Genomic DNA, 57,671 nt, shown 5'->3' with positions numbered 1-57,671 from the left:
AAGACAGTCTGGTTAAATTCAGGCTTTTCTAGCTGTGCTGCTGTGAATATTCCCATGTCATAATTGAGTTCTTGTAGGCGATCAATTAACGCAGGTGTTTTCTGGTTAGCTAAGAAGCCGTGCCAATACGTGCCTGGAATGCCATAGAACAATCCAAAGATACCCGTACGTGTCGCATTACCTGTTGCGATGTGATTATTAAAAATCACGCCTGATTGCGCGTATTCCCACATGTTTGGCGTATTTTCTGCGTTAAAGGTATCTGCGCGCCATGAATCAACAGTCAAAATCATAATATTAATTGGCTTTTCAACCGCTTCTTTTTGTAATGGTGCAAGCGGATAATTTAAATCACTTTTACGATTTAGCTTCATCGCTTTTTGTTGAGCAATGGCTTCTTCATTTACCCAGCCATATTTTTTCATCATGCTTGTTGATGTTGCAGGGTAAAAAGCAGGTAAATAACGTTTTACTGTTGTCACGGGTTGGTAGGCGTTCGCTGCAGCCCAAATATGAATTCCGTGGGTTGCTAATAATGCGAAGAACGTTATAAGTGCAAATTTACGACCCAATTTGTGCTGAGTTATTGCGGCTGGTTTTTCTAACCAAGAGATCAAAAGGTATTGACCAACAACCAGAGCAATTACTCCACCAATAACCGTTACCCATGTAATGAGTGGAAAGCTTACTACTTGACCAGAAAGCACCAATTCAAGAACAACGGCATTAATGTGGAATCGGTATTGAGCAAACACTAAGATATCAATAAATAACGTCGCAATACAAATAGAGGCGATTAATGCTTGCAACCCATTACGTATTTTTGCAGGACGAATTGCTAGAGCAGGCAAAGCAACCAGACCGATTAATCCCACTAGTAATACCATTTGGCTAAAGGTGCCTGAAGTAATAAAACTAAAACCAAGTATGTCCGTTGGGATCTCTGGCAAGAAGGCAAAATAACGAGTAGCAATGGCCATCGCAATAAGACTGTTGATTAAAATAAACCAACCGTGACTGTGAAGTTTTTGTTTAAATGTCAATGTATTCAAAATCATGAATCCAGCTGTAATGGGTGAATAAAAATGGGTTAAATTGTGTTGTAGCCCGAAAACAAGTGTTGCCACTCATCTTCCGACCATTTTATCTGTCTTTTGTTTACTTCTTTATGAAAAGATCGATTCAAACGAGATAAATTACTTTCTTTCCAATCGCTACCTTCTTGTTGATAGCATTTATCAAAGTCGATTATCCAAACATTCTCTTTATCATCAATTAAAATATTATGAATATTTAAATCAGTATGATTCACTTGTGCGGTGTGCATCTTACCAATCTCAGCCCCTATTTTTTGATATATTTCTTTAGATAGTGATTCTTCTTGTAAAATAGCCACTAAATCTCGTGCATGAGGGATCTTCTCGCTTAACAAATCGGCTTGGTAGCAAAAAGTGCGTTTAATCGAACGAGCTGCAATGGGCTTTGGTACATTAACACCCGCTTCTATTAAAATATTGAGAAGCTGAAATTCTTGATAACTGCGTGTTTTTTCCCAACCAGTAAAAATATAATGATCTTTAATTAGCTTTCCAAACAAGCCACCACGGCGATAATGACGCAGTGCCGCATCCATAGTATCTAATGCCACAAACCAAGTTGTTCCTCGCCCTTGAGCTGAGCCAATTACCTTATCTTGTTGCTGCCAATAGTCGGGATCACAACATTGTTCTGGTGAGTCACTAAGAATTGAGTCGTCATACCAAATGGTTTGTTTTGTTGTTTGGATTTTTTGCATGTTACAGGTACTCCAATATTAAACATTAGAGATTATACGCTGCGCTAACTAGACCGCTTCGCTTCTAGAAACTATAAGTTCAAGAGCGAAATGCCTCTAAACTCTGCTCTTATAGTCTCTAGAAGCGAAGCGTATAGTTTCTCGCCAGCAACCCCTCCCAACCTCCCCTTATATCAACATTTATAGCTAAGTAGCTATATCAATAAAGGGGAGGAGCTAAAAGCAAGTACCCCTGAATCCTGAGACCTGAACCCTGCTCTTATAGCCTCTAGTTAGCGCAGCGTATAGTTTCTAGTCTCTTTCTTGCTCTGCCATTTTACATTTATGAACGTTAATAGCATAATTCTACCTCATTCTTTTTGGGTAAACATCTTTATGGCTTTATTCACTTCTGCCCCTAACTCACTCTGTATTCTACGCTTATCTGCTATTGGTGATGTTTGTCATGCTGTTGCGGCAGTTCAAGCGATTCAAAAAGAGTGGCCGACAACCAAAATCACTTGGATTGTGGGAAAAATAGAAGCGCAATTAATTCATGATTTACCTGGTATTACGGTGATCCCGTTTGATAAAAAACTGGGATTAAAAGGGATGAAAGCAATTTGGTCACAGCTGAATAACCAACGTTTTGATGCACTGATTCATATGCAATTGGCGTTACGTGCTAGTGTGTTAACTATTGGTATAAAAGCTAAATATAAAGTCGGTTTTAATCGCAAGCGCGCCAAAGAAGGTCAATGGCTTTTTACCAATCGTAAAATTGAAGATACGGCCTCAGCGCATGTTCTAGATAGCTTCTACTCTTTTATTGAGTACCTTGGTGTGCCTAAAAGTGAACCAACCTGGAATATTCCATTATCTGACGATGACTTTTCGTTTGTGAATTCACATATTCCAGCAGAAAAGCCGTATGTGGTGATTTCCCCTGCTGCCAGTAAGGATGAGCGTAATTGGTTGACTGAGCGCTATGCTCAATTATCTGACTGGTTAACCACACAAGGCTACCAAGTGGTACTTTGTGGTTCGCCAAGTGATCGTGAAAAGCAACTTGGTGACAGTATTGAATCACTTGCCAACTCTCCACTTATTAATTTAATTGGTAAGACTTCATTAAAACAGTTAACCGCAGTATTAAAAAAAGCCACGGTAGTAATTGCACCGGATTCAGGCCCAGCACATATCGCTACAACACAAGCCACACCAGTTATTGGCTTATATGGCCATAGTAATCCTAAACGCACGGGGCCATATAATAGCTTATCTTATGTGGTGAGTGTGTATGAACAACATGTAACGCAACAACAAAATAAGCCTGTTAATGAGCTAAAATGGAGCACTCGCGTTAAAGGCGAGCATATAATGCAAGATATAACGCTTGATATGGTTGCCCGCTCATTTCAGCAACTGGAAATCATCCTAAACAGCACCGAAGAAGGGAAAAAATAATGACAACATCCTCTCCAACCTTAGCGGTTGCGCTTATTGTTAAAAATGAAGCAAAACATTTAAAAGCCTGTCTTGATACCGTTGCTGATTGGGTTGATGAAATTGTGATAATGGATTCAGGAAGTACTGATTCAACTGAAACAATTGCTCGTGAATTTACTGATAAATTTATTGTAAATAAAGAGTGGCCAGGGTTTGGCAAACAACGTCAATTAGCACAACAGCACGTTACCTCAGATTATGTATTATGGCTTGATGCCGATGAGAGAGTCACTCCAGAGTTAAAAACTGAAATTTTAGCTGCCGTGAAAGCAAACAAGACAAAGACCGCATATAAAATAAATCGCTCAAGCTCTGCGTTTGGGAAATTTATTAAGCACTCTGGTTGGTCTCCTGATTGGGTTGTTCGTTTATATAAAACTGATGAAACTCAATATAGCGACTCTCTAGTGCATGAAAGTGTCGTTATTCCAAACCATATTCAAGTTAACGCTTTAACTGGTCGCTTATTACATTTCACATACGATGCTTTGCAGCAATATAATGCAAAAAATGTCATGTATATAAAATCTTGGGTCGACCAACGCGAAGGAAAAAAGAAAGGCTCACTCAGTGGTGCTTTTCTTCATGGATTCTTTTGTTTTATCCGTATGTATATTTTAAAGCGTGGTTTTTTAGATGGCCGCCACGGATTACTACTTGCAACACTAAGCGCTAGCGTGACGTTCAATCGTTACGCTGATCTATGGCTACGAGACTACAATAAAGCAAACAAGGAATAATGATGAAAATTTATCATGTTAATCTTGCTCGTGGTTTCAGTGGCGGGGAACAGCAAACCCTCGCACTCATCCAGCAACATCTAAAAGAGAAGCAAAATATCGCAGTGATTGCTCTAACTAACAGCCCTTTTTATAACGCGATATCAGATTTAGGCTGCGAAGTTATTACTGTTCGACATTATCTACTAGGTCACACGATTTCTCTTCCGAAAGACGCGGTTTTACATGTTCATGAGGGGCATGCTATCTATTGGGCTGCACTTCAACATAAAGTAAGTCAAACGCCTTATATCATTACTCGACGTTTAGATAATCCTATTAAGAAAAAATGGCTCACTACTTTTGCGTATTCAAATGCAGCGGCCATTGTTGGGATCAGTACTTGTGTTTCTGAGGTAGTGCGACAACGCCTTCCGCAACAACATATTATGACGATTCCTGATTCACCGGTTACTTATCCGATCAATCATTCTGAAGTCGCGAATATTAGGGAGCGATTTAAGGATAAATTTTTGGTTATTCAAGCCGGTAATATGATCCCTCATAAAGGGTTTGATGTCACCGTTAACGCCGCAATGCTACTGAAAGATCCTCGTGTTCATATCTGTTTATTGGGGGATGGGAAACAACGCTGTGAACTAGAAAAGCAAGCTTCAGGATTAACTAATATTTCGTTTATGGGTCGTCAACATAATATGGGTGACTGGTTTGCGGCTGCAGATTTGTTGATCCACCCTTCTTATACTGAAGGGCTCGGGTCTGTGATTTTAGAAGGCATGAGTACAGGCCTTCCTGCTATAGGTTCGCGTGCAGGAGGGATCCCTAACATTATCGAACATGAAAAATCAGGGCTACTTATCGAGCCGGGTAACTCTACAGAACTGGCAGAACACATTGAAAAAATAGCTAATAATGCCACGCTAAAAGAGCACTTAATTGAAGGTGGGTGGGAAAAATTAACCGCCTTTATGATTGAGCATACTGCGGCTCTGTATTTCAAGGTTTACCAACGAGCTTTACAACATGACTAAATTAACGCTTTATCCTGGCACTTTTGATCCAATCACTAATGGGCATTTAGATTTAATTAAACGCTCTGCGGCCATGTTTGAACACATTATTGTGGCGGTAGCGGCCAGCCCAAGTAAAAATACTTTATTTACGCTCGATGAGCGCGTTCAATTAGTGCAAGAAGTAACTCAGGATCTGCCAAACGTGTCCGTTGAGGGTTTCTCTGGACTAATGGTGGATTTCGCAAGACAGAAACAAGCAAACCTATTGGTCCGAGGCTTAAGAACCACGATGGATTTTGAGTATGAATTTGGCTTAACGTAAGCGTGCGGGGAACTACACCTTGTCTTTTACATTCCAAGGTAAAAGTGAATCGATATCTGGCGATCCAACACATAAACGATCTAGACAATACCTAATATAATCGTAAGGGATTAATCCGTTTGCCTTTGCTGTTTCTACAATGCTGTAAAGCATTGCACTTGAATCTGCACCAGCCGTTGAACCCGAAAATAACCAGTTTTTCCGGCCGATAACAAACGGTTTAACCGCTCGCTCTGCTCGATTGTTATCAATAGATAACAATCCATCATCAATATAACGAACTAATTTATCCCATTGATTTAATGTATAGCTAATCGCCTCACCTAATTTTGTTTTAGGTGATACTCGACTAACTGCGCTATCAAGCCAATCACGGAGCTCTTTAAGTAAATCGCGGGCTTCTGTCTGCCTAGCAACATACTTGGCTTCAGGGGAAGCCTCTTTTAATAACGATTCGATCCGGTATAGCTTTTGGATTTTACTCAATACCCAATCTGCACTCCCTGTTTTCCCTTTTACTTGAACACGTTGAGCCTCAATAAATCGTCGACGTGCGTGTGCCCAACAGCCAACTAACATCGCTTCAGTTTGTTCATAACCTTGGTAACCATCGGTATGTAAATACCCGTTATAACCTTTTAAAAAGTTAACTGGATGGTAGCCATGCCTGCTAGATTGATAATCATAAAGTACAATTCCAGGCAAAACACCAGAGCCTGGAGAATCATAGCCAGAGCAGTAGACCCACATATAACATTTTGCTTTTTCAACATCCAACACATTTACCGTTGTTTCATCACAATGCAGAGTGGGTTGTTCAAGCAAAATACGATGTAACTCGTTATTAAGAGGGGTAAATAGTACCGAGCATTTTATTAACCAATCCGCCATCGTTCGCCGTCCAATAATGATACCCCATTGCTGAAATAACGTTTCTTGACGATAAAGTGGAAGACTGTATTGAAATTTAGCCGTAATAATTTGAGCAAGTAAACTTGCGGTCGCAATCCCTTTAGGGATTGGTGACGCTGGCATTGGGGCTTGTTTAATGTCTACTGAAGTATTGTTTTTTTCACAATTTCGGCAAGCATATTTAGGACGAACATGTTGAATAACTTCCACTTTAGCTGGTACAAATTCCAACTTTTCACTGATGTCTTTACCCATCGCATGCATCTCTAGACCGCAACACTTACAAGTTTTATCTTTTATGTCGTGGATAATAACAGTACGCGGTAAGTCTTCAGGTAAGCGTTGGCGTTTTGGCTTTTGACGAGTGTAGGTAATCGTTTGTGTATCATCATTTTCAATGATGATTTCTTCTTCTGTTTCATTGAATAAATCAAATTGAGTCGAGTCAGATTCACTGCTTTTACCAAAGCGCTGATGTTGAGCCAGCCGAAATTGCTCTAGAAGACGGTTATATTTATTTTCAAGCTGAAGCACAAGTGCTTTCAGCTCGTCAATGGTATCAGGAAGTGGTTTTATTTTATCAGTCATGTAGATGACTATATAACGATAATACAGGTAATCAATCGGTTGCCTCCTATTCTTGACTGAGAATCAACTATTTAAAGGGTTGTTTGATAATGTACCGGTTGATGTCCTAAGATATCAAAACCTTGTAATAGCAGTGTCAGTTGCTGCTCTGATAATGCTAACGTATCGTTATTTATATTTCGTGGCCATTTGAAGCGGTCTTCATCTAATCGCTTGTACCATAAAGCGAATCCTGTTTTATCCCAATACAATATTTTGAGTTTATCACGAGGCTTATTGCAAAATATAAATAGAGCATCACTAAACGGTGATAGTTGCATTTCTTGCTCAACAATCACGACAAGGCCATTAATGGCCTTGCGAAAATCGACAAAATCACGATGAAGATAAATGGTGGAAACATCAGTAAATACATTCATGATTGATACCCTTTTAATAAGAGTCCTATCCAGTGAGGTTCAGTATTAGCTGGCAATGTTAATCGCAATTTTCCGATAGAAAGTTGAATATCTGGTAATTGTGGAGTGGCGATGATAGTTGATGTTAACGCTTCTACTTTCAAGAAAGTAGAAGCGTTAATCTTTTGTTTCCATCGTGCTTTACGTGCACTAAATGTCTTTGGCAGAATATTATGGTTACGACAAAATTCAGCGGCACTAAGCTTGCTAGATTGCTGAGATTCAAATAGAGCGTGCCATTGCTCTGGTGTTCTCTTTTTATCTTTTTGCATAATTACGTTCTCGTTAAATGAAAGATCGTAAGATACGCATAATGAATTTTATTTGTTAGGTGTAGTTCCCCGCACGCTTACCCTAGTTAGCGCAGCGTATAGTTTCTAATTTCCAAAAAAAACCGCAGGTGCATAACACCTACGGCTTCAAATTCTTAGGCAAACAATCAGGTTTTCACAGGACCATAGGAGCGCTCTTCCCCGCTTTATCCGCTCTTAGATAACTCTAGAAAACTGCTGTTGACGCGCACGGTCACGAAGGTATTTATCAAAACACATACAGATATTACGGATCAATAAACGACCACGTAATTCAACATCAATACGGCCTTCATGCAGAGACACAAGCTCATCATCGACAAACGTTTGCAGCAATTTAAAATCTTCTGCAAAGTACGTAGCAAAATCTAAATTAAACTCGACTTCAATCGCTTTAGTATCTAGCGTGAAATTACAGATCAGCTGTTTAATCACTTCACGACGAATTAAATCATCCTGATCAAGTGCAACACCACGCCACAATGCATGACGCTTATCATCCACCTGTGCGTAATATTCTTTTAAATCTTTCTTATTCTGTGCGTAACTGTCGCCAATCATAGAGATAGCTGATACACCCATACCCAATAAATCACACTCACCTTGAGTGGTGTAACCTTGGAAATTACGGTGAAGAATGCCATCACGTTGCGCGACCGCTAACTCATCATCAGGCAGTGCAAAGTGATCCATTCCGATAAACTGGTAACCGGCACCAGTTAACGTTTCAATGGTGTCTTGCAGCATCACCAATTTTTCCGCGGGTGCAGGTAAATCGGCGTCTTTAATTTTACGCTGCGCAGCAAATAAGGTTGGCATGTGTGCGTAGTTAAAAACAGACAAACGACCCGGTTCCATTTCAAGTACGCGCTTAATCGTGATAGCTAATGATTCTGCGGACTGTTTTGGTAAACCATAAATCAAATCAAGGTTAGTTGAACGGAAACCTAATTCTTTCGCTCGCTGCACCATAGAGATAATAAAGTCTTCATCTTGATCACGGTTAACCAATAACTGAACTTCTTTATTAAAGTCTTGAACACCAATACTTAAACGATTGAACCCTTCATCACGTAAGTGATCCAACATATCCAATTCAATTTCACGTGGATCAACTTCGATACTGATCTCAGCACCCGCTTCAAAATGAAATTCACCACGTAATAAATTCATTAAGCGAGTAAATTGGATTTTCGTTAAAAACGTTGGTGTGCCGCCACCAAAATGCAACTGGGTTACTTTACGATCGGTAAATAACGCCGCTCGTTGACGGATCTCTAACTCTAATGAGTCTAAGTAGATGTCCGCTTTATGATGATGACGAGTAATGACTTTATTACAGCCACAGAAATAACACAGCTTGTGACAAAATGGGATATGGATATACAGAGACAGTGGTCGCTCAGGATACTGAGTACACGCCATGTCGAATTCAGCAGGAGTATACGCTTCATGAAACTCTAAAGCGGTTGGGTAAGAGGTGTAGCGAGGACCAGAGTAGTTATACTTCTCTATGATCGCTTGGTCCCATACTATTTGTTGATTTGACATGACTTACTTCCATCTCTTGATATCTAAATAGACGCTTCTTGATGCTTGCATAATAAAGCATCTCACTTCTAAAGCCGATAACTTCAAGGCAACAATCAAAAGAAGTGTCGATCAGATCATTTTAATATCGATTTTTTGATTCAATGGTTTTATTCGATCGTGCAGTTGTTGAATCTCGATTTTCACTGCATCTTGTAAGCGGGCTTCTGCTTTAGTTCGAATCAAATTATCTTTCATTCGATCTTGCTTAGCGAGCGCTTGTCTTTTATCACCGCGAGGCATGTCTTTCACAACATGGTACAACTCAGATAATGCTGGGTATTCTTTTTCTACATCAATACGATCATCATCTTGTAGATAATCCATAATACAGTACAAACGAATCGACATTTCAGAGTAGTCACATTGCTCTTGAAGACTGGCTTGGCATAATAAAACCACGTTATCAAAAATATTGGCGTTACGTTTCTGTATCGCCAATTTTCTGTGTCGTTCTTGCAGTTCCTTCTGCTTTTTCAACTTCATCAGTAAGCTGCTAGCGTAGCCCGCTAACGCAAGAATAATTGCACCACCAAGCAGTGCTAACAGGGTTACTGTAGTCATAATTATTTAAAATCATCCATGTTGAAATTATCAAATTCAGCTAATAGGTCATCGTCGCTTTTTGTTTTAGGCGCCGCGAACTCAGGGAATTCAGCAATTTCTTCTTCTGTCTCTTCGTCTTCTAATAAGCCTAAACGACCCATTAAGTGCTCAATACGTGCTAATTTTTCATCTACGTATTTTTGCAGACCCATACCTAGGTTTTCACCATTATCGATACGATCAAGAAGAACCATCAATTGCGCATCATTTTCTAATTGAGCCAATTCTTGCTCATTAGTTAAACGACGCTCTTGCTTGCTTGATTTCTTCTTCTCTTCAACAACAAGTTGAATTGGTTTTTTACTGCCAATACGAGGATCTTTATTCTGAGAAAAACGACGTGCTTTCTCTGAATCGCTTTCAACGTTACGAGCTCCAGGTTTTAGGCCTTTACGTTTCTTTTTACGCTTAATTTCACGACTGTCTACGTCACGATCGGTACGGTTACGTGTTACAACTACTGGCTCACTCGCCATTCCCGGAGTACGGGCTTTTTTAGTACGGCTCATTACTGGGTTTTCCTCAGTAAAATGACATCCTCTCCAACAAACTCCATATCAAGTTGATAGCGCTTTGCTACAAACTCAAATGTGTCTTTGCTGAAAAAGCTGACATGGGTTAAATCACTCTTGTAATGCCAAGTGGCAAACGCGCTTTCGTCCCTGGCTAGTTTCGTCATGATACCTAACCAACCACCAGGTTTTATCAAGCTCAATAACAATTCCAATTCGTTTTGAGGTTGATAAAAATGCTCAATAGCTTCTGTACAACTGACGAAGTCGTACTGCTTAGTAAGCACGGACTTATCTGGTGTGTAATAAATATCATAGAGTTCGATATGGTGACCCGCTTCTCTCATCATATGAGCAAGCAATGGTCCAGGGCCACATCCAAAGTCTAGACCTTGTTGAGGTGTCTTACCAACACGTTGCAACAAGGGCTCAGAAAATCGTGATAAGAAGGTTTTATACCCTTCATCGTCAAGATTATTTTCATGACAATCGTAGTGAGCTTTTTCAGCTTCAGCGTCGAAACGATCTGCCTCATCCACATAAATAAGATAACATTGCTGACAACGATAATAACGTCGATGCTTATCTTGGTGGAAGTTATCAGCCTGCGAATGCTGACACAAAGGGCAGAATTGCATCATAAACTCACTCTACTCCCTGAAAATTCTAGGGCGGGAAGTATACCCGATACTGGTGCAAAGATAATCGTTTTTCATGTATTTTTCATAAAAAAAGCAGCTACAAGAGCTGCTTCTTTAAATTCGTTACTGCTGCATTAGAAATTAATGCAAGCCACCAACATATTGCGAAAGTGTCGCAATGTCGTCGTCAGTAAGCTTTTTGGCGATATCACGCATCATACCATTCATATCGTTTGCACGATCAGCAGAGCGAAACTTCTCTAACTGCGCTTTCACGTAGTCAGAATGTTGTCCTGATATCTTAGGAAAACCTGACAGTGAGGTTCCGTTACCACGCGGTCCATGACAAGCAACACAAGCCGTAATACCACGTTCCATATCACCCGCTAAATATAATGCTTTACCGGCAGGAATCGAGTCTTCAGGCGTTGTGTTATCAGCCATTGGTAAAGAGGCGTAATACGCTGCAATGTCTTTTGCATCTTCTTCACTAACCGCCATCGCCATTGCTCCCATAACAGGGTCCATACGGCCTTGTTTTCCTTGGGTTTGCATCCCTAATTTAAATTCATTGATCTGCTTTTCAAGATAACCTGCGTGTTGACCAGCTAAGTTCGGGTATTGAGTCAGAGTACTGTTGCCCTCTTGACCATGACAAGCCGTACAAGTTACAGATTTTTGCTTCCCAGCTTCGATGTCTCCTTGAGCCCATGTTGAGCAACTAGCTAGGAGAGTTAATATCAGCGCTAATTTTTTCATGACATTCCATTTATTATTATCGTTCCCTCACAATGAGTTACCCTTTTTAACAAGGTTTCTTCGCATTGTGTTGAATATTAAGCTTCCAGTACCGCTCTAAATTGGCTACAGCATGATATAATGAGCGACCTTTACCGTTTTTGTTCTAAGTTTGTCACCAAAAAGTTAACAGTGACAACCTTAATGCGGTTATTTTACACATTTTCACAAAAAAGTAATCAGCTGACTACAATAATCCTACTTGGATCATTATCTACAGCTTGGTTTCACTCGAGACGGAGTTAACAGTGAGCAAAATCATTCACTATCAAAAGACACACTTTATTACCAGTGCACCAGATATTCGCCATCTACCTGAAGATGAAGGTATTGAAGTTGCCTTCGCTGGCCGTTCAAATGCGGGTAAATCAAGCGCATTAAATCGCTTAACAAACCAAAGAAGCTTAGCGAAAACCTCAAAAACGCCTGGTCGTACGCAGCTGATTAACTTATTCAAAGTGGATGAGAACTGTCATATTGTCGATTTACCTGGATACGGTTTTGCGCAGGTTCCAATTGAACTGAAAAAGAAATGGCAGAAATCATTAGGTGAATACCTACAAAAACGCGAATGCTTAAAAGGCTTAGTGGTATTGATGGATATCCGTCATCCAATGAAAGACCTTGATCAACAATTAATCTATTGGGCTGTCGATCAAGCGATTCCAGTTCAAGTACTACTGACTAAAGCTGACAAGTTAAAAAGTGGTGCTCGCCAAACTCAAGTATTAAAAATTCGTGAAGCTTCATTAGAATTTGGTGGTGAAGTAGCGGTTGATGCTTTCTCTTCATTGAAAGGTATTGGTGTTGATTTATTACGCGCAAAATTAGATACCTGGTTTGCACCTGCTTTTGAATTCGATGAAGAGTTCATTGAAAATATTGACGCTGAATAACAAAAAATAGCATGCCATTTCTGATAAGTATTCACGTTGATCGCATTCTGGAATGGTAAAAATAAAAACCCCACCGGCTAAGGTGGGGAAATGGGAGAGATAAGAGGTGTTATTATTCTTTTTCTGCCACGCATCATGCCGTAATCCCTCCTCAGACACAAATCCTTACTTTTTTCATGCCCTCACCTTATATGACATGTCTTCATCTTTTTCATCTAAAACGATAAAAAACCGACAAAAAATTAATTAAGCTGATGAAATACAATGCGTTAAGTTAATAATTTTGGTGAATTATCAATAGAGTTACATGTAATAAAAATTACATTGTGTTGGAAAGTTACAGAGAGAAAAACGAAAGGAAAAACGGATATGACTATTTTTGAGGGGCTAGAAAGAAAAAACGCCCCAGTCAAAAAGGTTGACTGAGGCGGCTGAATTTAGCCAAATCCAATAACGTGAAACAAAAGGTCTGAAAGATAGAACATCTTTACCTCTGTACCCTACGCAGATAAATGTACAACAAACGAACAGTTTTGAAAACCTTTTTTTGTAATTTTTTTTCAGCTTTCGTATTAAAAACACATCTAACAATTGGCATAGCTCACTTTATTTGAGATAAAAAAAAGCCAACGCGTGCGCTGGCTCATAGTTTTAAATTCATTTGTAACTGAATTACAATTTAATCACTAACAAAGGCGATTAAATATTCAGTCATAAAAAGAACTTAATGGGCTTCATCCCAGTTATCTCCAAAACCACTTTCAGCAATCAATGGAACATCGAGCGATACCGCAGCTTCCATTAATGCCGTCACTTGTTTTGTGATCGCTTCTAATTCGTCTTCTTTTACTTCAAATACCAATTCATCGTGTACTTGCATTAACAAGTTAACTCGACCAGTACCTTCAGCTTCAATCCAGTTATCCACTAGAATCATTGCTTTCTTAATGATATCCGCAGCAGTGCCCTGCATTGGAGCATTAATTGCTGCACGTTCTGCCGCTTTACGACGAATCGCATTACGTGCATTAATTTCTGGTAAATACAAACGGCGGCCATACAGAGTTTCAACATACCCCTGTTCTGTCGCCAATAAGCGTGTTTCTTCCATGTATTGCATCACGCCTGGGTAACGTTCGAAATACACATTCATGTAATCTTGCGCTTCACCACGAGAAATCCCGATTTGCTTAGCAAGGCCAAACGCACTCATTCCATAAATCAAACCGAAGTTGATGGCTTTAGCACGACGACGATCTTCTGACGTCACCTCTTCAATTGATACGCCTTTCACTTCAGCCGCCGTCGCTGCGTGAATATCTTTACCCGCAGAGAATGCTTCTAATAAGGCTCTATCTTGAGATAAATGCGCCATAATACGAAGTTCAATTTGAGAGTAATCGACCGCTAAGATTTTCCATCCGTGAGGTGCCACAAACGCTTGACGAATACGACGGCCTTCTTTATTACGAATTGGAATGTTTTGTAAGTTAGGATCGGTCGATGATAAACGTCCAGTCGCTGTTACTGCTTGATGATAAGAAGTATGCACACGACCAGTTGATGGGTTAATCATCTTAGGAAGCTTATCAGTGTAGGTTGATTTTAGTTTCGCTAAGCCACGATATTCTAAAATTAATTTAGGTAATTCATACTCTAACGCCAATTCTTGCAGTACTTCTTCATTCGTAGAAGCGGCACCTGATGGTGTTTTTTTGATCACTGGTAATTCCATTTTTTCAAACAGAATGGTTTGCAGTTGTTTTGGTGAGTTCATATTGAACTCTTGTCCTGCCACTTCAAATGACGCGGTTTCTAGTTCATCTAAACGCTGGCCGATTTCCAATGACTGTGCAGAAAGCAGCATATCATCGATATATACGCCTTTTCTTTCCATACGAGAAAGCACTGAAATTAAAGGCAGTTCGATATCGGTAAACACTGCATTCAGTTTTTCATCAGTCACCAGTTTCGCATGTAAAACATTATGTAAGCGCAGCGTGATATCCGCATCTTCAGCCGCATAAGGTGCCGCTTCTTCTAACGCAATTTGGTTAAAGGTCAGTTGTTTCTTACCTTTACCTGCGATCTCTTCAAATGAAATCGTATTATGCTGCAGATAACGCAGTGCAAGGCTGTCCATATTATGTTTACCAGCCACGCTGTTATAAACATAAGATTCCAACATGGTATCAAACTTAATGCCTTTCATTTCGATATCATAACGAGCAAGCACGCTCGCATCGTATTTCAGGTTTTGACCTACTTTTGCTTTAGTCTCGTCTTCTAAATACGGCTTTAATTGCGCCAGAACCCAATCACGATCTAATTGTTCAGGTGCATCAAGGTAATCATGAGCAACGGGCACATAAGCGGCTTCTCCTTCTTCTACAGAGAAAGAAAGACCTATCAGGTTCGCTACCATGTAATCTAAGCTGTCTGTTTCAGTATCAAACGCGGTTACTTCTGCATTATTTACTTTCTCTAACCACGCAGAAAACGCTTCTTTCGTGAAGATGGTTTCATATTTTGAACGATCGACCTGAGCAGCAACAATCGTTTCTTCTTCTGCACTATCACCTTCATCTGATGACGAGCTAGTTGTTCGGTGTGCCGATGTTTCATGTGAAACGATCTTACCGTCACTGCCATCTAGCATTTCAGTTAACCAACGCTTGAAGTTCATTTGACCAAACATTTGGATTAATTCATCAACATTCGGTTCTTGTTTCACAAGTTCTTCTGGTTGTTGTTCTAACTCAACATCTAATTTAATCGTTGCAAGTTTATAAGAAAGATAAGCCCCTTCTTTATTTTCTTCCAACTTCTTAGCCATGCCTTTTGAACCACGGAAACCAAGAGGCGCAATATCATCAAGATTAGCGTAAAGCGTATCTAAACCACCAACACCTTGTAATAAGGCTCTTGCTGTTTTATCACCAATGCCAGGAACACCAGGAATGTTATCTGAGGCATCTCCCATCAAGGCAAGGTAATCAATAATAAGCTCTGGAGGAACACCAAATTTTTCGACCACACCTTCAGGGCCCATGATCACATTCGTCATGGTATTGATCAATGTGACGTTCTCATCAACCAACTGCGCCATGTCTTTATCTCCAGTACTAATCAGTACTGGGATACCGGCCTTTGACGCTTGTGATGCAAGCGTACCGATCACGTCATCGGCTTCAACACCTGAGATAGAAATCAATGGTAAACCCATCGCTTTAATCAATTTATGCAATGGTTCGATTTGGCAACGTAATTCATCCGGCATCGGTGGACGATTCGCTTTATACTCTGGGTACATGTCATTACGAAAAGTTTTGCCTTTCGCATCAAAAATAACCGCAATACGATTCGTTTCGAATTGCTTTAGAAGACTACGCAGCATATTGATAACACCGTACACTGCACCTGTTGGCTCACCATTGCCATTAGTGAAGTTCGGAGCAGCATGGTAAGCGCGGAAAAGATATGAGGAACCATCCACTAAAATGAATGGGTTATCAGGAATTCTTGCCATAGTCTGTATTATCCAGAGTTTATGATGATCAATGACTTTCATTCTACCCCATCACCAAGCCACATCAAAACACTCAACTTCGTTCTTTTCTTTTTCTTTCTCAAATAAAAATAAACACGAAAATAAGTTCACGATTCTGTGGATAAGTCTGTTTGTAATTATTTTTCATTAAATTAGTAATGGTTTTATCAACGCTACATTTTAAAAATTAAAACCACACAATCAAACAGTTAGATCTGTATAAATGATCCACAGATGGATCCTTTCTTGATCATGCTTTGTGGACAATAATATTAATATCCTAATATCCGTCTCAAATATCAGGATATTTTAAATCCTATTTTTAGCTCTTTTGCAGATACCCTTTCAAAAAAAGACAAAAAAAACGGCGACTTCTAAAAGAAGCGCCGCTCAGCAAAAAAGAACAATGGTACCCGTTAACTTAGAAACGTTCACCACTGCTCATGTAGCTGATTTACACTGGAAGCAATGTGAGCAATGTCGTGCCTTCTTGAAATAATGACTCAGATAAATCCTTGTGCTCTATTCCCTGAAGGCAAGTTAATAATAACCATTCTCATTTAAAATGCAACACTTAAATGAGATCTAATCTCAACTCGTTTAACTATTCATTAATTATCAATAAGATATAATTATAAAAAAGGCCAGTATAATACTGACCTCTTCCTTATTTATTGCTATCTCATCTTTTATGATGCTTGAGTAGCAAGCTGATGTCCTTCCGAAGTGAGTTTGCGAATTAGGTAATTCAACAGCACACCATACATAGGAACAAATAGCCCTAAACTGATCACAAGCTTAATACTATAATCAACCAAAGCGATTTCAGTCCAATGTTCAGCCATGAAAGCATCTGGACTTTGGTAAAAGGCAATAGCAAAAAATGCCAACGTATCTAATGCGTTACCAAACAACGTTGAACACGTTGGGGCAATCCACCACTGCTTTAACTGTCGAAGACGATTAAACACATACACATCTAAGATTTGACCCAGTAAATAAGCCATAAAACTGGCGACCGCAATTCGAGCAACGAATAAATTAAATTCACTCAGATGTAAAAGACCTTGATACTGACCTTCAAAGAACACGACGGATAAGACATACGATACCGCCAGTGCTGGCAACATAACAAAGAAGATAATACTTCTTGCCATTTTGGCACCAAAAATTCGAACCGTTAAGTCTGTCGCTAAGAAAATGAACGGGAAGGTAAATGCACCCCATGTGGTATGAAACCAAAACAAAGTGAATGGGATTTGAACCAAATAGTTACTTGATGCAATGATGACAAGATGAAATAAAACAAGGAAAGATAAAGCGTTGCGCTGTTGCGCGGGCGTAAATGTACTCATATAAGTACCTTTTTGTCATTGGGGGCGAGGGAACCCAAATTAAACACACAGCTGATTAGCTCTCAATTAAGAGTATCTACTCTAGCCAATTTTCAGGGCGGTGATTATACATTAACCGCTTTTGATCACAAGAGTTGCTTAAAACAATCCCGCAATAAAAGACAATTCATCTTGATGCTCCTTGCGAGCTAACGCTTCTAACCATACTGAATTAGAATAATGCTCTGCACGCAGCATAAATTGGCAACCTTCAAAATCAATCAACCAAGAATGTAAATCTGCATCCATCTGTTTCTCTACAATACTCGCATCCATAGCAAACACGAGTTGCTGACCAATAACGTCAAACGAATCAAAATCAAACGGCGGGATACCGAAAATAATACGACCTTCATTATTATCAAACTCAATAACAGAAAATAAACTCACGACTTATCCTTGTCCTGTAATGTGCATCTCGATCAAATCTAAAAAAGGATCGGCGTATTTTTCTAGTTTCTTCTGCCCTACGCCATTAACAGCAAGCATCTCACCATAAGACGTCGGAGTAATGTCAGCCATATCCATTAACGTTGCATCACTAAAAACGACATAAGGCGGGAGATCATCACGATCAGCAATGGATTTACGTAACTTACGTAATTTGGCAAACAATTGCTTATCGTATTGACGATTATTCAATTTTTCAGATTTCGCCGTTTTAGCCGCCGTATCTAAACGTGGAACCGCTAATTCTAGGGGCTCCTGACCTTTTAAGATCGGACGTGCCTCTTCGGTTAACTGTAATGTCGAGTTTCGGGTAATATTTTGCGTTAATAGCCCTTTGTGGATCAATTGACGAATAATGCTCACCCAATACTCGTGGCTATTATCTTTACCAATACCGTAAGTAGATAACTTGTCATGGCCATGCTCACGAATACGAGCAATCTTTAAACCACGTAGAACTTCCACCACGTAACCAACACCAAAGCTTTGGTTTACGCGATAAACACAAGAGAGCGCTTTTTGTGCGGCTTCAGTGCCATCAAATTGTTTTGGGGGATCTAAACAAACATCACAGTTACCACAAGGTTTTGGATTGTATTCGCCAAAATAATTTAATAGGACTTGGCGACGACATGTCTGCGCTTCAGCAAAAGCCGTCATCGCATTCAACTTATGGCTTTCAACTAATTTTTGTGGACCTTCTGGCTTTTCTTCCACTAATTTTCTTAACCAAACAATATCCGCAGGATCGTAAAGCATCACCGCTTCTGCAGGTAAACCATCACGCCCTGCTCGACCGGTTTCTTGATAATACGATTCAATGTTCTTTGGGATATCAAAATGAGCAACAAAACGCACGTTGGATTTATTAATCCCCATGCCAAAAGCAACCGTTGCAACCACTATTTGAATATCGTCTCGCTGAAATGCTTCTTGCACATAATTTCGCTCATCAAGATCCAAACCCGCATGATAAGACGCCGCTCGAATGTGGTTATTGCAGAGTTTTTCTGTCAGCATTTCGACTTTCTTACGGCTACCACAATAAATCACACCACATTGATTTTTCTGCGTTGCAAGATATCGAACAATTTGACTGACTGGTTTGTGTTTTTCTAACACGGTATAGCGAATATTAGGGCGATCAAAACTGCCCAAATATTCATGGGGATTTGGTAAAGAAAGACGACTTAATATATCTTTACGTGTTGCTTCATCAGCCGTTGCCGTTAGCGCCATAATCGGAACATTAGGAAAACGCTGTTTGATTTGACCAAGAGATGCGTATTCAGGGCGGAAATCATGGCCCCATTGAGAAATACAATGCGCTTCATCCACGGCGATCATACATAGATTTAGGGATGCTAATCGATCCATAAAATCTCGCATCATCACACGCTCAGGTGACACATACAGCATCTTAATTTGACCCGAATTAACTCGGTTCCAAATAGAGACTTGAGCGTCACGATCAATAGTCGAATTTAAACACTCCGCTTGCACCCCATCCGCCTTTAATTGATCCACTTGATCTTTCATTAAAGAAATCAATGGCGAGATGACTAAAGTTAATCCTTCAAACACTAAAGCCGGAATTTGATAACACAGTGATTTACCGCCACCCGTCGGCATAATAACTAAGCTGTCTTTACCTTCAAGAACGGCATTAATGACTTCTTCCTGTCCAACACGAAATTCCTGATAACCAAAAACATCTCTTAAAACAGTTTGGCTCTGTGATACCTGTTCCATTGGCTGCTCGACTGTAATGCTGGACATAAAAAACTCATTAATAATGCGGGAGGGCCATTCTACCTATCGTTATTGGTGAGGAAAAGAACAATAGGAAAAAACTAGGCACATTCGACATCCATCCTTATACTCAAATCTATAATTTCGCACTAACGTATCCATGTACGTTCATCTATTCTCCTTCTCATTTCACTGAAGAATCCTATGCCGACAACTGAACTTGAACAACAGCGCACCCGACAAGGGATTTTGCTCGCGATTGCTGCTTATACCATGTGGGGCATTGCGCCTATTTATTTCAAAACCATTAATAGTGTTTCTCCATTAGAGATCTTAAGTCATCGTGCAATTTGGTCTTTCTTCTTTTTAGCGGGTCTACTCTGTGTATCTAAAGGTTGGAAAACAGTATTAAACACATTAAAAGACAAACGAAAAATGACCTATTTAGTCACGACGGGATTATTGGTCGGAACAAATTGGTTAATCTTTATCTGGGCTGTAAATAACAACCATATGCTCGATGCCAGTTTGGGTTACTATATTAATCCCTTATTGAATGTTGTATTAGGCATGATCTTTTTGGGTGAGCGTTTACGTAAATTACAATGGGTTGCCGTTGCTTGTGCTGCTATTGGCGTCATTGTTCAATTAATTACTTTCGGTTCAATTCCTATCGTCGCTTTAGCACTTGCGTGTAGTTTTGGGTTTTATGGTTTATTACGAAAAAAAGTCGCTATGGATGCTCAATCCGGACTGTTTATTGAAACCTTAGTAATGCTACCAATGGCCGCCATTTATTTATTATTCATTGCTGATTCTGCAACGTCTAGTTTTACGAATAACGCAATGAGCCTCAATCTCCTTCTTATTGCGGCAGGTATCATCACGACCATTCCATTATTATGCTTTACTGGAGCAGCCACACGATTAAAGCTCTCGACGTTAGGGTTCTTCCAATATATTGGTCCTAGTTTAATGTTCCTGCTGGCGGTTGGTTTATATGGTGAAGAATTTAGTACAGATAAAGCCATTACTTTTGCTTTTATCTGGAGTGCATTAATTCTGTTTACGGGCGATGCGCTTTTGTATAAAAAAAGAAACCAAAAAATTAACACAAAATAAACATTTGATTTATTTTGTGAGACGTGACTCGAAAATGAGAATAAAGTTATTGAAATTATAAAATAACCCCTGAAGTAAACTTCATAATATGTGATACTGCTTGAATAATTAGAAAAAACAGTATTGACAATATTATAAATAGGTTGACTCCATGGCTAAGTGTAAAAACTGCAGAGCGATATTACCGCTGCTACCGTCTCGACGAAGTTTTGTTGAAAAACATATAACACAACGAAACACTAAAAAATATAAGTGTAAAGAATGCGATGAACTGCAATTTAGAAGTCCTTTTTCATCAAGAGCTGATGCACAAAAATAAAAAAAGAGAGCCTAATTGGCTCTCTTTTTTATTTTAAAATAAATAACAACCACATACTTAACCATCCTTAATAACATTCAACATGAAAATCCATAAGACAACACAATCAACCTATACAAATAATCAATCAAAGTACTTAATTCTAACTATTTAAAAAATACAACTCTATATGTCTAATTCTATTTAATATTAATAAGTTTATAATAATTATATAGATACCGCAGTTTCAACTTGCAATAGAGACTAAAAAACTCACTACAACACGATAAATATCATCCGTTACATTCCTTCTTGCGAGCTACATTTAATATGTAATATCTAGATATTGAAATATATAGTTACCGATGTAATCTTACTTACAATACATGATACTAGTTCAATAATTATAAAAGACATATTATTAATAGGCTTAACTCATGAATAAATGTAAGAACTGCAAAGCAACATTACCAATACGTCCGTCTCGGCGAAGTTTTATAGAAAGACATCTAACAAAGAGAAATACCATAAAATACAAATGCCAAGAATGTAAGGTATTACAGTTTTTAAGCCCATTGTTAGACTAAACGTCAAGGTAATATAGAACATAAAAAAAGAGCCTATATTATATAGACTCTTTTTATTGTTAAAAATATCAATTAAATTACACCGACTCTAATTTCGCGTATTGCGTTACAAGCCATTTGATCCCTTCACCATTAAAAGCAACCTGAACACGCCCTTGTGGGCCAGCACCTTCAAAATTGATGATCGTTCCTTCACCAAATTTAGGATGCTTCACTCGCTGCCCTAAATTGTAGCCCGTTTCATTAAAGCTATTACTCATTGCCGTTTGACCAAAACGCTCTTGGGATGACTCACTTTGAGAGCCATAGCTACCATATAAACTGGTTCGGCTGACTTTTGCTTTCATGCGAACTTCTTCAACAAACTTTGCCGAGATTTCTTTAATAAAGCGTGATGGCTTATGAAATTTCTCTTGCCCATACACTCGACGAGTTTCTGCGTAAAGAATATAGAGCTTCTCCATCGCACGAGTCATACCAACATAACAAAGACGACGTTCTTCTTCTAAACGCCCTGCTTCTTCTGCTGACATTTGACTTGGGAACATACCCTCTTCAACACCCACCATAAAGACCAAAGGAAACTCTAACCCTTTTGCACTGTGCAACGTCATTAATTGCACCGCATCTTCAAATTCATCCGCCTGACCATCACCCGCTTCTAATGCGGCATGCGTCAAGAATGCGGTTAAATCCGTCATTTCTTCTGCTTCTTCAGGTTTATCAAATTGACGCGTTGCGGTCACTAATTCTTCCAAGTTTTCAATACGCGCTTTCGATTTTTCGCCTTTTTCTTGTTCGTACATAGTAAACAAACCCGAGCTTTTAATCACTTGGTCAGTTTGTTCATGCAGACGGCAATCACGTGTATCATCTTCTAGCGCATTAATTAGCTCAACGAAACGACCTAACGCTCCCGCCGCACGCCCAGGTAATACTTGTTCTTCGATTAAGGCAATACTTGCTTGCCACATGGTTGCACCACGTTCACGCGCTGCCAAACGCACAGTTTCCAGAGTTTTGTCACCTAGGCCTCGTGTTGGCGTATTTACGACACGTTCAAACGCAGCATCATCATTACGATTATTCATTAAACGTAAGTAGGACAGTGCATCTTTGATTTCTTGACGTTCAAAGAATCGCATCCCACCATAAATACGATAAGGTAAACCTGCTTGTATTAAGGCTTCTTCAAGAACTCGAGATTGAGCATTATTACGATATAAGAAAGCGGTATCTTCTAATGCTCCCCCGTTATCGCGCCATTCTTTAATTTTTCCAACCGCAAAACGAGCTTCGTCCATTTCATTGTAAGCTGAATAGATTGAAATCAACTCGCCATCAGCGTCTTCAGTCCACAGCTCTTTGCCCATTCGCTCGGTATTGTTACTGATCAATTCATTGGCAGCATTCAATATATTGGCTGTTGAACGGTAGTTTTGCTCTAAAAGGATGGTTTTAGCACCAACAAATTCATTTAAGAATCGTTGAATATTTTCAATTTGAGCACCACGCCAACCATAGATTGATTGATCATCATCCCCAACGATCATGACCTTACAATCCGAGCCTGCCATCATACGTAGCCATGCATATTGAATGTTGTTCGTATCTTGGAATTCGTCGACAAGAATGTGCTTAAAGCGAGCTTGGTAGTGTTCGCAGATATACTGATGATCACGCAATAGTTCATGAGCACGAAGAAGAATTTCAGCAAAATCGACCAAGCCTGAACGATCACAAGCTTCTTGATAAGCGCGATACACTTTTAACCATGTTTCAGCGATAGGATCATTAAATGAGTTAATTTGATGCGGGCGTAAACCTTCATCTTTTTTCCCATTGATGAACCATGCAGCTTGACGTGCAGGCCAGTTTTTATCATCCAAGTTCTGCGCTTTAATCAAACGCTTTAATAAGCGTTGTTGATCATCAGAGTCGATGATCTGAAAACCTTCAGGCAGTTTCGCATCAAGATAATGAGCACGAAGAATACGGTGACAAATACCATGAAAAGTACCGTTCCACATTCCCCCTGCGCTGCCATGCATTAATTCTTCAATACGACCACGCATTTCAGCGGCGGCTTTATTGGTAAATGTCACCGACATAATTGAGAAGGGCGACGCTTGCTCGATTTGCATTAACCATGCGATACGATGAACAAGTACTCGAGTTTTACCACTACCGGCACCCGCAAGTACAAGCATGTTTTCTAACGGAGCGGCTACGGCTTCGCGCTGTTTGTCATTAAGACCATCAAGAAGAAAAGAAACGTCCATCACATCACACTGGTTATTTATACATGTGAGTGGAGTATATACTGAAATGAAGTGAGACCCAAACGGTGTCTTTTTACAGCACACCCATAATCAGGAAAGTATTAAGCTTGTTTCACTTTTGATTGCTGTTGACCACTGCGGTACGGAACAATAGAGGCTTCTCTATTTTCACAATACGCAAGATCATAAAATTGAGGTAAATTAAAATTCACTTTATCTGGCGATTCTAAATCAACGTTATTACGGCTAGAGGTGTAATAATGATTGATGCTATTCACCATATCATCTTTACTGCCATAACAATCATGGTAGATTTCTACGTTATTTTCCTCATCAAGCACATAGATATTGAAGCCTTTTTCAATGTCATCAAAGAAAAACTGAATCAAACCTTCACTGGCAAACGAATCCACAACATCAGGGATTAAAATGCCACGGCGATCAAGAGGAACACTCGTAGAACCAATCGCTTTATTGGTTGAGATACTAGAATAAAATTGAACGGAATCTTCCAATTTTTGAATCGAAACACCACGGCGCTCAAAGAACAATCCATACATAGTTGAACCAATCTTAATGCCTTTAAAACGACGGCGTTTTTCACTGTTCTCAACGGGCTTCAAACGCAACTCTAAACATTCAGCCAATAATTGGTAAATATTATTACGAATAATACCGCGCATTTGCTTACTGTAACAAAACACATCAACAGATTCTGGGCGTTCTGCATCTTGGTGCATTTTGCACAATACCGTTTTCAAAGCATCTAAAATAGCGGTCTCGCCACTAAAATTTAACGTTCTCACTTCATGCCATGAATTTCGATACACCAAATCCACACTGCCCACTAAGTTATGCTGTTCTTTACCACAACTAAAGATATCCGCATCGCTTTGCGTTGCTCGCTCGGCTTTAATCGTTAACTCTTCTGTTGGATCGCTTTCTAAATTAATAAAAATAGATAACTGACGAACTTCACACGGACTAGCCAGTTCTTCTTTGGTTGGACGTGGAGAATGCACCGAAAATGTGTTTCTTAGATCACTGACCATTTGATAAAACTTATCAATGTTCAAATCTGCATTTCGTACCACGGCATCCAAACGAGTAGATTCGGTAAGCAAGCCATTAAAAAATGCCCACGCAACCAATTTACTTAGATACTTATTGTGTTCTAAATGCTTAGCCCCCATCAACTCTTTGGCAATAAGCGGTTGTTTATAGACATACCAGCCGGGTTTATTTACCCCATTTTCTGGTACTTCAATAAAGCTTAAATCTGATTCATGTAAATCAGGAGAGATCTGTGGATTAAGCAGAGTAACCTTGCCAGGAAGCTCTTCAAATGCAGCATAAAGCTTACGAGCAAGAATACTAATATCTTCAGGACTAATAGAAGACGTAATATCATTATTACGCGCAAAACGAATCAAATTACGATAACTTTGCATTAACGCTTCAAGCAAATCGTTATGTGCTTTTTTAACTTGTTCTACTTTCCAAGTACGACGAGAATCGAGCTCAACAATGGTACTTTGAGACCATCCCCATTGTGTTGTCAGCTCAGTCAGTGCTTTACGACGCCACTCAACAGAATCTTGAACTTGTCTACGCGATAGCTTCTCGTGTGTTTTTAGATAAAAACTACGACGAACCAACTCTAAACGAGATAAATCGTTTGTACGCTCAAGATAACGCGTCACTTTTTCAAGCATTAAATAATACGCATCCATACCATAGAGATCGGGTTCATCGGCAAAAAAACGGCGTTTACTATCAATACTTAATAATTGTGTGTGTGGGTATTCCCAAGAATAGGCTTCTAATAAAATGGCTTTCAACACCGATTTAAAAGGTGAATCAATACTCTTATAGAGCTGCCATAGGCTAGACCCAAAATACTCTTCCGCAGGAATATGATTTAAACGACCGAAATCGACCCATTCGTCACGCTTAATGACACCGCTTTCGCATAATTGAGCAACATATTCATCATAGCTTTCTTCCATTTCTGGAGGAATGATTTGCCATAATAGCTGCTGACCACCAAGGCATACCGCAGTACGATAAAATTCATCCAATAATAGTAGATGCTGTGAAGAGCCACAGTTATCACCCGTCATTTCTTCAGAATACGCATCACGAAAACGATTTTGCTCCATCAGAAAGAAGTTTGCTTCAATATAAAATTGCAAAGCCCACTCTGTAATCGCATCACATTTTTGTTGTAATAACGCTTTCTTTTCTGGTGTAAGATGTTCAGGAATACACACCCAGATATCAAGGTCACTGGCGACGGTTTGGCCAATAGAGGACGTACTACCCATGGAGTAAAGACCAAGGATATTTTCTTGATTAGAGGTAGATAAAGGGTAACGAAGTGTTAGCTCAGCCATCCACTCACGTTGTTTCTGATTTGCATGAAACTTTTTAATACCACTAGGTGCACCTTCAATAAAACCCGGAAGCTCCGAGTGATTGAAATGCAATAGCAATGGCAATTGATGGAATATCTCTTGCGCTAGTGGTTTCATTAATGCCAATGCACGCTCTACACGTTGTTCCGTGAGACGTTTTTGCCTAGCAATTAAGGTTTCAATATAGGTGTGCAAATAGAAAGCCTAGTTTATTGTCGTCACAATACATGACGGTAAATATTGAACAGCATTCGTTCAATTCCAACCATAAAACGTGATCAAGATAACACTTTTACTTCAGAACGTAAAGATACACGCATGAGCAGAAAGTGTAATACCCATACCGTTTGCGGTGTTGTTTTTAACCTATAATCACACTGTTGTCATCCGGTATTTTCACCTCACCCTCAACTAATGGTAGGATAAGGTAATTATTTTGAACGGATACTACTATGTCACAACAATTACCGGTTCGTATTGCCACTCGTAAAAGTCCTCTGGCTCTATGGCAAGCTCATTTTGTAAAGGATGCACTGCAAGCCGCTCACCCTGGTTTGGAAGTCGAACTCGTTACAATGGTCACTAAAGGAGACATCATTCTTGATACACCTTTAGCTAAAATTGGCGGTAAAGGTTTATTCGTTAAGGAGCTTGAAGTTGCGATGTTAGAAGGTCGTGCCGATCTTGCCGTTCACTCTATGAAAGACGTGCCTGTCGAATTTCCTGAAGGACTAGGACTTGTCACTATTTGCGAGCGTGGAGACCCGCGTGATGCTTTTGTATCAAATACCTATAACAACATTGATGAATTACCACAAGGTGCTACAGTTGGTACATGTAGCTTACGTCGTCAATGCCAGTTAAAAGAATATCGTCCAGATTTAATCATCAAAGAATTACGCGGTAATGTGGGAACACGTTTACAAAAACTGGATGATGGTAATTACGATGCGATCATTCTTGCGTGTGCCGGACTGATTCGTCTTGGCTTAGAAGATCGTATTAAAAGTTCAATTGAACCAGAGCAATCTCTACCGGCTGTTGGTCAAGGTGCTGTTGGTATTGAAACCCGCTTGAACGATGATCGTATTCGAGCACTACTCGCACCACTTAATCACCCAGAAACGGCTCACCGTGTATTGTGTGAAAGAGCAATGAATAATCGTCTTGAAGGCGGTTGCCAGGTACCGATTGGCAGCTATTCATTAATCGATGGCGATCAAATTTGGTTACGCGCTTTAGTTGGTGAACCTGACGGGTCGATTATGGTTCGCGGTGAAACTACAGGTCCAGTCTCTGATGCTGAAGAACTTGGCACAAAACTGGCTGAACAACTGCTTAATGACGGTGCAAAAGACATTTTAGACCGCCTATACGCTGACGCTTAACATGACCATATTGGTGACTCGCCCAGAGCAAGAGAGCCAAGCACTCTGTGATGCCCTACACCAAGCAGGGCACCTCGCCATTTCTCATCCTTTGTTAACCATACATCCAGGACGAGAACTTTCTCAACTGCCTTCTCTTTTTTCTTCTCTGTCTGATGGTGATTTTATCATCGCCGTAAGCCAACATGCTGTTGAACATGCGCAGAACAGCCTTCAAATGCAGCAAACGGAATGGAAAAAAGGGGTAAATTATATTGCGGTTGGTCAAAAGAGCGCTCAACACCTCAAAAAGTATGTTGTAGATACAGTACACTTTCCAACACACAGCGATAGCGAACATTTATTGGCTCTTCCTGTTTTAAAAAACACAAAAGGAAAGAAAGCCCTCATTTTACGAGGCAATGGCGGACGAGACTTAATATTTCAAGCGCTTGACAATTCGGGGGTAGAAGTCTCTTATTGTGAAACATATCAACGAAAAAACACACCATTTAATGGCGCATTAAAAGCAGCAGAATGGCAAAAAGAGCACGTAGATACAATCATAGTGACCAGCGGAGAACAACTGTCCTTCTTCACTGAACAATTCACACTCATACATTTACACTGGGTACTGCACTGTCGTTTATTAGTACCGAGTGAACGAATTAACCAACTTGCTCAACAACTTGGTTATCAACATATAGAAACGGTTGGCGGAGCCTCTAATTCCGATGTGCTGCACTATCTCAGTGAGCATCATGCATGATGGGACTTTCAAATGACAAAAGACAATAACAAACCACAATCAGCAGAAGAAAAATCATCAAATTCTGCAACGGCACCTTCTTCTCAAATCCCAAAAAAAGAGACGGAGAAACATGTGCAGCCAACAACATCTAAAGCGCCTTCAAATAAAGAAGAGCCTATCGTAGACAAAAAAAGCCGTCGCCTAGGTACGGTTGCTATCATCATTTCAATTCTGCTAAGTGGCGGTGCATTTTTAGCATCACAGCAACAGGTCACTCAACAACAGCTTAAAATTGCTCAACTTCAACAGCAATTAAAAAATGCCGACAGCACCTTTAATGAAAAACTCGTCACAGCAGAGCAACGTATCACGGACAAAGCTGACGATATTGTACGTAAAGCAACCGTTCTCATCCAACAGCAAGACAAAAGCATAGCAAGTCTTCAATTGGCCATTGCTGACGTTAAAGGTCGCAGACCAAATGACTGGTTACTTGCAGAAGCCGATTATCTTGTAAAAATGGCGGGCCGAAAATTATGGCTAGAGCATGACGTCGTCAGTGCGACCCGTTTAATGGAAAATGCCGATCAACGTATTTCAGCATTGAACGATCCAAGTTTAATGCCACTTCGCAGAGCCATGGCCAGTGATATCTCAACACTGAAAGCCATCCCACTGATTGATCGTGATGGTTTAGTTCTGAAATTAAACAGCTTAGAACAACAAATTAATACCCTTCCATTAGCGAGTGCCATTCTCCCTGAAGCGGGCGTTGTAGAACAAAAAGAAGTGTCTACCAATATCAATGATTGGCAATCAAACCTGATGCAGTCATTGGATGATTTTGCCGGCCACTTTATTACTTATCGTGTTCGTGAGGGTAATGTCATTCCATTACTTAGCCCTGAGCAGCATTTTTATCTAAAAGAAAACATCAAAGGTAAACTACTACTGGCGTCTAAAGCTCTGTATCGCGAACAAAGTGAAGTGTATGTGACGTCATTAGAAAGTGCGAAGTTGTGGTCATCTCAATATTTCCAACAAGATGATCCCGCAGTGAAGAGCTTTATGGCACAGTTAGATTCTTTGACTAAATTTAAAGTCGATGTTCGTTATCCACAAAAAATGAAAACTCAAGCACTTCTGTCTGATTTCATTTCAGAACGTCTACGCCGCAATATCCAAGCGGTTGGTACAACAACGCCCGAGACTAAAACCGCAACAATAGAAGGAGGTAAATCATGATTCGATTGCTTCTTCTGGCCATTGTCTTAGTCGGTGGATTAATCGTTGGGACAACATTCGCAGACCAACAAGGCTATGTATTAATTTCCGTCGCTGAGATCACCATTGAAATGAGTTTAACAACACTTGTTCTCTTCATTGGTGCCTTAATTGCGGGTCTTTTCTTATTAGAAATAGTCGTTAAACGCATTCTGTCAGTCAGTAATTTTACGCGTGGTTGGTTCAGTGCTCGCCATCTTAGAAAGGCTCGTTACAACACCTTTAAAGGCATGATTAAACTGCATGAAGGGGAATGGAAAGAAGCCGAACGTTTAATCACAAAGGGCGGACGCCATAACGATTTCCCGTTATTAAACTACCTCGCGGCCGCAGAAGCAGCCCAAGGTCGCCAACATATCGAGCAACGAGATGCCTACTTAAAGCTCGCTTCAGAACAACCAGGCAGTCACTTAGCTGTCGCATTAACCAGCGCAAAATTACAAATGCGTGAAGAACAATATGAATTTGCTCTTGCGACACTTCAGTCGGTTAACGTTGATTACCCTCATAATCCGGTTTTACTCGATCTTCTAAAAGACTGTTATTTAGCCCTTAATGAATGGCAAGCATTGAAAAACATTATTCATCCGCTTACCAAAGGGAATTTAATTACAGAGCAACAAGCGCTTGAATTAGAAGAAAAAGTGGAATGTGGCATTCTCGCTTTAATTGCGACGAATAAGGGCACCACGGGGCTATTAGACCATTGGCAAAGCTTACCGAAAAAGCTAAAAAAACACATCCCCATTTTAGTGTGTTTAATTCGACAATTACACAATCGCAAAGCCGATTCTGAAGCGTATATCCTATTACGAGATAACCTAAAGAAACGCAATGATGATCGCTTAATTGAGTTATTGCCAACCTTAAATCTGCCTGATTATCACCCAGCTACGGTACTGCTTGAAGATTTAGCACGCTACGATATTCGTAACCCAATAATTCAAAGCACACTGGCTCAACTTTATATGCGAACTCAAAAATGGCAACCGGCTCGCGAACATTTTGAAGCGGCATTGGCCATCCGCGAAGACATGTCAGATTACGCCTATCTTGCTCGGGTTTTAGATAAGCAAAACAGAAAACAAGCCGCTGCGGACATTTCTCGAAAAGCATTAACCATGGTTGATGATATCTAATCCGTAAGCGTGCGGGGAACTACACCTAACAAATAAAATTCATTATGCGTATCTTACGATCTTTCATTTAACGAGAACGTAATTATGCAAAAAGATAAAAAGAGAACACCAGAGCAATGGCACGCTCTATTTGAATCTCAGCAATCTAGCAAGCTTAGTGCCGCTGAATTTTGTCGTAACCATAATATTCTGCCAAAGACATTTAGTGCACGTAAAGCACGATGGAAACAAAAGATTAACGCTTCTACTTTCTTGAAAGTAGAAGCGTTAACATCAACTATCATCGCCACTCCACAATTACCAGATATTCAACTTTCTATCGGAAAATTGCGATTAACATTGCCAGCTAATACTGAACCTCACTGGATAGGACTCTTATTAAAAGGGTATCAATCATGAATGTATTTACTGATGTTTCCACCATTTATCTTCATCGTGATTTTGTCGATTTTCGCAAGGCCATTAATGGCCTTGTCGTGATTGTTGAGCAAGAAATGCAACTATCACCGTTTAGTGATGCTCTATTTATATTTTGCAATAAGCCTCGTGATAAACTCAAAATATTGTATTGGGATAAAACAGGATTCGCTTTATGGTACAAGCGATTAGATGAAGACCGCTTCAAATGGCCACGAAATATAAATAACGATACGTTAGCATTATCAGAGCAGCAACTGACACTGCTATTACAAGGTTTTGATATCTTAGGACATCAACCGGTACATTATCAAACAACCCTTTAAATAGTTGATTCTCAGTCAAGAATAGGAGGCAACCGATTGATTACCTGTATTATCGTTATATAGTCATCTACATGACTGATAAAATAAAACCACTTCCTGATACCATTGACGAGCTGAAAGCACTTGTGCTTCAGCTTGAAAATAAATATAACCGTCTTCTAGAGCAATTTCGGCTGGCTCAACATCAGCGCTTTGGTAAAAGCAGTGAATCTGACTCGACTCAATTTGATTTATTCAATGAAACAGAAGAAGAAATCATCATTGAAAATGATGATACACAAACGATTACCTACACTCGTCAAAAGCCAAAACGCCAACGCTTACCTGAAGACTTACCGCGTACTGTTATTATCCACGACATAAAAGATAAAACTTGTAAGTGTTGCGGTCTAGAGATGCATGCGATGGGTAAAGACATCAGTGAAAAGTTGGAATTTGTACCAGCTAAAGTGGAAGTTATTCAACATGTTCGTCCTAAATATGCTTGCCGAAATTGTGAAAAAAACAATACTTCAGTAGACATTAAACAAGCCCCAATGCCAGCGTCACCAATCCCTAAAGGGATTGCGACCGCAAGTTTACTTGCTCAAATTATTACGGCTAAATTTCAATACAGTCTTCCACTTTATCGTCAAGAAACGTTATTTCAGCAATGGGGTATCATTATTGGACGGCGAACGATGGCGGATTGGTTAATAAAATGCTCGGTACTATTTACCCCTCTTAATAACGAGTTACATCGTATTTTGCTTGAACAACCCACTCTGCATTGTGATGAAACAACGGTAAATGTGTTGGATGTTGAAAAAGCAAAATGTTATATGTGGGTCTACTGCTCTGGCTATGATTCTCCAGGCTCTGGTGTTTTGCCTGGAATTGTACTTTATGATTATCAATCTAGCAGGCATGGCTACCATCCAGTTAACTTTTTAAAAGGTTATAACGGGTATTTACATACCGATGGTTACCAAGGTTATGAACAAACTGAAGCGATGTTAGTTGGCTGTTGGGCACACGCACGTCGACGATTTATTGAGGCTCAACGTGTTCAAGTAAAAGGGAAAACAGGGAGTGCAGATTGGGTATTGAGTAAAATCCAAAAGCTATACCGGATCGAATCGTTATTAAAAGAGGCTTCCCCTGAAGCCAAGTATGTTGCTAGGCAGACAGAAGCCCGCGATTTACTTAAAGAGCTCCGTGATTGGCTTGATAGCGCAGTTAGTCGAGTATCACCTAAAACAAAATTAGGTGAGGCGATTAGCTATACATTAAATCAATGGGATAAATTAGTTCGTTATATTGATGATGGATTGTTATCTATTGATAACAATCGAGCAGAGCGAGCGGTTAAACCGTTTGTTATCGGCCGGAAAAACTGGTTATTTTCGGGTTCAACGGCTGGTGCAGATTCAAGTGCAATGCTTTACAGCATTGTAGAAACAGCAAAGGCAAACGGATTAATCCCTTACGATTATATTAGGTATTGTCTAGATCGTTTATGTGTTGGATCGCCAGATATCGATTCACTTTTACCTTGGAATGTAAAAGACAAGGTGTAGTTCCCCGCACGCTTACGTTCAAACAAGACATTATTAATATATTCTGCTGGCAACGCACTCTCTTCACGGTCATACATTCCCGCTAAATCACGCTGACGCTGTGCTTCGTATAAAATCAAGGCACTGGCTACTGATACGTTTAATGACTGCACCATGCCAACCATAGGGATGATAATGTCATGGTCTGCCATTGCTAATGCTTTTTTGCTGATGCCCGTTTTTTCACTGCCAAGAATGATGGCCGTTGGTTTGGTGTAATCAATTTCACGAAAATCAACCGCAGTATCAGACAAGTTAGTGGCTAATATTTGCATTCCTTGGCCTTTTAATACCGCAAACGCCTCATCAATATTCTTATGTGTTTCAACTTCAACCCAATTACGCGCACCCGCAGAAGTATGAGCTAGTGTTTTCATTTGCTCTGTTGGCCAAACGGCGTGAACCTTATGTACACCCGTAGCGTCAGCAGTACGAATAATGGCGGAGACGTTATTAGGTTTATGAACTTCTTCTAAACAAAGGGTAAGATCAATTTGGCGAGAAGTTAATACAGAAGTAATACGTTGATAGCGTTCTAGGTTCATGATTTTAATTTCTTGATATAGGTGAGAGGAGCTAGATTTTAGGGACGAGTAAGAGCAGTAAAAGCAGAGCCAGAAACTATACGCGGTGCTGACTAGAGACTAATAAGAGCATTATATTACTAGATTGGAAGATTATTCTTAAATCGGTTAATGCTTTTGATTTTATAGTTTCTAGAGCGAAGCGTTCTAGTTAGCTTTAGTGTATCGCTCTTACTAAAAGGACGAAGTCCGTACTCGAACCTCGTCCCTCATATCTACTTCTAGTTCTTATGTCTACGAACTTTCAATGCGTGCGGCATGACTCGAATGCGACGCATTATTTCCGCTAAATGTGTGCGATCTTTCGCCGTTAATTCGATGGTGACTGTATACAATCGGCCATCTTTTTCTTCGGTAGAAATACCACGGATATTCGATCCCGTACTCGCGACAACATTGGTTAAATTGGCCAGCGCACCTTGATGGTTTTGCAGATCAATATCTAGAGCGGTTGCAAATTCTTGATCAAATTCGTCCGCCCATTCAACGCCCATGTATTTATCTAATTCTTTTTGATAACCACGAACATTGGCACAGTCTTCCATATGAACGACAAGACCACGACCAGGACTAACATGAGCAATGATATGATCACCAGGAATAGGGCGACAACAGTTAGCAAAGGTCAACAGTATTCCATCAGCACCGCGAATGGGTAATTTCTTACCTGTCGAGGTTTCAATGTTAGACGGGTTTTGTTGGGTCAATTCGTCGGCATCACCAAGCAATCGGCGAGCAACCACAATACTCATTAATTCGCCTAGACCAATCGCCGCTAATAAATCGTCTTGTGTAGCTAGCTTAAGATCCGATAAAACGTGCGTCATGTTTTCTTCAGAAACATCATCTAAAGATAAATTATGCCCCAATGCATGATTCAATAGGCGACGACCCAAAATAACAGAGTCTTCTTTGCGCATTGTTTTAAGCACTTGACGGATCTTAGTTCGAGCTTTAGAGGTAACCACATAGTTTAACCAAGCCGCGTTTGGACGCGCACCTGGAGCACTAATTATCTCAACCGTTTGGCCACTTTTCAGAGGTTTACTTAATGGATAAGGTTGACGGTTTACACGAGAGCCAACACAGCTATTACCAACATCTGAGTGAACGGCATAAGCGAAATCGACCGCAGTAGCACCTACTGGCAGTTCAAAAATACGGCCTTTAGGAGTGAAGACGTAAATTTCGTTCGGGAATAAATCCGACTTTACGTTTTCAATAAATTCAAATGAGCTACCTGCACTTTGTTGAAGCTCAAGTAGGCTTTGCATCCAACGCTGAGCACGAATTTGAGCTGTCGTACTGCTTGAGTTATCACCCTCTTTGTACGACCAATGTGCAGCAACCCCTTTATTTGCCATTTGCTCCATATCTTCGGTACGAATTTGTACTTCAACAGGGACACCATGCGGGCCAACCATTGACGTATGAAGAGATTGGTAGCCGTTGGCTTTAGGGACTGCAATGTAATCTTTAATGCGACCAGGGCGAGGTTTATAAATACTATGAACCTGACCTAATGCGCGATAACAGGTATCAACATCATCAGTGATGACTCGGAAGGCGTAAATATCCATAATCGTGTGGAAGCGCTGTTCTTTATTTTTCATCTTATGATAGATGGCGAACAAGTTCTTCTCACGACCAACCACACGACCTTTAATGCCAGCTTCAGCAATACGGCCTTCAATTTCTGCGTGGATTTTTTGGATCATCTCTTTACGGTTGCCACGAGCTGACTTTACCACTTCTTTTAATACGCGATAGCGATTAGGGTAAAGCGCTTCAAAACCAAGTTCTTCTAATTCAGTTTTGATATTGTGGATACCAAGGCGATGTGCCAAAGGAGAGAATATTTCGAGGGTTTCACGAGCAATACGACGACGTTTGTCAGGGCGCAAAGCACCGAGTGTACGCATGTTATGAGTACGGTCAGCAAGTTTGATCAAAATAACGCGGATGTCTTGCACCATCGCCATGACCATTTTTCGGAAGTTTTCAGCCTGCGCTTCTTTTTTATCGCGGAACTTAAGTTTGTCCAGCTTAGAAACGCCATCCACTAATTCAGCAACGGTATCGCCAAACTGCTCTGCAAGTTCTTCCTTGCTTACTTGGGTGTCTTCAATGACATCATGAAGTAATGCAGCCATTAGCGTTTTGTGGTCGAGTCGCATTTCTGCAAGGATACGAGCCACAGCTACTGGGTGAATGATATAAGGTTCGCCCGTTGAGCGAGTTTGCCCTTCATGGGCCTCTTTTGCTACCAGATAAGATCGACGAAGAGCCTCAATGTGAGGCTCTGGCAAATAATCTTTGGCAACATCTTTCAGGCTATCGAATAAATCCAAATTTCGCCCCGTCAGGTTTGCTTATTATTAACGCGTATTTATCTACTTAAAGATAAATAATAGCGATTAACGATTGTGTGTGATTGAGCTTACTGCTGCTAGTTCAGCGGCATCTTGCTCTTGTTGCTCTTGACGTTCACGAGCATCAAGTAGATCTTTTGTGATCAGGCCTTCTTCGATTTCACGAAGAGCGATAACAGTTGGTTTATCGTTCTCTTCAGGCACTAGCGCATCTTTACCGCCAGTTTGTAGTTGGCGTGCGCGACGAGATGATACTAAAACAAGGTCGAAACGGTTGCCGATTTTCTCAACTGTGTCTTGAACGGTTACACGTGCCATGAGGACTCCAAAAATGTTAAAAATATTATATGACGAGAAATTATACAAGTATCAGTGCTAACTTTCTAGATACGAATACTCTTGATAGATAAAATAGTCAAGTAAAGGTCGATTAATCGGCTAAAAGAGCTGACAACATGCCTTTATATTTTGATGTTTGTTTATCTTGTTTTAAGCGCTCTGCACGGATAATAGCTTTAAAATCCATTTGTGCAGTATCAAAATCGTCATTAATAATCACATAATCATATTCATTATAGTGAGAAATTTCTGATTTTGCTTCGCTCATTCGTTTCGCAATGACCGCTTCACTGTCTTGCCCGCGAACATTTAGTCGACGCTCAAGTTCACCATTTGAAGGTGGTAAGATGAAAAGGCTTTTTGCTAAAGGCATTTGTATGCGAATTTGACGAGCACCTTGCCAATCAATATCCAAAAATACATCAATGCCTTTATCTAACGTTTCTTCGATCCAAACGCGAGAAGTTCCGTAATAATTACCAAATACTTCGGCATATTCCAAAAACTCTTCTTTTTCGATCAGATCTTCAAAATGCTCTTTCTGCATAAAATGGTAATGAACACCATCTTGTTCGCCAGGACGCATGCCACGAGTGGTATGAGAGACAGAGACTTTCATTGCATAAGTAGGGTTGCTCTCTATTAATGCAGAGATCAAGCTTGATTTACCAGCGCCACTTGGGGCTGAAACAATATAAAGTGTACCTTTGCTCATTAGCGTTTCCAGCGTAGAAAATTGGGTGGCGAAGAATAGCACGATATTGAATGAAAATGAATCAATGAAATACGTAAATTAACGAATAATTTGAAAGAATTAATGCTACGCTTTAGGATTAGGATCCAATTAGAATAAAAAAAGAGTAATTTTAAATGCCGTCACATCTACCTAAATCATTCAGTAAACCGTTTTTAAAAATATTTCATATTTTAGAAGCGGTGTTATTAGTTGCCATCACGCTTGCGACTGTCTTTGCGATGGTGAACGAGTTTGTACACGTATTTTCTGAGCGACAGATCCAGTTAACAGACATTCTGTTGATGTTCATTTATCTCGAAGTGTTGGCCATGGTGCAACAATTTGTGATGAACGGTAAAATCCCTGTTCGCTATCCTATCTATATTGCGATGATGGCCATTGCTCGTTACATCACTCTAGGCATGAAAGAACTCGATGCGGTCTTGGTTGTGTGGCTCGCGTTAGCTGCTTTTATTTTAGCAGCAGCAACCTTATTGATCCGAGCTGGGCATTATTATTGGCCGTATGAAACACATGAGAGCAGTAAGAAATATGATGAGTAATAACTAACGTATAGCAGAAAAATAAAAAGCCTCGCAGATAGTTATCAACGAGGCCTTTTTAATGGTTAACAATCAAAACTGATTATTCAATGTTCTGAATTTGCTCACGCATTTGTTCGATAAGCACTTTAAGCTCAACGCCAGAGGCTGTTACATCGGTGCTGATAGATTTAGACGCTAGCGTATTCGCTTCACGGTTAAATTCTTGCATCATGAAATCAAGCTTACGGCCACAAGCGCCGCCTTTCTTCATTACATTGGTTGTTTCTTTAACGTGTGAATCTAAACGATCAAGCTCTTCAGCCACGTCAGATTTTTGAGCAAGAAGAATAAGTTCTTGTTCAACACGGCCAGAATCTAATTCAATTTTCGCATCTTCAAATTTAGTCAGAAGACGGTTACGTTGCCATTCTAAAATCTCAGGCATACGTGCACGAACTTTCGCAGCTTCGGTAGTGATCGCATCTAAACGCTGAACGATCAGCGCCTTCATGTTTTCGCCTTCGCTTGCACGCGCTTCAACGAAATCATTAACCGCCAATTCAAACTCCGCCAATAATTCTTTATTGATTGAATCGAAATCTTGCTCAGGCGCTTCCATCACACCTTGCCATTGCAGAACTTGGAAAGGGTTAATACCGCCTTCGCCAGATTCAGTTTTTACCCACTGCGCCGCTTTAATTACTTGGCGAGCTAGGTCTTCATTGATTTTTAATTCGCTGCTTGCTGCGTTGTTTGATTCAAAACGTAGGTGGCATTCTACTTTACCGCGAGCAAGGCGCTTACGAAAACGCTCACGCAATACAGGTTCTAAACCACGAAATTGTTCCGGCATGCGGAAATACGTTTCTAAATAGCGTTGGTTTACTGAGCGGATTTCCCACACAGCCGTTCCCCAATCGCCTTTTACTTCGCGGCGTGCGTAAGCTGTCATACTGTAGATCATGTAAGCGTCCTCAAATCATCAATAGGAAGGATGATGAATAAAAATATTGGGCATACTATAGCAGATAAGCGCTTTAGGAAGTAAGTAGAGTCGATGAAAGAAACGCCGCTATGCATTATTAGGGGAGTTCGGTATAATCGCCGACAATTTGTCATAATCAAGGTATCTGCCATGCGTCCTAGCGGAAGAACAGCTCAGCAAGTCCGTCCAATTACGATTACTCGTCACTTTACTGCGCACGCAGAAGGGTCTGTATTAGTTGAATTTGGTAATACAAAAGTAATTTGTACTGCAAGTGTTGAAGAAAATGTTCCTCGCTGGTTAAAAGGTAAAGGTAAAGGCTGGGTAACGGCTGAATACGGCATGCTACCTCGCGCAACGCACACACGTAATAATCGTGAAGCGGCAAGTGGCAAACAAGGTGGTCGCACGATGGAAATCCAACGTCTGATCGCGCGTAGCCTACGAGCTGCGGTTGACCTAGAAGCATTAGGTGAGCAAATGATCACGGTTGATTGTGATGTGATCCAAGCGGATGGCGGTACACGTACAGCATCTATCACTGGTGCAAGTGTGGCATTAGCAGACGCTATCAATCACATGATCGCATCAGGTAAGCTGAAAAAGAACCCAATGAAAGGGCACGTTGCTGCTGTTTCTGTTGGTATCTATAAAGGCGAAGCAATTTGTGACCTTGAGTATTTAGAAGACTCCGCAGCCGATACCGATATGAACGTCGTAATGATGGAAGACGGTAAGATGATTGAAGTGCAGGGCACGGCAGAAGTAGCGCCGTTCTCTCACCAAGAGTTGTTAGACATGCTGGCTCTGGCGCAACAGGGCATCAATGATATCATTGAGAAGCAGAAAGCGGCGTTGGCCGAATAATTGATTTTGATAGCTCCTGATTCAGGGGCTATTTTTTTATGTATCAAAAAGAAAGAGCTAGAAACTATACGTTACGCTAGCTAGAAACTATAAAAGCAAAAGCACTGATTATGTGAGTGTTAATACTTAAAATATCGATGTTCGCTCTTATAGTCTCTAGGCGAAGCAATATAGTTAGCGTAGCGTATAGTTTTTTATTTTAAATATCACAATACCAAAAAAGAGAGAATGAAGATGAAAGCATACCAGCGTGAGTTTATTGAATTTGCCCTTGAGAAAGAAGTATTAAAGTTTGGTGAGTTTACTTTAAAGTCTGGCCGTATAAGCCCATATTTTTTCAACGCTGGTCTGTTCAATACCGGTCGTGATTTAGCGCGCTTAGGCCGTTTTTATGCCGCGGCATTAGTTGAATCAGGTATTGATTATGATGTGCTATTTGGCCCTGCGTACAAAGGCATTCCAATCGCAACGACAACCGCAGTAGCCTTAGCGGATCACCACGATACGGATAAGCCATATTGCTTTAACCGTAAAGAAGCAAAGAATCATGGTGAAGGTGGCAACCTAGTTGGTAGCGCACTTGAAGGTCGCATCATGTTGGTTGATGACGTGATCACAGCAGGAACCGCAATCCGTGAATCAATGGAAATTATCCAAGCAAACGGCGCTGATCTTGCTGGTGTCTTGTGGCAATCGATCGCCAAGAAAAAGGCAAAGGCGAATTATCTGCGATTCAAGAAGTAGAGCGTGATTTTGGTTGCTCAATTATCTCAATCGTAAGCTTAACTGACCTGATCTCTTTCTTAGAAGAGAAAGGCGGCAATGCTGAGCAACTTGAGTCAGTAAAAGCCTACCGTGCAGAATTTGGTATTTAATTCCAAATAGCTTAATGCATAAACAAGTGGTTAATAGCGTCTTTTAAGTAAAGAACGATAAGTGGTTGGCTTCGGCTCAGCCACTTTTGTTGTTTCTGGGGCGAGTGTTTGTGGTGGCGTCATATCGACATCAAGCCACAGCTTCATCCTCTGCCAAAGTTCTTTATCTAATTCTGGATGGCTAATCAAAAAACTGTTCTTTTCAGAAAACATATTCTGATATGCCTGACTCTCAGACATACTACCTAATAGCGGGTATTTCATGTGTTGCAGCACTTTATGAATAAACTCAGTGCCTTGCTTGTTTTCTTTGCAGCGAGTAATAACAAACGCTAATTCAACTCTGTTATTTTTAAAGGCGGGAGACTTAATTAAATCCTTAATAAACCCCAACATAGAGTGAACATCAATCGGTGAGGGTTGAACGGGAAAAACAATTTTATCCACCATCGAGATATATTTCTCCATTTCAAATTGACTGAAATTAGAGGGAGAATCAATCACCGTAATTTTGGTGTCGGCTTCTAATCGTAATGCGAGAGAGAAAGGCACGTTAGAAGAGGGTAAAAATTTAGTCGTTCTTACACCCTCGCTTTTATTTCCCCAAAAATAACTGGTTCCTTGTGGATCAAGATCGATGATTTCAGTCTTTACGTTTTGATGAGCGTAGAAAGACGCCATTGCAATTGCAAAGGTTGATTTGCCTGCACCACCTTTACGGTTGATGACAAGAACCTTCTTACACTGTGCACGTTTATATCCGACTAACATAGAAATGAATCCGCAATACTTATTGAAAAGCTATTAACTAAGCAATCAATATGCCATGTAAATAACCAGTAGTACTGCATTCTATACTTAAAATTTGCAGCTGTTACATAAAAAGTAACAATTTCATCTATCATTTTTCATGAAATAGTTACTTTTTATGCTCACACTTATGAGTACACTGAAATAAGTTATATATTGAGGTTAAGCCCATGCAAGAAAACCATAAGATTTTAGTTGTTGATGATGATGCGCGTCTTCGTTCTTTATTAGAGCGTTATTTGTCAGAGCAAGGCTTTCAAGTTCGTAGTGTCGCAAACAGTGAGCAAATGGATCGCTTGTTAGCTCGTGAAACGTTTCACTTAATGGTATTGGACTTAATGCTTCCTGGTGAAGATGGGTTATCTATCTGTCGTCGTCTGCGCAGTAACAATAATATGCTACCTATTTTAATGCTAACGGCAAAAGGTGATGAGATTGATCGCATTGTTGGCTTAGAAGTGGGCGCGGACGATTATCTACCAAAGCCATTTAACCCACGTGAATTACTGGCGCGTATTCGAGCGGTTCTACGTCGTCAAGTGATTGAAGCGCCGGGTGCGCCAAGTGCGGAAGATAAAATGGTTGAGTTTGGTGAGTTTCGCCTAAACTTAGGTACGCGTGAAATGTTCCGTAATGAAGAGCCAATGCCACTAACATCGGGCGAATTTGCGGTACTTAAATCATTGGTGACGAATATGCGTGAACCAATGTCGCGTGACAAGTTGATGAATATGGCGCGCGGTCGTGAGTATTCAGCAATGGAGCGCTCGATTGATGTTCAAATTTCTCGCCTTCGTCGTATGATTGAAGTTGATTCAAGCCGCCCTCGTTATATTCAAACGGTATGGGGATTAGGTTATGTGTTTGTACCGGATGGTGCAGAGGGATAGAGAAGGGACGAGAGTCGAGGACGCTGCGCTCGAGGGACGAGGAAGAGCGTAGGTGAGGATTCAGGTAAAGAACTAGAAACTATACGCTTCGCTAACTAGAGACTATAAAAGCAAAAAGCGAGGTCTCAGGTTTCAGGTTTCAGGAAGAGCGAAAGCAAACCGAACTCAGCTCTTGCTCTTCCTGAACCCTGCAAGCGAAGCGCCCTGAAACCTAAATTCACACCAGCCATACTCGCTCTTATAGTTTCTAGCTAGCTAGCGCAGCGTATAGTCTCTAACCCTCTTCAAATTCATCACCAAACAGAGAATACCCATGAAAAGTACCTTCGCCAGAACACTGTTACTCCTCGCATCACTCCTAATCGCCAGTCAAATATTCTCTTATCTTGCCGTCTTTAACTATGCACTTTTGCCTAGCTTGCAACAGTTCAACCGCATTTTGGCTTATGAAGTACGCTTAATGCTGGCAGAAGACGTGACACTTAAAAATGGAACAAATATCCAACTAGGCCAACCTTTACGTCGTCAGTTATTAGAGCAATTAGGCGTAAGTATCCATGATGAACATGATCCTGAGATGAGAGAGTTTTATCAAGCAAGTCCGGTTGAATTTTTAAGTGAAGAGATGAGTCGAGAGTTAGAGTCACCAACCGAAGTGCGCTTGATTTTAGGAGCCGACAGTTATGTTCTGTGGATGAAAACAGAAGCGATGCCAGAGTTTTATATGCGGATCCCGCTTTCTGAGCTACAAGAAGAAGACTTTGCCCCCTTATTTAGAAACAGTTTATTTATCGCTTTATTAGTGATCCTTGGTGGGTGGGCATTTATACGTATTCAGAATCGGCCATTGATGGCACTGCAAACCGCCGCGAGAAAAGTGGGCAAGGGTGAAATCCCAGAACCACTTCCAGAGAAAGGCGCGTCAGAAATTCAAGCAGTAACTCGTGCCTTTAATCAGATGGCGAAAGGAATTCAGCAACTAGAGCAAGATAGAGCATTACTAATGGCAGGGGTGAGTCATGATATTCGTACCCCATTAACTCGCATTCGTTTAGCAACAGAAATGATGTCACCGCAAGACGATTATCTCGCAGAAAGTATGATTAAAGACACGGAAGAGTGTAATGAGATCATCGGTCAGTTTATGGATTATCTCAAACCAGTAGCAAAACAAGATTTCATTGATGTAGACATCAACACCATCGTTAACGAAGTGATTTTAGCTGAAGGCGGTTATGAGCGAGAGATCAAGACTAACTTGGCTAATATCCCTCAATCTGTGCATGGTAATGCGATTGCGATTAAACGGGTGATCACTAATTTAGTCGTTAATGCGATCCGTTATGGTGGTGATTGGATTGCAGTATCGACTCGCGTTTCTGCCGATCATAAAACCGCATGGATTATTATTGAAGATAATGGCCCAGGGATTGATGAGGCTCAATTAGAATCGGTGTTTGAACCTTTTACCCGTGGAGATACGGCGCGAGGAAGTGAAGGCACAGGTTTGGGTCTTGCGATAGTTAAACGTATTGTGGGTCAGCATCAAGGTGAAGTGAGTTTAGCGAATCGCCGAGAAGGTGGCTTGAAAGTTCAGGTTAAGTTACCGTTAGGGAGATAAATCGAGGTTTCAGGAAAAGAACTAGAAACTATACGCTAGCGCTAACTAGACCGCTTCGCTTCTATAAGAGCAAAAGCGAGGATTCAGGTCTCAGGTTTCAGGAAACTCAAAAGCAAGTACACCTGAAACCTGCAAGCGCAGCGCCCTGAAACCTAAAATATCACCACAACAGTAATACATGCTTTTATAGTCTCTAGTTAGCGCAGCGTATAGCCTCTAGCTCTCCCTTTAGATCTTCGCTTCTTCCTTCTCCTCCTCAAACACTTCACAGCTTGGAAGAATAATATTCAGAAGAATCGCCGTCACACCACCCGCCGTTACACCTGATGAGAAAATGTTTTTAATCATCTCAGGCATGAACTGGAGAATTTCAGGTTTTTGAGCCAAACCAAGTCCCATAGAGAAAGACATTGCCATGATTAGGATGGCACGGCGGTCTAGATCAACACGAGAGATAATACGTACACCTGCCGCCGCAATCGTACCGAACATCACAATCGTAGCACCGCCAAGTACAGGTTCAGGGATAACTTGAACAAAGCTTGCAACACCCGGGAATAGACCAAGGATAACTAACATACCAGCGATGAAGTAACCCACATAACGACTAGCAACGCCGGTTAGCAAAATTACGCCGTTGTTTTGGCTGAAGGTCGAGTTAGGGAAACTGTTAAATGCAGCAGCGATAGCAGAGTTAAGACCATCGGCTAATACGCCACCTTTAATACGCTTCATGTAAATCGGACCTTTTACTGGCTGGCCTGATACTTCAGAGGTTGCCGTAATATCGCCAATCGCTTCTAGTGCCGTGATTAAGAAAATCAGAACCAGAGGGATAAACAGAGACCAATCAAAGCTTAAGCCATATTGCATTGGAATTGGTAGGGCGATTAATTCAGCGTTGTGAGCCATATTGGTATTAAGCATGCCCATTGCCCATGCCGCTATTGTGCCGACAGTCATCGCAATCACGATAGAAGCCATACGAAGGTAAGGGTTAGCCGATCGGTTAAGAGCGACAATAATAAGCAATACCGTACCAGCAAGAGCCAGTTTATCTAGGCTACCAAATGTGCCATCACCTATCGCTGCGTAACCACCGCCCATCGACACTAGGCCCACTTGGATAAGCGTTAAACCAATTAATGTGACAACGATACCTGACACTAATGGGGTAATGATTTTTTGAGCGTATTCAAGTACACGAGAAAGGAAAATTTCAGCAGTCGACGCCACTAAGATAGTACCGAAAATGGCCGCCATCATGGTTGGAACATCAGCACCCCCCCGCTTTAAGTGCGAGACCCGCGCCAATGATAGGACCTAAGAAGTTAAAACTTGTCCCTTGAACAGATAGAAGACCCGAGCCAATTGGACCAAACGTTTTGATTTGAATAAAAGAAGAAATACCAGAAGCGAACAGAGACATACTAATAATAGTATTCGTTTCAGCAGCAGGAACACCAAGCGTCTGACAAATGATCAGTGATGGGGTAATAATCGCGACAAACATCGCCAACAAATGCTGAAGTGCAGCAAATAAAGTTTGCGGTAGCGGTGGACGCTCATCTAACTGATAAATAAGTTCAGATGGTCTTGTAGTGTTATTTTTAACGGTCATGGCCGATATTCCTAATTGTATAACGTTGTCTTCATGGTTCGCTGAATGGGAGCATGAAGTGAGAAGGCGTCAATCTGTGATTGCTGTTAATCAGAACCTGTCTCTGTTGGGGTTGATTGATTAAAGTGAGTGATTAATCAATTGGAACAGGATTCTATAGATAAAAAATCAAAAAAAGCAATCGTTTGCTTGTGGTTTTTTAAGAGCAGGTTGAGATCAGAGTTCAGAGGAGATCGTTGTGATTGCCGTGGGATGAGGAAACTAGAGGCTATACGCTGCGCTAACTAGACCGCTTCGCTTCTATAAGAGCAAAGCGAGGGTTCAGGTCTCAGGTTTCAGGAAGATCAAAAGCGAGCACCCCTGAAACCTGCAAGCAAAGCGATCTGAATTCTAGTTTTTTAGCTTTTGCTCTTATAGAAGCGAAGCGTTTTAGTCTCTAGTTAGCGCAGCGTATAGTCCCTAGCCCTTAACTCCGCCCCGTCCGGCAAACCGCATACACATCAATCCGCTCAACTCCCGCCTTTCTCAACTCCGCACACAACAGATTAATTGTCGCCCCCGTCGTCACCACATCATCCACAATCGCCACATGCTTCTCATTAATCTGCTTCATCACCTTAAACGCACCGAGTAAGTTGGTTTGACGAAAAGATCGAGATAACCCTTGCTGAGGGCGAGTGGCTTTAATTCTTTTTACTATTTTGGTATCGCAGAGAGTCACGGTTTTTTCAAGATTGAATTCTCTTGCTAACGTCCATCCTAATAAATCGCTTTGATTATAGGATCGCCACCAAAAGCGTTTCCAATGTAAAGGTACGGGGATGATCAGCGGAGCAGGGTCTGTAATGTATTCACTTAATAGAACGCCTAAGTCCTGAGCTAACCAAAAGTGTTGAGCATATTTAACCTGAATTCTGGATAAAACATGCTTTAAGCGAGGATTAGTTCAAATTCACATTCTGATAGCTTAATTCGTGGCTTTTGTTTTTTTAAACAATAAGCCACAACGCCTGAAATTACATTTAGCATGAAACCAGTCACGCTACGATGACGGCTATGTTCAATTTGAGAGATATTCTTCAATTGGTCATTTATCGTTTCGATAATGTATCTCTTTGATAACATAGCCTTATCAAAAGCACTTATCTCTTTTGCTTTCATGTTTTTTCGCGAGGTAGTCACTAAATCGACATCAGAGTTCTTTAAGCTCTCACTCAACTTTTTACCTATGTACCCTTTATCAGCGTACAATTTCCCCGAGAGTTCTTTGCATAAATCAGGTACAGGAGTCCTATCATTTACATTGCCAGCTGTGATTTTCAGCGAAATAATTTCTCCAAGATGGTTAATCAATAAATGAAGTTTGAAGCCGAAAAACCATCCCATGGTACCTTTTCCTCTTTTCGCAACACCATCAAAGACTTTATGGCGAGGAATTCGAATGTTATGGCATACTTTAAGACTCGTGGAGTCAACAAAAGCAATGCCAGTCGGCTTACCTTTGATAGATTGAAAATAGGCACACATTGGGGCGATTAGGCTAGGCATTTTGCTCACAAATCGAGTGTAGCTAAGTAAATTTGGAAAGTATCCTTTCCAATATTGATGAACTAACCCGATATAGAAGTTCTTGAAATCTCTATGATTTGATTGATGAAAAGCGATGACAATAGTCATACATTCACTAGTAGACATTACTGACTGACGTTTTCTTTTTCTCTCACTAGCCTCAACAAGGTATTTTTCCCATTGAGATAAGAATTGATAACAAAAATCATCGACATCACAAAATATATCAACTAATTTATTCATCTTGCCCACCTTTTAAAATACGTTCAAATAATTCTTGGTCGAAAGATCTGATCGTTAGGTGGGCAATTAGTTCAGCCTTATCCAGAATTCAGGTTATTTAAGCTTACTGACGTACTCCTTTAACGGCTCAGAGTAATCACTGATACAAAATAGGCGATCCCATTGTGGTGGATGCAATAAACATTCTCCACAGACATCGGTGTCATGTTCGGTGTGCAAGCCACATTGTTTGCAGCGAGGAACGTTAGGAATTAAATGGAGGCAGCGTTGACACCAAATAGTAGAGGAAGGCGGCATCGCCAAACAGCAATAATCACAATGGCTAACCCCTAACTTTTGCATTGACCTTCGCAGTAACCTGAGGAACACTGAACCCTCCATTATTTTTTAACACGAATAGGCAGTGTAGATGACAACGTCGCTTTATTGGCAAACGGAAGGTGAAGGTTCCGATCTGGTTCTCATTCATGGATGGGGAATGAACGGGGCGGTGTGGCAGCCTATTGTTGAGAAGCTAAGTTCACAGTACCGAGTTCATACCGTAGACTTATCAGGTTACGGATACAGTGCCGAGCTTGGCAGTGCTGATTTTGATGAGATGGTGGCGCAAGTACTCGCTCAGGCACCAGAAAAATCGGCGTGGCTTGGATGGTCTCTTGGTGGGTTAATTGCAACGCAAGCCGCATTAACGGCTCCAGATCGTGTGAGTCAATTAATTACCGTAGCAAGTTCGCCTCGCTTTGCTGCTGAGAAAGGGTGGCGAGGAATAAAGTCTGCCGTGTTGTCCCAATTTACTGAGCAGTTAAAAGAGGACTTCACCTTAACCGTTGAGCGCTTTATGACGTTGCAAGCAATGGGTAGCCCAAACGCCAAGCAAGACATTAAACAAGTAAAACGCGCCGTGCTTTCAAGACCAGCACCAAATCCGAGTGCTTTAGCTACAGGTTTAACGATTTTGGCCGATATAGACTTACGAGAGAGTCTATCTCAATTAACAATGCCAGTATGCCGAATGTATGGTCGTTTGGATGGATTAGTGCCGATAAAAGTCGCGCATGATATGGATGCGTTTATCCCTCATTCAACCAAAGTAGTCTTTGAACAAGCCTCGCATGCTCCTTTTATTTCGCACAGTGATGAATTTATCACTGAGTTACATCGTTTTTTGCAGCCGGAAGATGAGTTTTTAATTTAACTTTCTGCTCAGTGTTACGATAAGGAAACGCTTTATGAACTTTTCAATTAACAGTGTTAACGTGCCGTTGATTGCACCCTCTGTTAATTTGCCAACAGAACAAGTAGCACGTGAAAATCGCATTAAGAAGCCTGTTGTGCCAACGACAAAGATGAGTGAAACGACGTCTGAAAAAGCGATCAAAGGTGATGATAAACAACATAAGCGTGATGCATGGGAACCGTCCGATCACCCCGGTTATGATGTGATGGAAGAGAAATCAAAATCAAAACCCCACATAGGGACGTTATATGACATTGATGATGATTTAGCAAAACTTGCTAGATTGTTATCACTCGATACCTATGCGCAAGGTGAGGGCACGGGTTACACCATGCGCTTTAATTTACCTAAAGAGTTATTAGAAAAACTGGCAGAGATGGGCAGGATGGTACGCCGTCGAAGTGTGATCAGTTTTCATTATGATAAAGCGGTAGTTCCAAATAATCCGTCGGATATATTGGCGGTGCTTTGAGGGACTAGAAAGAGCAGGGTTCAGATCGGTCGCAAGCTCCCTTGCAGATTTCAGAGGAGATCGCTGTGATTGCAGCATGCGAGATTTGAAACTAGAGACTATACGCTAGCGCTGACTAGGCCGCTTTGCTTCTAATAAGAGCAAAAAGCGAGGATTCAGGTCTCAGGTTTCAGGAAGTTCAAAAGCGAGTACACCTGAAACCTGCAAGCGTAGCGCCCTGAAACCTAAGTTATCACCACGCTAGCTATACACGCTCTTATAGTTTCTAGTCAGCGAAGCGTATAGTTTCTAGCTTCGCGTTCCAAATTTTTACTTCTTAGCCTTCGCAAACGCCGCAGCAAACGCACCACCCATCGCCGCATTACCAACATCATTATTCGAACGTTGCTGTCTTGCAGAAGAGGAAGGTCTTGGCGCTTGAGTACGCTCATTACGCTGCTGTGGTTGATTTGATTGGCGCTGAGGACGAGTATCTTCCCCTGGCTGATCATTCAAGCGCATAGTCAGGGCGATACGCTTACGTTGCGCGTCCACTTCCATGACTTTCACTTTCACGATATCACCGGCTTTAACCACTTCACGTGGGTCAGAGACAAACGTATCGCTTAGTGCCGAGATATGAACCAAACCATCTTGGTGAACACCGATATCCACAAACGCACCAAAGTTCGCCACGTTAGATACCACGCCTTCCAATATCATGCCTAATTCAAGATCGGATACCGTGTTTACGCCATCAGCAAAGGTCGCCGTTTTAAACTCAGGACGAGGATCTCGACCCGGTTTATCAAGCTCAGAAATGATGTCAGTGACGGTAGGTAGACCAAAATCAGCACTGATGTAATCATTCGCAGAGACAGAACGTAAAAATTCAGTATTACCAATAATCGCATCAATGGCTTTGCCGTTTTTCTCCGCAATGGTTTTCACTACAGGATACGCTTCAGGGTGAACCGCTGAGGCATCTAATGGGTTTTTACCATTCATCACACGTAAGAAACCAGCACACTGTTCAAACGCTTTTGGCCCTAAACGTGCGACTTTTTTCAATGTAATACGGTTTTCAAAGCGACCATTTTCATCACGGTAATCAACAATATTTTGTGCGATCGTCGTCGATAAACCAGCAACACGGGTCAATAATGCAGACGATGCGGTATTTACATCAACACCGACGGCATTTACACAGTCTTCAATAACTGCATCTAGCTTCTTCGCTAATTGGCTTTGGCTAACGTCATGTTGATATTGACCAACACCAATCGCTTTCGGGTCAATTTTAACCAGCTCTGCCAGTGGATCTTGCAAGCGACGAGCGATAGATACTGCACCACGAATAGACACATCTAAATCGGGGAATTCTTTTGCTGCGAGTTCAGAGGCCGAGTACACAGATGCACCGGCTTCACTCACGATAATTTTGGTTGCAGACAAGCCTGATTTTTTCAGTAAATCACCCACAAAGGCATCGGTCTCGCGTGAAGCCGTACCATTACCAATCGCAATCAAATCGACATTGTGACGTTTGATTAAGGTTTCGATAATCTGTGCAGATTGCGCTGTTTTATTGTGAGGTTGGTTTTGATAAATGGTATCTGTTGCTAACACTTTACCCGTTGCATCAACCACTGCGACTTTAGTGCCGGTACGTAAACCAGGATCTAAACCTAGTGTCGTTTTCAGACCCGCAGGTGCCGCCATTAATAAGTCTTTAAGGTTAGTGGCAAATACATCAATCGCTTCATCTTCAGAGCGCTCTTTTAATGCGCCCATTAACTCGGTTTCCATGTGCATTAAAATCTTGATGCGCCATGTCCAGCTAATCACTTGTTTACGCCATAAATCCGCAGGTTGAGATCCTAAAGTAACGCCATAATGATTGGCGATGATGATTTCACAGTAAGAGCCACGAACGCCTTCTTCTTGATTTGGATCGGCATTAATAGAAAGCTGTAAAAAACCTTCATTACGACCACGAAGCATCGCAAGCGCACGGTGAGAAGGAACACGCGTTAACTTTTCATTATGTTCAAAGTAATCTTTAAACTTCTCGCCTGTGTGCTCTTGGCCATCAACCATTTTAGAGGACAGTTCAGCGTTACTGGTTAAGTAGTTACGTACTTTCTCTAGTAAGTTGGCATCTTCAGCCATACGTTCCATCAAGATTGCACGAGCGCCGTCTAATACCGCTTTGGTATCAGCAAAGCCATTATCGGCATTAATATACGATTGAGCCGCCTCTTCAGGGGTATTTTCAGGACGTGTCCACAACAAATCAGCCAGCGGTTCAATTCCTGCTTCAATTGCAATTTGACCTTTAGTTCGACGCTTACGTTTGAAGGGTAAGTACAAATCTTCAAGACGAGTTTTGCTGTCGGCATCTAAAATTTCACGCTCTAGTTCAGGCGTCAGTTTTTCTTGTTCTTTGATTGATTTTAGAATTGATTTACGACGATCATCCAACTCTCGTAAGTAAGTTAAACGCGTGTCTAGCGTACGAAGTTGAGTATCGTCCAAACCTTCAGTTACTTCTTTACGGTAACGAGCAATAAATGGAATCGTGCTGCCTTCGTCAATCAATTGAACAGCAGCGGCAACTTGTTGAGGGCGAACGTTAAGTTCTTTGGCAATTATATTTATTATCATTTTGATTCTTTTTTAATTAATTAAAAGCGTGTGATGAGGCTGTTTGTTTTAACTAGAGACTATACGTTTCACTAACTAGAAACTATAAGAGCATGTATGGCTGATTTGGGAAGTACCGTTTTAATTGGTTCATGCTTTTTCTTTTATAGTTTCTAGAGCGAAGCGTTCTAGTTAGCGCAGCGTATAGTTCTTAGTATTTTATCGAATTCACAAACCATTCTTTATCTCCCTCCGGCGTTTTTACAATCGCTTCTTCATCCACTTCCTTCTTAATCAGCGCTCGCGCCATAGGAGAATCAATCGAAATGTAATCATGGCGGCCAAAAATTTCATCAGGGCCGACAATACGAAAAGAGAGGGTGTCGCCTTGTTCGTTTTCAATCACAACGAACGCACCGAAAAAGACTTTGCCATCTTGTTGGGGGGAGTAATCAACGACTTTGACTTGATCCAAACGCTTACGCAAATAGCGCACTCGACGGTCAATCTCGCGTAGGCGTTTCTTATTGTATTGGTAATCAGCGTTTTCGCTACGATCACCTAAGCTCGCCGCCCAAGTCACTTTTTTGGTGACTTCAGGGCGATCTTCCTTCCATAGAAACGTGAGTTCATCTTGTAGCTTGTTAAAGCCTTCACGTGTGATTAAATTGGTTTTCATCTTTCCCTAGTTTAACTCCGAAATAATGCATACGATTAATCGTAACGAATGCCTTTCTTAATGCTTGGATCTTCCATGGTTTTAAATCGTTTATGCAGCCACATCCATTGAGGAATACCACGAAGAATGACACGCTCAACGGCTTGGTTCATTACTGTCGCAACGCCAGTGGGATCATTCTTCGGCAATTGGTCGCTGATGTCATGATCAATATTTAGATGATAATTATTGTAGGTTCTAAATCCTGATGCAGTGATGACCGCACATTGACTCGCACTGATTAAAATATCAGTGCCAATGGTGGTGCACGCATCTGGAACAGCAAAGAAAGGCACAAACACCGATTTATTTCGATTGTAGTCGTGATCTGGTAAATAACAGACTCGCTCGCCATTACGTAACTTACGAATCATGCCTTTTACGTCTTTACGATCGATGGTTTGATTTCCGTGACTCGTGCGGCCCCAGTACTGAATAAAGTCATAAGCTGGGTTGTTGTGAGGACGATAAACGCCGTAGCCAGGAGAGACAGCTGCCATTGCTCGACAAGTTAACTCAAGGTTGAGGGCGTGAACAATAACGACCAATACGCCTTTTTTTTCTTTCTCAAAATCCAATAGATGTTGAACATTCTCGTAGCTAAAGTGTTTTTCTATACGCCAATCTGGCCATACCCAAGCCATAGCTGTCTCGAATATTGCTAACCCTGAGTTTTTGAAGTTTTCGATAACGATGGCTTCGCGCTCAGAAGGGGTCATTTCAGGAAAAGCCAATTCAAGATTGCGACGAGCGACATGAGCGCGAGACGTACTTACTTTCAATCCTAGAAACCCTAACCCACGAGCGAGTTTATAGGTCGCTTTATACGGTAAAATAGTGACGATGGTGAACAATAAACCAAAGCCAAACCAAACCCCCCAATATTTAGGATGCAGAAGGGAGTAAGAGAATGTAGGGGCTTGATATTTAGACATCATAATCCTATTTGAAAAACACCAATCTAACGAGCAATGCGGTTAGATTGGGTTGGATTTATTGGATCTGAGCACTTAATAGTGCCCAATACTCATTAAAATTTGCGGTTGGCTGATATTTGAAATCAGATCGTACAAAGCGACAGAAGCTGCCTTCCACTTGACCAACAAGTTGTGCAGCAAGAATCCCCTCATCAACAGGGAATGCTTTACCTTCACGAATCATACGCTCACGTAATATCTGTTTAAATTGCAGTTCGATACGTTCGAATATTTGGTTAATTCGTTCACGAAGACGTTCATTTTCAAACATCAATGCGTGACCTGTCATAATTCGAGTTAACCCCGGATTACGTTCAGCAAACGCCAGTAGAAGTTTTAATAATAACTCAATACGTTTTAAGGTATCTTTTTCATCTTCTATAATTCGATTGATGCGAGAGAATAGAGATTCTTCAATAAACTCAATCAACCCTTCAAACATTTTTGCCTTGCTTGGAAAGTGGCGATATAACGCTGCTTCGGATACACCCACTTGTTTAGCAAGTTTTGCGGTAGTAATACGTGAAGCGCCTTCGTTAGATTCCAGCATTTGTGCTAACGATTGTAATATTTCATCACGACGATTTATTTTTTTTGTTGTCGTCATTGTTGTTCCTTTGTCTTTTTTATTTGATGGTTCTGAAACTAGAAACTAGACCGCTTCGCTCCTATAAGAGCAAAGCAGGTTTCAGTTTTCAGGGGTACTTGCTCTTGCTTCTATAGTTTCTAGTTAGCGTAGCGTATAGTTTCTAGTTAGCGTAGCGTATAGTTTCTAGTGCTTTTCTTGAACCCTGAAACCTAAGTGTCCTGAATCCTGCTCTTACTAGTCTCTAGTTAGCGCAGCGTATAGTCTCTAGTCTCTCAACTATTTCCAACATAATCGCCTTACCCAACTCTGACTTCGCCGTTAACGGTAAAGCTTTATCGCCGCCTTTCCAATACAGATGAAGCGCATTGTTGTCGCTATTAAAGCCTTGTCCTTGAATTGAGACATCATTAGCGCAGATCATATCTAGATTCTTACGCTCTAACTTACCACGAGCATACTTTTCTACCTCTTGCGTTTCTGCAGCAAAACCAACCGTAAATGGTCGTTGTTCAGTCATTGCAGCAACGGATGCAACAATATCAGGGTTCTTCACCATTGTGATGGTCATACCGTCATTATCGGCGGTTTTCTTCATTTTTTGAGTGGCAACTTGGCTTGGTCTGAAATCAGCCACCGCAGCACAGGCAATAAAGAGTGAATGAGATGACGCGTTACTCATCACTGCACTATGCATTTGTTCTGCGCTTTCAATATCAATACGCTCAACATTAGCAGGAGTAGCCAAATTTACAGGGCCACTAATCAAGGTGACTTTTGCGCCTAGTTGCGCGGCGGCTTCTGCAATCGCAAACCCCATTTTTCCTGAGCTGTGATTTGAGATGTAGCGAACCGGATCAAGTGCTTCACGAGTTGGACCTGCCGTGATTAATAAAGACTGGCCTTCTAGTGCTTTTGGTTGAAAAAAATCTTCACACAAATGCACCAGTTCCATTGGCTCAAGCATTCTGCCCATACCAACGTCACCACAAGCTTGTTGACCCGCAGCGGGACCCCAAATATGCATACCACGACGAGTCAGCGTCGCAATGTTCTCTTGAGTCGCTAGATTGGCGTACATTTGTTGATTCATCGCTGGGGAAACCGCAATAGGAGAATCCGTCGCAAGCACTAAAGTACTTAATAAATCATTACCCATGCCAGCAGCCATTCTTGCGATTAAATCGGCGGTAGCAGGAGCCAGTAATACGATATCGGCCCACTTAGCTAATTCAATGTGTCCCATCGACGCTTCTGCCGCAGGATCTAATAAACTGTCAGCAACAGGGTGCCCAGAGACGGCTTGCATTGTCAGGGGGGTAATAAACTCTTTGGCTGCGGTTGTCATCACAACACGAACCTCAGCGCCGCGCTCGATAAGTCGACGAGTGAGCTCTGCACATTTATAAGCAGCAATGCCGCCACTAATACCAAGAAGAATACGTTTTCCTGAGAGAGATGCCATGACGCGACTTACCTTTAAGTGATTCACCATTAATGCGCTAACCATATCATAATTTTTTTTCAGAGTGATGCACTTCAATCTCTTGATGCAAGTAAATGAGCAAAAACATAATTGCAATCAAGCTTTGAAGCAGGCCGAAGGCTAGGGAGAGAGAAGGGTAAGGCCAGGGGATTAATTGTAACCTGTATGAATATTAATCATTACATGAGTCGTTTATGTCTTTAATGAATCTGCCAGAGGAATCCCGTCCAAGAGAGAAATTACTCGCCCTAGGGCCAAAGTCATTAACCGATGCTGAGCTGTTAGCCATTTTCCTTCGCACTGGTATTAAGGGAATGAATGCGATTGAGTTGGCCGATAAGCTACTAAAAGAGTTTGGCTCTCTAAGAAAATTATTGGGTTCGAATGAAAATGAATTTTGCAGCCACAAAGGATTAGGCACGGCAAAATTTGCCCAGTTGCAGGCCGTTGTTGAAATGACAGAGCGATATTTATTTGAAAAGATAGAAAAGGAAGATGCGCTCACCAGTCCGGAACACACCAAGCGTTATCTTACGCGAATATTAAGGGACCGACATCGAGAAGCGTTCTATGTTCTCTTTCTTGATAACCAACATCGAGTACTAAAAGGGGAGGTGTTATTTGAAGGTACAATTGATGCCGCTGCGGTCTATCCAAGAGAAGTTGTAAAAAGATCGATAGATTATAATGCAGCCGCCATCATTTTAGCGCATAATCACCCATCTGGTGTCGCAGAGCCAAGTCAAGCTGACAGAAGGATAACAAAACGTATCTCAGATGCAGTTGAATTGGTGGATATCCGAGTCCTCGATCATTTCGTGATTGGCGATGGAGAAATAGTCTCTTTTGCCGAAAGAGGATGGATTTGAGTGTTTTTTTTAGCAATTGAATAAAAAAAACACAAAAAACAGTATAAATGACCCTATTGGGTCTTGAGCAATGCGCATTCAGTTAGTATAATGCGCGACCTTTGATAGCCTTGAATTATTAATTTCTTTTGAAATTTTTTGTGGTTTTTTGCCACCAAGGTGATATCGAGCTGAAACGATTTGGAGAAGACAGCAATGTCCCGAGTATGCCAAGTAACTGGTAAGCGTCCTGCAGTTGGTAACAACCGCTCACACGCAAAAAATGCCACCAAGCGTCGTTTTCTGCCGAACCTACAAACTCATCGTTTCTGGGTAGAAAGCGAAAAACGCTTCGTTAAACTTCGTCTTACCGCTAAAGGTATGCGTATCATTGATAAGAAAGGCATCGATGTCGTTCTTTCTGAAATGCGTGCTCGTGGCGAGAACGTTTAAAAGGATCTAGAAAATGGCTAAAGGCGCACGTGAGAAAATCAAGTTAGTATCAACTGCTAACACTGGTCACTTCTACACAACTGATAAGAACAAACGTAACATGCCTGGTAAAATGGAGATCAAAAAGTTTGATCCTGTTGTACGTCAGCACGTTCTTTACAAAGAAGCTAAAATCAAGTAATTCTATTACTGATTGCAACTTTGACATATTGAAAACCCAGCCTTGTTGCTGGGTTTTTTTTTGCGTTAAAATCAGGGAAAGGACTAGAAACTATACGCTTCGCTGACTAGACTGCTTCGCTCCTATAAGATCAAAAGCGGTAGAGCTAGAGTTCAGATCGCTACGCTTGCAGAATTCAGAGGCACTTGCTTTTTCTTTTATAGTTTCTAGTTAGCGAAGCGTATAGTCTCTAGTTTCAAGCCACTATAGCCTTAAAGGAGTTTTATGAAAAAGCCATCACGCCGTAAATACAATAATATACTAATGATAGCCGTCTTAGTCTTCATTGGCGTCCTACAAGCCCCACAGTTGATTAAAACCTACCTACTCGAACCAGAACAACAAGTAGACACAGTAACAGGCGTACAGCCGTTATTTGAAGGTAGTAATACCATTCAAAAAATGCATTTTGCAGATTATGATCCTGCTCCCGATACGTCAGAGACAGTTAGCCAATTGATTGAACATTGGTTTACTCTGCAAGGTACAGTACTGAATGAAGAGTCAGTAAAAGTACTCAAAACCAAATTACCAGCACCAAGTACGGTAGAAGCGTGGCTAGAAAAGCAAGAAGAGCCGCAGCGTATT

The 57,671-nt window shown here is 41.0% G+C and carries 52 protein-coding genes and 3 pseudogenes (2 of these 55 only partly in view); 24 read left to right on the top strand and 31 right to left on the bottom strand.

Annotation, left to right across the window (positions count from 1 at the left end; translation table 11 throughout):
- Both VSAL_RS01480 and VSAL_RS01475 read right to left on the bottom strand, forming a co-directional pair.
- Window positions 1–1,043: the 5' portion of a DUF3413 domain-containing protein gene (locus tag VSAL_RS01480; protein ID WP_044583366.1), read on the bottom strand. Its footprint begins 796 nt before the window's first position; 1,043 of the gene's 1,839 nt are visible here — the first part of the coding sequence; the start codon lies at window positions 1,041–1,043; the stop codon falls past the left edge of the window.
- Between the two features lie 47 nt (window positions 1,044–1,090).
- Window positions 1,091–1,795, bottom strand: coding sequence for a 3-deoxy-D-manno-octulosonic acid kinase (locus VSAL_RS01475; RefSeq protein WP_012549062.1), 705 nt, complete (start codon window positions 1,793–1,795; stop codon window positions 1,091–1,093).
- Between the two features lie 375 nt (window positions 1,796–2,170).
- Here VSAL_RS01475 and VSAL_RS01470 point away from each other — a divergent pair, with 375 nt between their 5' ends.
- The 4 genes and pseudogenes from VSAL_RS01470 to coaD form a co-directional block, all read left to right on the top strand.
- Complete coding sequence (locus VSAL_RS01470) at window positions 2,171–3,241, top strand: glycosyltransferase family 9 protein (protein WP_012549063.1); 1,071 nt, start codon at window positions 2,171–2,173, stop codon at window positions 3,239–3,241.
- A complete protein-coding gene (locus tag VSAL_RS01465) occupies window positions 3,241–4,023 on the top strand; it encodes a glycosyltransferase family 2 protein (protein WP_012549064.1) in 783 nt (260 codons plus the stop codon). Before VSAL_RS01470 ends, VSAL_RS01465 begins: the two co-directional genes overlap by 1 nt.
- A gap of 2 nt (window positions 4,024–4,025) precedes the next feature.
- Window positions 4,026–5,054, top strand: a complete 1,029-nt coding sequence (locus VSAL_RS01460; RefSeq protein WP_044583156.1) for a glycosyltransferase family 4 protein — start codon at window positions 4,026–4,028, stop codon at window positions 5,052–5,054.
- Window positions 5,047–5,355 (top strand): annotated as a pseudogene (gene coaD, locus VSAL_RS01455) (pantetheine-phosphate adenylyltransferase); the annotation flags it as partial. The gene VSAL_RS01460 and the pseudogene coaD, both read left to right, overlap by 8 nt.
- 15 nt (window positions 5,356–5,370) lie before the next feature.
- On the opposite strand, the gene VSAL_RS01450 reads toward coaD, so the two are convergent.
- From VSAL_RS01450 to VSAL_RS01415, 8 genes are all read right to left on the bottom strand, one after another.
- Window positions 5,371–6,858, bottom strand: a complete 1,488-nt coding sequence (locus VSAL_RS01450) for an IS66-like element ISVsa2 family transposase (RefSeq protein WP_012549088.1) — start codon at window positions 6,856–6,858, stop codon at window positions 5,371–5,373.
- 71 nt (window positions 6,859–6,929) lie between these two features.
- On the bottom strand, window positions 6,930–7,277 hold the full coding sequence (tnpB, locus tag VSAL_RS01445; RefSeq protein ID WP_012548924.1) for an IS66 family insertion sequence element accessory protein TnpB: 348 nt from the start codon (window positions 7,275–7,277) through the stop codon (window positions 6,930–6,932).
- A complete protein-coding gene (gene tnpA / locus VSAL_RS01440) occupies window positions 7,274–7,588 on the bottom strand; it encodes an IS66 family insertion sequence element accessory protein TnpA (protein WP_012548925.1) in 315 nt (104 codons plus the stop codon). Before tnpA (VSAL_RS01440) ends, tnpB (VSAL_RS01445) begins: the two co-directional genes overlap by 4 nt.
- 216 nt (window positions 7,589–7,804) lie before the next feature.
- Window positions 7,805–9,178: an oxygen-independent coproporphyrinogen III oxidase gene (hemN, locus tag VSAL_RS01435; protein ID WP_012549105.1), complete on the bottom strand. Its 1,374-nt coding sequence runs from the start codon at window positions 9,176–9,178 to the stop codon at window positions 7,805–7,807.
- 111 nt (window positions 9,179–9,289) lie between these two features.
- A complete protein-coding gene (locus VSAL_RS01430) occupies window positions 9,290–9,781 on the bottom strand; it encodes a DUF2489 domain-containing protein (RefSeq protein WP_012549104.1) in 492 nt (163 codons plus the stop codon).
- Between the two features lie 2 nt (window positions 9,782–9,783).
- Window positions 9,784–10,332 carry a Der GTPase-activating protein YihI gene (gene yihI, locus VSAL_RS01425; protein ID WP_012549103.1) on the bottom strand — a complete coding sequence of 183 codons (549 nt, stop codon included), beginning with the start codon at window positions 10,330–10,332 and terminating at the stop codon, window positions 9,784–9,786.
- Window positions 10,332–10,973 carry a class I SAM-dependent methyltransferase gene (locus VSAL_RS01420; RefSeq protein WP_044583368.1) on the bottom strand — a complete coding sequence of 214 codons (642 nt, stop codon included), beginning with the start codon at window positions 10,971–10,973 and terminating at the stop codon, window positions 10,332–10,334. The genes yihI and VSAL_RS01420 overlap by 1 nt, the downstream gene beginning before the upstream one ends.
- Before the next feature lie 144 nt (window positions 10,974–11,117).
- Window positions 11,118–11,735 carry a c-type cytochrome gene (locus VSAL_RS01415; protein ID WP_012549101.1) on the bottom strand — a complete coding sequence of 206 codons (618 nt, stop codon included), beginning with the start codon at window positions 11,733–11,735 and terminating at the stop codon, window positions 11,118–11,120.
- Window positions 11,736–12,022: 287 nt separating this feature from the next.
- Between VSAL_RS01415 and yihA the strand changes: the two genes are divergently transcribed.
- Window positions 12,023–12,670, top strand: a complete 648-nt coding sequence (gene yihA, locus VSAL_RS01410) for a ribosome biogenesis GTP-binding protein YihA/YsxC (RefSeq protein ID WP_017020378.1) — start codon at window positions 12,023–12,025, stop codon at window positions 12,668–12,670.
- A gap of 437 nt (window positions 12,671–13,107) precedes the next feature.
- On the opposite strand, the gene VSAL_RS24310 is transcribed toward yihA, so the two are convergent.
- From VSAL_RS24310 to recQ, 5 genes are all read right to left on the bottom strand, one after another.
- Complete coding sequence (locus VSAL_RS24310; protein WP_438616993.1) at window positions 13,108–13,155, bottom strand: hypothetical protein; 48 nt, start codon at window positions 13,153–13,155, stop codon at window positions 13,108–13,110.
- Between the two features lie 239 nt (window positions 13,156–13,394).
- A complete protein-coding gene (polA, locus tag VSAL_RS01405) occupies window positions 13,395–16,199 on the bottom strand; it encodes a DNA polymerase I (protein ID WP_012549099.1) in 2,805 nt (934 codons plus the stop codon).
- Window positions 16,200–16,909: 710 nt separating this feature from the next.
- Window positions 16,910–17,575 carry a 7-cyano-7-deazaguanine/7-aminomethyl-7-deazaguanine transporter gene (locus VSAL_RS01400; RefSeq protein WP_012549098.1) on the bottom strand — a complete coding sequence of 222 codons (666 nt, stop codon included), beginning with the start codon at window positions 17,573–17,575 and terminating at the stop codon, window positions 16,910–16,912.
- A gap of 138 nt (window positions 17,576–17,713) precedes the next feature.
- Entirely contained in the window at window positions 17,714–18,004 is a 291-nt protein-coding gene (locus VSAL_RS01395; protein WP_012549097.1) for a DUF3630 family protein, read from the bottom strand.
- Between the two features lie 3 nt (window positions 18,005–18,007).
- On the bottom strand, window positions 18,008–19,843 hold the full coding sequence (gene recQ, locus VSAL_RS01390; protein ID WP_012549096.1) for an ATP-dependent DNA helicase RecQ: 1,836 nt from the start codon (window positions 19,841–19,843) through the stop codon (window positions 18,008–18,010).
- A 177-nt stretch (window positions 19,844–20,020) separates the two neighbouring features.
- Between recQ and rarD the strand changes: the two genes are divergently transcribed.
- The gene (rarD, locus tag VSAL_RS01385) at window positions 20,021–20,938 is read left to right on the top strand and encodes an EamA family transporter RarD (RefSeq protein WP_012549095.1); all 918 of its coding nucleotides are present in this window, start codon (window positions 20,021–20,023) and stop codon (window positions 20,936–20,938) included.
- Window positions 20,939–21,900: 962 nt separating this feature from the next.
- On the opposite strand, the gene uvrD is transcribed toward rarD, so the two are convergent.
- Entirely contained in the window at window positions 21,901–24,105 is a 2,205-nt protein-coding gene (uvrD, locus tag VSAL_RS01380; RefSeq protein ID WP_012549094.1) for a DNA helicase II, read from the bottom strand.
- Window positions 24,106–24,206: 101 nt separating this feature from the next.
- The gene (locus VSAL_RS01375) at window positions 24,207–26,717 is read right to left on the bottom strand and encodes a class I adenylate cyclase (protein ID WP_012549093.1); all 2,511 of its coding nucleotides are present in this window, start codon (window positions 26,715–26,717) and stop codon (window positions 24,207–24,209) included.
- Window positions 26,718–26,974: 257 nt separating this feature from the next.
- On the opposite strand from VSAL_RS01375, the gene hemC reads away from it, so the two are divergent.
- The 7 genes from hemC (at window position 26,975) to VSAL_RS01340 (ending at window position 33,365) form a co-directional block, all read left to right on the top strand.
- Complete coding sequence (hemC, locus tag VSAL_RS01370; RefSeq protein WP_012549092.1) at window positions 26,975–27,910, top strand: hydroxymethylbilane synthase; 936 nt, start codon at window positions 26,975–26,977, stop codon at window positions 27,908–27,910.
- A 1-nt stretch (window position 27,911) separates the two neighbouring features.
- Window positions 27,912–28,658 carry a uroporphyrinogen-III synthase gene (locus VSAL_RS01365; protein WP_012549091.1) on the top strand — a complete coding sequence of 249 codons (747 nt, stop codon included), beginning with the start codon at window positions 27,912–27,914 and terminating at the stop codon, window positions 28,656–28,658.
- A 12-nt stretch (window positions 28,659–28,670) separates the two neighbouring features.
- Entirely contained in the window at window positions 28,671–29,885 is a 1,215-nt protein-coding gene (locus VSAL_RS01360) for a uroporphyrinogen-III C-methyltransferase (RefSeq protein WP_012549090.1), read from the top strand.
- Window positions 29,882–31,063: a heme biosynthesis HemY N-terminal domain-containing protein gene (locus VSAL_RS01355; RefSeq protein WP_012549089.1), complete on the top strand. Its 1,182-nt coding sequence runs from the start codon at window positions 29,882–29,884 to the stop codon at window positions 31,061–31,063. Before VSAL_RS01360 ends, VSAL_RS01355 begins: the two co-directional genes overlap by 4 nt.
- An 84-nt stretch (window positions 31,064–31,147) precedes the next feature.
- Window positions 31,148–31,462, top strand: coding sequence for an IS66 family insertion sequence element accessory protein TnpA (gene tnpA, locus VSAL_RS01350; protein WP_012548925.1), 315 nt, complete (start codon window positions 31,148–31,150; stop codon window positions 31,460–31,462).
- Window positions 31,459–31,806, top strand: a complete 348-nt coding sequence (tnpB, locus tag VSAL_RS01345; protein ID WP_012548924.1) for an IS66 family insertion sequence element accessory protein TnpB — start codon at window positions 31,459–31,461, stop codon at window positions 31,804–31,806. The genes tnpA (VSAL_RS01350) and tnpB (VSAL_RS01345) overlap by 4 nt, the downstream gene beginning before the upstream one ends.
- Before the next feature lie 71 nt (window positions 31,807–31,877).
- Window positions 31,878–33,365, top strand: a complete 1,488-nt coding sequence (locus VSAL_RS01340; protein ID WP_012549088.1) for an IS66-like element ISVsa2 family transposase — start codon at window positions 31,878–31,880, stop codon at window positions 33,363–33,365.
- Here the strand turns inward: VSAL_RS01340 and trmH are convergent.
- From trmH to gmk, 4 genes are all read right to left on the bottom strand, one after another.
- On the bottom strand, window positions 33,278–33,949 hold the full coding sequence (gene trmH, locus VSAL_RS01335; protein ID WP_331386576.1) for a tRNA (guanosine(18)-2'-O)-methyltransferase TrmH: 672 nt from the start codon (window positions 33,947–33,949) through the stop codon (window positions 33,278–33,280). The two genes, VSAL_RS01340 and trmH, sit on opposite strands and share 88 nt — an antisense overlap.
- Window positions 33,950–34,209: 260 nt before the next feature.
- Entirely contained in the window at window positions 34,210–36,339 is a 2,130-nt protein-coding gene (spoT, locus tag VSAL_RS01330) for a bifunctional GTP diphosphokinase/guanosine-3',5'-bis pyrophosphate 3'-pyrophosphohydrolase (RefSeq protein ID WP_012549087.1), read from the bottom strand.
- A 66-nt stretch (window positions 36,340–36,405) separates the two neighbouring features.
- Window positions 36,406–36,678 (bottom strand): DNA-directed RNA polymerase subunit omega, encoded by a 273-nt coding sequence (gene rpoZ, locus VSAL_RS01325; RefSeq protein ID WP_012549086.1) that lies wholly within the window; start codon window positions 36,676–36,678, stop codon window positions 36,406–36,408.
- A 112-nt stretch (window positions 36,679–36,790) separates the two neighbouring features.
- Window positions 36,791–37,414, bottom strand: coding sequence for a guanylate kinase (gmk, locus tag VSAL_RS01320; protein WP_012549085.1), 624 nt, complete (start codon window positions 37,412–37,414; stop codon window positions 36,791–36,793).
- A 155-nt stretch (window positions 37,415–37,569) separates the two neighbouring features.
- Here gmk and VSAL_RS01315 point away from each other — a divergent pair, with 155 nt between their 5' ends.
- Window positions 37,570–37,998, top strand: coding sequence for a phosphate-starvation-inducible protein PsiE (locus VSAL_RS01315; protein WP_012549084.1), 429 nt, complete (start codon window positions 37,570–37,572; stop codon window positions 37,996–37,998).
- Between the two features lie 82 nt (window positions 37,999–38,080).
- Here VSAL_RS01315 and VSAL_RS01310 read toward each other — a convergent pair whose 3' ends face one another.
- Complete coding sequence (locus tag VSAL_RS01310; RefSeq protein ID WP_012549083.1) at window positions 38,081–38,944, bottom strand: YicC/YloC family endoribonuclease; 864 nt, start codon at window positions 38,942–38,944, stop codon at window positions 38,081–38,083.
- A 171-nt stretch (window positions 38,945–39,115) separates the two neighbouring features.
- Here VSAL_RS01310 and rph point away from each other — a divergent pair, with 171 nt between their 5' ends.
- Both rph and pyrE read left to right on the top strand, forming a co-directional pair.
- A complete protein-coding gene (gene rph / locus VSAL_RS01305) occupies window positions 39,116–39,832 on the top strand; it encodes a ribonuclease PH (protein ID WP_012549082.1) in 717 nt (238 codons plus the stop codon).
- Between the two features lie 234 nt (window positions 39,833–40,066).
- A pseudogene (gene pyrE, locus VSAL_RS01300) lies at window positions 40,067–40,707 on the top strand (orotate phosphoribosyltransferase).
- A gap of 30 nt (window positions 40,708–40,737) precedes the next feature.
- Here the strand turns inward: pyrE and VSAL_RS01295 are convergent.
- Window positions 40,738–41,478, bottom strand: a complete 741-nt coding sequence (locus VSAL_RS01295; protein ID WP_012549080.1) for a ParA family protein — start codon at window positions 41,476–41,478, stop codon at window positions 40,738–40,740.
- Window positions 41,479–41,687: 209 nt separating this feature from the next.
- On the opposite strand from VSAL_RS01295, the gene ompR reads away from it, so the two are divergent.
- Together ompR and envZ are read left to right on the top strand one after the other, a co-directional pair.
- Window positions 41,688–42,407, top strand: a complete 720-nt coding sequence (gene ompR, locus VSAL_RS01290; protein WP_012549079.1) for an osmolarity response regulator transcription factor OmpR — start codon at window positions 41,688–41,690, stop codon at window positions 42,405–42,407.
- A gap of 307 nt (window positions 42,408–42,714) precedes the next feature.
- The gene (gene envZ, locus VSAL_RS01285) at window positions 42,715–44,028 is read left to right on the top strand and encodes a two-component system sensor histidine kinase EnvZ (protein WP_269447614.1); all 1,314 of its coding nucleotides are present in this window, start codon (window positions 42,715–42,717) and stop codon (window positions 44,026–44,028) included.
- Between the two features lie 228 nt (window positions 44,029–44,256).
- Here envZ and VSAL_RS01280 read toward each other — a convergent pair.
- The 3 genes and pseudogenes from VSAL_RS01280 to VSAL_RS01270 form a co-directional block, all read right to left on the bottom strand.
- Window positions 44,257–45,649, bottom strand: a pseudogene (locus tag VSAL_RS01280) (uracil-xanthine permease family protein).
- A 466-nt stretch (window positions 45,650–46,115) separates the two neighbouring features.
- Complete coding sequence (locus VSAL_RS23735) at window positions 46,116–46,472, bottom strand: ComF family protein (protein ID WP_269447613.1); 357 nt, start codon at window positions 46,470–46,472, stop codon at window positions 46,116–46,118.
- A 107-nt stretch (window positions 46,473–46,579) separates the two neighbouring features.
- On the bottom strand, window positions 46,580–47,461 hold the full coding sequence (locus VSAL_RS01270; RefSeq protein ID WP_012548944.1) for an IS982-like element ISVsa6 family transposase: 882 nt from the start codon (window positions 47,459–47,461) through the stop codon (window positions 46,580–46,582).
- A 409-nt stretch (window positions 47,462–47,870) separates the two neighbouring features.
- Here VSAL_RS01270 and bioH point away from each other — a divergent pair, with 409 nt between their 5' ends.
- A complete protein-coding gene (gene bioH / locus VSAL_RS01265) occupies window positions 47,871–48,656 on the top strand; it encodes a pimeloyl-ACP methyl ester esterase BioH (RefSeq protein ID WP_012549077.1) in 786 nt (261 codons plus the stop codon).
- A 34-nt stretch (window positions 48,657–48,690) separates the two neighbouring features.
- Complete coding sequence (locus VSAL_RS01260; RefSeq protein WP_012549076.1) at window positions 48,691–49,170, top strand: hypothetical protein; 480 nt, start codon at window positions 48,691–48,693, stop codon at window positions 49,168–49,170.
- 309 nt (window positions 49,171–49,479) lie between these two features.
- Here VSAL_RS01260 and VSAL_RS01255 read toward each other — a convergent pair whose 3' ends face one another.
- The 5 genes from VSAL_RS01255 to coaBC form a co-directional block, all read right to left on the bottom strand.
- On the bottom strand, window positions 49,480–51,816 hold the full coding sequence (locus VSAL_RS01255) for a Tex family protein (RefSeq protein WP_012549075.1): 2,337 nt from the start codon (window positions 51,814–51,816) through the stop codon (window positions 49,480–49,482).
- Between the two features lie 190 nt (window positions 51,817–52,006).
- Entirely contained in the window at window positions 52,007–52,474 is a 468-nt protein-coding gene (greB, locus tag VSAL_RS01250) for a transcription elongation factor GreB (RefSeq protein WP_012549074.1), read from the bottom strand.
- A gap of 35 nt (window positions 52,475–52,509) precedes the next feature.
- The gene (locus tag VSAL_RS01245) at window positions 52,510–53,448 is read right to left on the bottom strand and encodes a Kdo(2)-lipid IV(A) acyltransferase (protein WP_044583157.1); all 939 of its coding nucleotides are present in this window, start codon (window positions 53,446–53,448) and stop codon (window positions 52,510–52,512) included.
- A gap of 58 nt (window positions 53,449–53,506) precedes the next feature.
- The gene (slmA, locus tag VSAL_RS01240; RefSeq protein WP_012549072.1) at window positions 53,507–54,097 is read right to left on the bottom strand and encodes a nucleoid occlusion factor SlmA; all 591 of its coding nucleotides are present in this window, start codon (window positions 54,095–54,097) and stop codon (window positions 53,507–53,509) included.
- A gap of 223 nt (window positions 54,098–54,320) precedes the next feature.
- A complete protein-coding gene (coaBC, locus tag VSAL_RS01235; protein WP_012549071.1) occupies window positions 54,321–55,541 on the bottom strand; it encodes a bifunctional phosphopantothenoylcysteine decarboxylase/phosphopantothenate--cysteine ligase CoaBC in 1,221 nt (406 codons plus the stop codon).
- Window positions 55,542–55,756: 215 nt separating this feature from the next.
- Here coaBC and radC point away from each other — a divergent pair, with 215 nt between their 5' ends.
- The 4 genes from radC to VSAL_RS01215 all read left to right on the top strand — a co-directional run.
- On the top strand, window positions 55,757–56,431 hold the full coding sequence (radC, locus tag VSAL_RS01230; RefSeq protein ID WP_012549070.1) for a RadC family protein: 675 nt from the start codon (window positions 55,757–55,759) through the stop codon (window positions 56,429–56,431).
- 195 nt (window positions 56,432–56,626) lie between these two features.
- Complete coding sequence (gene rpmB / locus VSAL_RS01225) at window positions 56,627–56,863, top strand: 50S ribosomal protein L28 (protein ID WP_012549069.1); 237 nt, start codon at window positions 56,627–56,629, stop codon at window positions 56,861–56,863.
- A 13-nt stretch (window positions 56,864–56,876) separates the two neighbouring features.
- On the top strand, window positions 56,877–57,044 hold the full coding sequence (rpmG, locus tag VSAL_RS01220) for a 50S ribosomal protein L33 (RefSeq protein WP_012549068.1): 168 nt from the start codon (window positions 56,877–56,879) through the stop codon (window positions 57,042–57,044).
- A 264-nt stretch (window positions 57,045–57,308) separates the two neighbouring features.
- Window positions 57,309–57,671, top strand: partial view of a hypothetical protein gene (locus VSAL_RS01215; protein ID WP_012549067.1) — the 5' portion only. 96 nt of this gene lie beyond the right edge of the window; the window shows 363 of its 459 coding nt (coding positions 1–363); the start codon lies at window positions 57,309–57,311; the stop codon falls past the right edge of the window.

Origin of the sequence: Aliivibrio salmonicida LFI1238 (assembly GCF_000196495.1) — a bacterium.
Taxonomy (GTDB): Bacteria; Pseudomonadota; Gammaproteobacteria; order Enterobacterales; family Vibrionaceae; genus Aliivibrio; species Aliivibrio salmonicida.
Note: the sequence above shows the minus strand (reverse complement) of the source record. Positions and strands in the feature narration are given on the sequence as shown.

Bases quoted from the DNA above. Each gene is read 5' to 3' on its own strand.
- VSAL_RS01475 (WP_012549062.1), bottom strand. From the start codon at position 1,795: ATGCAAAAAATCCAAACAACAAAACAAACCATTTGGTATGACGACTCA.
- VSAL_RS01470 (WP_012549063.1), top strand. From the start codon at position 2,171: ATGGCTTTATTCACTTCTGCCCCTAACTCACTCTGTATTCTACGCTTA.
- VSAL_RS01465 (WP_012549064.1), top strand. From the start codon at position 3,241: ATGACAACATCCTCTCCAACCTTAGCGGTTGCGCTTATTGTTAAAAAT.
- VSAL_RS01460 (WP_044583156.1), top strand. From the start codon at position 4,026: ATGAAAATTTATCATGTTAATCTTGCTCGTGGTTTCAGTGGCGGGGAA.
- VSAL_RS01450 (WP_012549088.1), bottom strand. From the start codon at position 6,858: ATGACTGATAAAATAAAACCACTTCCTGATACCATTGACGAGCTGAAA.
- tnpB (WP_012548924.1), bottom strand. From the start codon at position 7,277: ATGAATGTATTTACTGATGTTTCCACCATTTATCTTCATCGTGATTTT.
- tnpA (WP_012548925.1), bottom strand. From the start codon at position 7,588: ATGCAAAAAGATAAAAAGAGAACACCAGAGCAATGGCACGCTCTATTT.
- hemN (WP_012549105.1), bottom strand. From the start codon at position 9,178: ATGTCAAATCAACAAATAGTATGGGACCAAGCGATCATAGAGAAGTAT.
- VSAL_RS01430 (WP_012549104.1), bottom strand. From the start codon at position 9,781: ATGACTACAGTAACCCTGTTAGCACTGCTTGGTGGTGCAATTATTCTT.
- yihI (WP_012549103.1), bottom strand. From the start codon at position 10,332: ATGAGCCGTACTAAAAAAGCCCGTACTCCGGGAATGGCGAGTGAGCCA.
- VSAL_RS01420 (WP_044583368.1), bottom strand. From the start codon at position 10,973: ATGCAATTCTGCCCTTTGTGTCAGCATTCGCAGGCTGATAACTTCCAC.
- VSAL_RS01415 (WP_012549101.1), bottom strand. From the start codon at position 11,735: ATGAAAAAATTAGCGCTGATATTAACTCTCCTAGCTAGTTGCTCAACA.
- polA (WP_012549099.1), bottom strand. From the start codon at position 16,199: ATGGCAAGAATTCCTGATAACCCATTCATTTTAGTGGATGGTTCCTCA.
- VSAL_RS01400 (WP_012549098.1), bottom strand. From the start codon at position 17,575: ATGAGTACATTTACGCCCGCGCAACAGCGCAACGCTTTATCTTTCCTT.
- recQ (WP_012549096.1), bottom strand. From the start codon at position 19,843: ATGTCCAGCATTACAGTCGAGCAGCCAATGGAACAGGTATCACAGAGC.
- rarD (WP_012549095.1), top strand. From the start codon at position 20,021: ATGCCGACAACTGAACTTGAACAACAGCGCACCCGACAAGGGATTTTG.
- uvrD (WP_012549094.1), bottom strand. From the start codon at position 24,105: ATGGACGTTTCTTTTCTTCTTGATGGTCTTAATGACAAACAGCGCGAA.
- hemC (WP_012549092.1), top strand. From the start codon at position 26,975: ATGTCACAACAATTACCGGTTCGTATTGCCACTCGTAAAAGTCCTCTG.
- VSAL_RS01365 (WP_012549091.1), top strand. From the start codon at position 27,912: ATGACCATATTGGTGACTCGCCCAGAGCAAGAGAGCCAAGCACTCTGT.
- VSAL_RS01360 (WP_012549090.1), top strand. From the start codon at position 28,671: ATGACAAAAGACAATAACAAACCACAATCAGCAGAAGAAAAATCATCA.
- VSAL_RS01355 (WP_012549089.1), top strand. From the start codon at position 29,882: ATGATTCGATTGCTTCTTCTGGCCATTGTCTTAGTCGGTGGATTAATC.
- tnpA (WP_012548925.1), top strand. From the start codon at position 31,148: ATGCAAAAAGATAAAAAGAGAACACCAGAGCAATGGCACGCTCTATTT.
- tnpB (WP_012548924.1), top strand. From the start codon at position 31,459: ATGAATGTATTTACTGATGTTTCCACCATTTATCTTCATCGTGATTTT.
- VSAL_RS01340 (WP_012549088.1), top strand. From the start codon at position 31,878: ATGACTGATAAAATAAAACCACTTCCTGATACCATTGACGAGCTGAAA.
- trmH (WP_331386576.1), bottom strand. From the start codon at position 33,949: ATGAACCTAGAACGCTATCAACGTATTACTTCTGTATTAACTTCTCGC.
- rpoZ (WP_012549086.1), bottom strand. From the start codon at position 36,678: ATGGCACGTGTAACCGTTCAAGACACAGTTGAGAAAATCGGCAACCGT.
- gmk (WP_012549085.1), bottom strand. From the start codon at position 37,414: ATGAGCAAAGGTACACTTTATATTGTTTCAGCCCCAAGTGGCGCTGGT.
- VSAL_RS01315 (WP_012549084.1), top strand. From the start codon at position 37,570: ATGCCGTCACATCTACCTAAATCATTCAGTAAACCGTTTTTAAAAATA.
- VSAL_RS01310 (WP_012549083.1), bottom strand. From the start codon at position 38,944: ATGATCTACAGTATGACAGCTTACGCACGCCGCGAAGTAAAAGGCGAT.
- rph (WP_012549082.1), top strand. From the start codon at position 39,116: ATGCGTCCTAGCGGAAGAACAGCTCAGCAAGTCCGTCCAATTACGATT.
- VSAL_RS01295 (WP_012549080.1), bottom strand. From the start codon at position 41,478: ATGTTAGTCGGATATAAACGTGCACAGTGTAAGAAGGTTCTTGTCATC.
- ompR (WP_012549079.1), top strand. From the start codon at position 41,688: ATGCAAGAAAACCATAAGATTTTAGTTGTTGATGATGATGCGCGTCTT.
- VSAL_RS01270 (WP_012548944.1), bottom strand. From the start codon at position 47,461: ATGAATAAATTAGTTGATATATTTTGTGATGTCGATGATTTTTGTTAT.
- bioH (WP_012549077.1), top strand. From the start codon at position 47,871: ATGACAACGTCGCTTTATTGGCAAACGGAAGGTGAAGGTTCCGATCTG.
- VSAL_RS01260 (WP_012549076.1), top strand. From the start codon at position 48,691: ATGAACTTTTCAATTAACAGTGTTAACGTGCCGTTGATTGCACCCTCT.
- VSAL_RS01255 (WP_012549075.1), bottom strand. From the start codon at position 51,816: ATGATAATAAATATAATTGCCAAAGAACTTAACGTTCGCCCTCAACAA.
- greB (WP_012549074.1), bottom strand. From the start codon at position 52,474: ATGAAAACCAATTTAATCACACGTGAAGGCTTTAACAAGCTACAAGAT.
- VSAL_RS01245 (WP_044583157.1), bottom strand. From the start codon at position 53,448: ATGTCTAAATATCAAGCCCCTACATTCTCTTACTCCCTTCTGCATCCT.
- slmA (WP_012549072.1), bottom strand. From the start codon at position 54,097: ATGACGACAACAAAAAAAATAAATCGTCGTGATGAAATATTACAATCG.
- coaBC (WP_012549071.1), bottom strand. From the start codon at position 55,541: ATGGCATCTCTCTCAGGAAAACGTATTCTTCTTGGTATTAGTGGCGGC.
- radC (WP_012549070.1), top strand. From the start codon at position 55,757: ATGTCTTTAATGAATCTGCCAGAGGAATCCCGTCCAAGAGAGAAATTA.
- rpmB (WP_012549069.1), top strand. From the start codon at position 56,627: ATGTCCCGAGTATGCCAAGTAACTGGTAAGCGTCCTGCAGTTGGTAAC.
- rpmG (WP_012549068.1), top strand. From the start codon at position 56,877: ATGGCTAAAGGCGCACGTGAGAAAATCAAGTTAGTATCAACTGCTAAC.